Annotated in this window: 43 protein-coding genes and 8 pseudogenes; 30 read left to right on the top strand and 21 right to left on the bottom strand. The window is 54.5% G+C overall.

Annotated features, from left to right (window positions below; all coding sequences use genetic code 11):
* Nucleotides 1-546: 546 nt before the first annotated feature.
* A complete protein-coding gene (locus J2X66_RS28940) occupies nt 547-699 on the top strand; it encodes a hypothetical protein (protein WP_158283938.1) in 153 nt (50 codons plus the stop codon).
* Between the two features lie 314 nt (nt 700-1,013).
* On the opposite strand, the gene J2X66_RS28935 is transcribed toward J2X66_RS28940, so the two are convergent.
* The 3 genes from J2X66_RS28935 to J2X66_RS28925 all read right to left on the bottom strand — a co-directional run bounded on the left by J2X66_RS28935 (nt 1,014) and on the right by J2X66_RS28925 (nt 2,455).
* Complete coding sequence (locus J2X66_RS28935) at nt 1,014-1,490, bottom strand: antitoxin Xre/MbcA/ParS toxin-binding domain-containing protein (protein ID WP_310271751.1); 477 nt, start codon at nt 1,488-1,490, stop codon at nt 1,014-1,016.
* Nucleotides 1,491-1,678: 188 nt separating this feature from the next.
* A complete protein-coding gene (locus J2X66_RS28930) occupies nt 1,679-1,897 on the bottom strand; it encodes a BPSL0761 family protein (RefSeq protein ID WP_310271748.1) in 219 nt (72 codons plus the stop codon).
* Between the two features lie 369 nt (nt 1,898-2,266).
* The gene (locus tag J2X66_RS28925) at nt 2,267-2,455 is read right to left on the bottom strand and encodes an AbrB/MazE/SpoVT family DNA-binding domain-containing protein (RefSeq protein ID WP_310271745.1); all 189 of its coding nucleotides are present in this window, start codon (nt 2,453-2,455) and stop codon (nt 2,267-2,269) included.
* Between the two features lie 287 nt (nt 2,456-2,742).
* On the opposite strand from J2X66_RS28925, the gene J2X66_RS28920 reads away from it, so the two are divergent.
* Nucleotides 2,743-2,961: a hypothetical protein gene (locus tag J2X66_RS28920; RefSeq protein ID WP_109787213.1), complete on the top strand. Its 219-nt coding sequence runs from the start codon at nt 2,743-2,745 to the stop codon at nt 2,959-2,961.
* A gap of 274 nt (nt 2,962-3,235) precedes the next feature.
* On the opposite strand, the gene J2X66_RS28915 is transcribed toward J2X66_RS28920, so the two are convergent.
* From J2X66_RS28915 to J2X66_RS28875, 9 genes and pseudogenes are all read right to left on the bottom strand, one after another.
* Nucleotides 3,236-3,805, bottom strand: coding sequence for a lipid-binding SYLF domain-containing protein (locus tag J2X66_RS28915; protein WP_310271742.1), 570 nt, complete (start codon nt 3,803-3,805; stop codon nt 3,236-3,238).
* Nucleotides 3,806-4,057: 252 nt separating this feature from the next.
* Nucleotides 4,058-4,677: pseudogene (locus J2X66_RS28910) on the bottom strand (tyrosine-type recombinase/integrase).
* 77 nt (nt 4,678-4,754) lie between these two features.
* Nucleotides 4,755-4,916 (bottom strand): hypothetical protein, encoded by a 162-nt coding sequence (locus J2X66_RS28905; protein WP_405046818.1) that lies wholly within the window; start codon nt 4,914-4,916, stop codon nt 4,755-4,757.
* A 23-nt stretch (nt 4,917-4,939) separates the two neighbouring features.
* Entirely contained in the window at nt 4,940-5,143 is a 204-nt protein-coding gene (locus J2X66_RS28900; protein ID WP_310271739.1) for a hypothetical protein, read from the bottom strand.
* 42 nt (nt 5,144-5,185) lie between these two features.
* The gene (locus J2X66_RS28895) at nt 5,186-5,464 is read right to left on the bottom strand and encodes a hypothetical protein (RefSeq protein WP_310271735.1); all 279 of its coding nucleotides are present in this window, start codon (nt 5,462-5,464) and stop codon (nt 5,186-5,188) included.
* A gap of 411 nt (nt 5,465-5,875) precedes the next feature.
* Nucleotides 5,876-7,222 (bottom strand): SMI1/KNR4 family protein, encoded by a 1,347-nt coding sequence (locus J2X66_RS28890; protein WP_310271732.1) that lies wholly within the window; start codon nt 7,220-7,222, stop codon nt 5,876-5,878.
* 370 nt (nt 7,223-7,592) lie between these two features.
* Nucleotides 7,593-7,835, bottom strand: coding sequence for a hypothetical protein (locus J2X66_RS28885; RefSeq protein ID WP_310271730.1), 243 nt, complete (start codon nt 7,833-7,835; stop codon nt 7,593-7,595).
* Nucleotides 7,819-8,415 (bottom strand): hypothetical protein, encoded by a 597-nt coding sequence (locus tag J2X66_RS28880; protein WP_405046817.1) that lies wholly within the window; start codon nt 8,413-8,415, stop codon nt 7,819-7,821. The genes J2X66_RS28885 and J2X66_RS28880 overlap by 17 nt, the downstream gene beginning before the upstream one ends.
* A gap of 344 nt (nt 8,416-8,759) precedes the next feature.
* Nucleotides 8,760-9,665, bottom strand: a complete 906-nt coding sequence (locus J2X66_RS28875) for an S-type pyocin domain-containing protein (protein WP_310271727.1) — start codon at nt 9,663-9,665, stop codon at nt 8,760-8,762.
* Nucleotides 9,666-10,657: 992 nt separating this feature from the next.
* Here J2X66_RS28875 and J2X66_RS28870 point away from each other — a divergent pair.
* A complete protein-coding gene (locus J2X66_RS28870) occupies nt 10,658-10,981 on the top strand; it encodes a DUF4810 domain-containing protein (protein WP_310271722.1) in 324 nt (107 codons plus the stop codon).
* 396 nt (nt 10,982-11,377) lie between these two features.
* Here the strand turns inward: J2X66_RS28870 and J2X66_RS28865 are convergent.
* The 4 genes and pseudogenes from J2X66_RS28865 to J2X66_RS28850 form a co-directional block, all read right to left on the bottom strand.
* A pseudogene (locus J2X66_RS28865) lies at nt 11,378-11,566 on the bottom strand (hypothetical protein); the annotation flags it as partial.
* Nucleotides 11,567-11,641: 75 nt separating this feature from the next.
* Nucleotides 11,642-12,079 (bottom strand): annotated as a pseudogene (locus tag J2X66_RS28860) (transposase); the annotation flags it as partial.
* Nucleotides 12,080-12,270: 191 nt separating this feature from the next.
* Nucleotides 12,271-12,477, bottom strand: coding sequence for a membrane protein insertion efficiency factor YidD (gene yidD, locus J2X66_RS28855; protein WP_310271719.1), 207 nt, complete (start codon nt 12,475-12,477; stop codon nt 12,271-12,273).
* The gene (locus J2X66_RS28850) at nt 12,474-12,716 is read right to left on the bottom strand and encodes a DUF4177 domain-containing protein (RefSeq protein ID WP_310271716.1); all 243 of its coding nucleotides are present in this window, start codon (nt 12,714-12,716) and stop codon (nt 12,474-12,476) included. Before J2X66_RS28850 ends, yidD begins: the two co-directional genes overlap by 4 nt.
* 140 nt (nt 12,717-12,856) lie before the next feature.
* On the opposite strand from J2X66_RS28850, the gene J2X66_RS28845 reads away from it, so the two are divergent.
* The 15 genes and pseudogenes from J2X66_RS28845 (at nt 12,857) to katG (ending at nt 24,827) form a co-directional block, all read left to right on the top strand.
* Complete coding sequence (locus tag J2X66_RS28845) at nt 12,857-13,150, top strand: hypothetical protein (protein WP_310271713.1); 294 nt, start codon at nt 12,857-12,859, stop codon at nt 13,148-13,150.
* The gene (locus J2X66_RS28840) at nt 13,147-13,719 is read left to right on the top strand and encodes an ABC-three component system protein (protein ID WP_310271710.1); all 573 of its coding nucleotides are present in this window, start codon (nt 13,147-13,149) and stop codon (nt 13,717-13,719) included. Before J2X66_RS28845 ends, J2X66_RS28840 begins: the two co-directional genes overlap by 4 nt.
* Nucleotides 13,713-14,219 carry an ABC-three component system middle component 5 gene (locus J2X66_RS28835; RefSeq protein ID WP_310271707.1) on the top strand — a complete coding sequence of 169 codons (507 nt, stop codon included), beginning with the start codon at nt 13,713-13,715 and terminating at the stop codon, nt 14,217-14,219. The genes J2X66_RS28840 and J2X66_RS28835 overlap by 7 nt, the downstream gene beginning before the upstream one ends.
* Complete coding sequence (locus tag J2X66_RS28830) at nt 14,209-16,125, top strand: AAA family ATPase (RefSeq protein ID WP_310271704.1); 1,917 nt, start codon at nt 14,209-14,211, stop codon at nt 16,123-16,125. The genes J2X66_RS28835 and J2X66_RS28830 overlap by 11 nt, the downstream gene beginning before the upstream one ends.
* Nucleotides 16,126-16,218: 93 nt before the next feature.
* Nucleotides 16,219-16,377, top strand: coding sequence for a type II toxin-antitoxin system PemK/MazF family toxin (locus J2X66_RS28825; RefSeq protein WP_310271701.1), 159 nt, complete (start codon nt 16,219-16,221; stop codon nt 16,375-16,377).
* Between the two features lie 121 nt (nt 16,378-16,498).
* Nucleotides 16,499-16,748, top strand: a pseudogene (locus J2X66_RS28820) (antirestriction protein ArdR).
* Between the two features lie 350 nt (nt 16,749-17,098).
* Complete coding sequence (tnpA, locus tag J2X66_RS28815; RefSeq protein ID WP_310271698.1) at nt 17,099-17,416, top strand: IS66-like element accessory protein TnpA; 318 nt, start codon at nt 17,099-17,101, stop codon at nt 17,414-17,416.
* Between the two features lie 201 nt (nt 17,417-17,617).
* Nucleotides 17,618-17,935, top strand: coding sequence for an IS66-like element accessory protein TnpA (tnpA, locus tag J2X66_RS28810; protein ID WP_310271698.1), 318 nt, complete (start codon nt 17,618-17,620; stop codon nt 17,933-17,935).
* Nucleotides 17,932-18,267 carry an IS66 family insertion sequence element accessory protein TnpB gene (tnpB, locus tag J2X66_RS28805; RefSeq protein WP_040266828.1) on the top strand — a complete coding sequence of 112 codons (336 nt, stop codon included), beginning with the start codon at nt 17,932-17,934 and terminating at the stop codon, nt 18,265-18,267. Before tnpA (J2X66_RS28810) ends, tnpB begins: the two co-directional genes overlap by 4 nt.
* Before the next feature lie 51 nt (nt 18,268-18,318).
* Nucleotides 18,319-19,845, top strand: a complete 1,527-nt coding sequence (gene tnpC / locus J2X66_RS28800; protein ID WP_310271694.1) for an IS66 family transposase — start codon at nt 18,319-18,321, stop codon at nt 19,843-19,845.
* Nucleotides 19,846-19,865: 20 nt separating this feature from the next.
* Nucleotides 19,866-20,456: a nucleotidyltransferase family protein gene (locus tag J2X66_RS28795; RefSeq protein ID WP_310271691.1), complete on the top strand. Its 591-nt coding sequence runs from the start codon at nt 19,866-19,868 to the stop codon at nt 20,454-20,456.
* A 145-nt stretch (nt 20,457-20,601) separates the two neighbouring features.
* On the top strand, nt 20,602-20,838 hold the full coding sequence (locus J2X66_RS28790) for a hypothetical protein (RefSeq protein ID WP_310271688.1): 237 nt from the start codon (nt 20,602-20,604) through the stop codon (nt 20,836-20,838).
* A gap of 124 nt (nt 20,839-20,962) precedes the next feature.
* Nucleotides 20,963-21,151, top strand: a complete 189-nt coding sequence (locus J2X66_RS28785) for a hypothetical protein (protein ID WP_310271686.1) — start codon at nt 20,963-20,965, stop codon at nt 21,149-21,151.
* 241 nt (nt 21,152-21,392) lie between these two features.
* A complete protein-coding gene (locus J2X66_RS28780) occupies nt 21,393-22,379 on the top strand; it encodes a LysR substrate-binding domain-containing protein (protein WP_310271683.1) in 987 nt (328 codons plus the stop codon).
* 213 nt (nt 22,380-22,592) lie between these two features.
* Nucleotides 22,593-24,827, top strand: a complete 2,235-nt coding sequence (gene katG / locus J2X66_RS28775; protein WP_310271680.1) for a catalase/peroxidase HPI — start codon at nt 22,593-22,595, stop codon at nt 24,825-24,827.
* A 385-nt stretch (nt 24,828-25,212) separates the two neighbouring features.
* Here katG and J2X66_RS28770 read toward each other — a convergent pair whose 3' ends face one another.
* The 4 genes and pseudogenes from J2X66_RS28770 to J2X66_RS28755 all read right to left on the bottom strand — a co-directional run.
* Nucleotides 25,213-25,536, bottom strand: a complete 324-nt coding sequence (locus J2X66_RS28770) for a hypothetical protein (RefSeq protein ID WP_310271678.1) — start codon at nt 25,534-25,536, stop codon at nt 25,213-25,215.
* A 70-nt stretch (nt 25,537-25,606) separates the two neighbouring features.
* On the bottom strand, nt 25,607-25,897 hold the full coding sequence (locus J2X66_RS28765; RefSeq protein ID WP_310271675.1) for a hypothetical protein: 291 nt from the start codon (nt 25,895-25,897) through the stop codon (nt 25,607-25,609).
* Between the two features lie 59 nt (nt 25,898-25,956).
* Nucleotides 25,957-26,145 carry a hypothetical protein gene (locus J2X66_RS28760; RefSeq protein ID WP_310271672.1) on the bottom strand — a complete coding sequence of 63 codons (189 nt, stop codon included), beginning with the start codon at nt 26,143-26,145 and terminating at the stop codon, nt 25,957-25,959.
* Between the two features lie 73 nt (nt 26,146-26,218).
* Nucleotides 26,219-26,446: pseudogene (locus J2X66_RS28755) on the bottom strand (DUF932 domain-containing protein); the annotation flags it as partial.
* On the opposite strand from J2X66_RS28755, the pseudogene J2X66_RS28750 reads away from it, so the two are divergent.
* Nucleotides 26,445-27,248 (top strand): annotated as a pseudogene (locus tag J2X66_RS28750) (IS110 family transposase); the annotation flags it as partial. The pseudogenes J2X66_RS28755 and J2X66_RS28750 overlap by 2 nt on opposite strands.
* Nucleotides 27,249-27,974: 726 nt before the next feature.
* Here the strand turns inward: J2X66_RS28750 and J2X66_RS30400 are convergent.
* Complete coding sequence (locus J2X66_RS30400; protein ID WP_405046816.1) at nt 27,975-28,295, bottom strand: addiction module antidote protein; 321 nt, start codon at nt 28,293-28,295, stop codon at nt 27,975-27,977.
* 212 nt (nt 28,296-28,507) lie between these two features.
* Between J2X66_RS30400 and J2X66_RS28745 the strand changes: the two are divergent.
* The 11 genes and pseudogenes from J2X66_RS28745 to J2X66_RS28695 all read left to right on the top strand — a co-directional run.
* Nucleotides 28,508-28,723 (top strand): annotated as a pseudogene (locus J2X66_RS28745) (glycoside hydrolase family 19 protein); the annotation flags it as partial.
* Between the two features lie 113 nt (nt 28,724-28,836).
* Nucleotides 28,837-31,143 (top strand): autotransporter domain-containing protein, encoded by a 2,307-nt coding sequence (locus tag J2X66_RS28740; protein ID WP_310271669.1) that lies wholly within the window; start codon nt 28,837-28,839, stop codon nt 31,141-31,143.
* A 557-nt stretch (nt 31,144-31,700) separates the two neighbouring features.
* On the top strand, nt 31,701-32,726 hold the full coding sequence (locus J2X66_RS28735) for an AraC family transcriptional regulator ligand-binding domain-containing protein (RefSeq protein ID WP_310271666.1): 1,026 nt from the start codon (nt 31,701-31,703) through the stop codon (nt 32,724-32,726).
* A gap of 524 nt (nt 32,727-33,250) precedes the next feature.
* Complete coding sequence (locus J2X66_RS28730) at nt 33,251-37,012, top strand: ATP-binding protein (protein WP_310271663.1); 3,762 nt, start codon at nt 33,251-33,253, stop codon at nt 37,010-37,012.
* Nucleotides 37,013-37,238: 226 nt separating this feature from the next.
* The gene (locus J2X66_RS28725; RefSeq protein WP_310271660.1) at nt 37,239-38,369 is read left to right on the top strand and encodes an HD domain-containing phosphohydrolase; all 1,131 of its coding nucleotides are present in this window, start codon (nt 37,239-37,241) and stop codon (nt 38,367-38,369) included.
* A 169-nt stretch (nt 38,370-38,538) separates the two neighbouring features.
* On the top strand, nt 38,539-39,534 hold the full coding sequence (locus J2X66_RS28720; protein WP_310271657.1) for an AraC family transcriptional regulator: 996 nt from the start codon (nt 38,539-38,541) through the stop codon (nt 39,532-39,534).
* A gap of 736 nt (nt 39,535-40,270) precedes the next feature.
* Nucleotides 40,271-41,089 (top strand): SapC family protein, encoded by an 819-nt coding sequence (locus tag J2X66_RS28715; protein WP_310271654.1) that lies wholly within the window; start codon nt 40,271-40,273, stop codon nt 41,087-41,089.
* A gap of 124 nt (nt 41,090-41,213) precedes the next feature.
* Nucleotides 41,214-41,768, top strand: a complete 555-nt coding sequence (locus J2X66_RS28710; protein WP_310271652.1) for an invasion associated locus B family protein — start codon at nt 41,214-41,216, stop codon at nt 41,766-41,768.
* 321 nt (nt 41,769-42,089) lie between these two features.
* Complete coding sequence (locus tag J2X66_RS28705; RefSeq protein ID WP_310271649.1) at nt 42,090-56,000, top strand: autotransporter-associated beta strand repeat-containing protein; 13,911 nt, start codon at nt 42,090-42,092, stop codon at nt 55,998-56,000.
* 383 nt (nt 56,001-56,383) lie between these two features.
* Nucleotides 56,384-56,556, top strand: a pseudogene (locus J2X66_RS28700) (IS5/IS1182 family transposase); the annotation flags it as partial.
* Between the two features lie 186 nt (nt 56,557-56,742).
* A complete protein-coding gene (locus tag J2X66_RS28695; protein ID WP_310271646.1) occupies nt 56,743-57,348 on the top strand; it encodes a YdcF family protein in 606 nt (201 codons plus the stop codon).
* Nucleotides 57,349-57,671: the final 323 nt, after the last annotated feature.

The following is a 57,671-nucleotide window of genomic DNA, read 5'->3' as shown; positions in this document are numbered from 1 at the left end:
ATCCCGTGGTGGATTGTCCAGTGACCGCTTCTGGCCGTACTTTGCCGGTCTTCACTGTGGGAATACTGGTAGATTTCGATGCATTCGGGTGGTTCGGCGCTGCATTTCGTAGCTAGGCGCGCAGCTTACGCTGCGCGTAAAGCTTTAGGATTAAGTAAAGAAATTTTGTCATTGCGGTTGATTTATGCATTCAGAGAAAAGATTTCTTTCCCTTAGAGCTGATATTTAAGTGCAAAGTGGAGAAACAAAACGACGCATCAACCCGCGCGCGATGAGTTTCGTCGTCATTGGGTTTCTCGGTATCACGAGTAGTCGAAATCGACCCAAAGAGAGGGTGGCGACAGGCAGAAATCGGCTTCAATCTCACCAGCTTTGAGCGAATACGATAAACAGCGCTAGGTTGGCTAGGTTGGCTAGGGAAGGTTGGGCTGACTGCGCATGTAGGTACTCACCTTAAATTGTGCAAGGTGAACTGGACGGACGCTTACCTCCAAGTTGCGTAGACACGTCCAGTAGGCATCACAGTGAGGCTTTGCAGGAGGCGCCATGATCAAGCTGAATCGCTTCGGTGCCCTCCAACCGGCAAAATGCTCGCCCGTTCTTGGTTATGACGAAACTGTGCCCCTGGGCGACCAGCGCAATAAGGCGTCGGAGTCGCCGGCGAGCTTGGCTACAGCTGACGGTTGTCAACATAACTGAGGCACCTCTTGTATGGGGTTCTAGGGCGTAGCGTCATGCAGCCCTCACGTGCAGTGCAGTTCGTCGCACCTATAATCGTAACCGTTAGGCAAACACGCTCCAGCGTCCCCCTAAACGAAAAGCCGAAAATCAGTACCTGCCCAGTCATTTAGCTGACGCCGCGTCAGCGGGTCTCGATGAAACATTCGGTTTTTTCTCAACACTCGGCTGGCAGTGGTTGGTCGACCATGGCAATACCGACCCGTCGGATTCCCCAGGATGAATCGCGAAGACCGGTCGCACATTTCGCCCTAGATTATTGCCAACGCCTTCCATCAGGTTGCACCACCCCACTCAAGGGCCTGAAGAATACGACGAACTTGTTTAGCGCCGATCTCGGTTTCGCAGAGCATGATCGGTGCCGTCCCACCGAGCGCTTTATTCGGTGCCGACATCCACTGTGTGGCTGTCATTTGTGTCTCAAATATCGCCTCAGCCAAGCGACTGAGCGTAGCAATTCTGTCCACACGCTCGGAGGCGACAGAATCCAGTTTCTTGTGCTCTCGCCGGCGTCTTTCCAGGGTCGACATTGCGGCATTGAGCAGCGTTTCCAGGTGGCGCTCTTGAAGGTCGAAGGCCAAACGAACAACCTGGATGAGGTCAGCGGGCAACCCTTCTTTAATTTGGTGCAGCCTCCGCGCATCCGTCAGCGACTCTTGATCGGAACTGAATCGCCAAAAGGCCGTGATCGCCACCTCTCGAGACACCTCTTTCTTTTTTACCGGACGTCGAGTCGCAGTTGAAGTGCTCATTAACACTTCCCCCCAATGATTGCCCATCCAAAGGAATATGAGCTAACACCGGTCTAACCGGAAGCGCCATTGAACGCCAGTGGAATTCCATAACACCCTAGGTCGATGAGGCGAGGGAGCCCTTTCCCCTCTACCTACCCATGGCTCAGGATCAGCGGCTTTGGGCTGATGATGAGTGGCCACGGCGGTCAATCGATGCTGGAGCTCAGGAAGGGTTCGGTCAGTCGGTCGACTCTGCGCTCTTCGAGCTGCCCAGCCAGTAGGATCTCGTTGGCAAGGGGATAATGGTGTAACAGCTGACGGGCCTGACGGCGAATGGACTCTGACTGCGCAGGATCTTGCGCCAGCTCGACCAGAAGGTCTCGCGTCTGGATGAGTGCGCGCGTGCGCTCGTTAGGCATTGTCATGGTGTCCTCCTCGCACACACCGTGCACGGTCCAGCCGCTCTGCGCTCGCTGGCGTCCGACGCAGTTTTCTGCCTGGTAAATCGCCTACAGCCTACACCTAGCAAGGCTGCACATGGAGTCTATCACCGGGATCGGCCCGGGCTTTTCGAGAATCAGACCCCAGCCCTTCTCGGCGTACCGTTCATCAAGGCCCGCGGGGGAAAAACCGTGCTGAGGTTTGAGAATCTTGGTTTCTCACACCTGTTGAATTGCTCACTTCAAGGGTGAGTTGGCCATGTCACCGCCGGCAACTTGTGTTCAATCGCCGCCGCTGAGATGTGCCGTTCGCTTATGCCCGTTTGAAGATTAGGTGAAGCGCGCGGGCTCGACTCAGGGTGTAGCCGAGTCGCTCGACTTCGGCGTCAGAACTATCGCATCTTCGATCACTTCAATCGTCAACACGTCACCGATGCTCAGTCCAAAACTGGCGAGAAGATCCGTCGGCAAGTCAATGATGATGTCGCCACTTCCATCCAAAGGATCTTGGCATTTCACTGTCCAACGTTTGGCTTCGGTCATGATGTTACTCACACTTTTTGTCGTGGCGGGGACGATTCATTAAGCTCGCAATGTCTTCGCAAGTTAAATCATGATGCTGACTGCTGAGGACTTCTTCTGGTCGTTCACTTCTGGTCATGTTTGCTAAGGGAATGGGTCCAATCCGGGGAAAGTGGCTGGTTAGGTCGAATGCAAATGGGTGGTCAAGTCAGTTCAAACACCCAGGTGTCAGCGGATCTGGAGAAGTGGCTCCAGCCAGCGGTGAGTTCAGCTAGTCTTCCCGCACCGGTTACTCAACGACGACCCCCATGCCAGATAACTCTGAAACGAATATAGCCACAGCAGACGCTCTGACACTGCTCCTGCACAACCAGCACGCCATATGTGCGGCCATTGAAGAGGTGACCAAGTGGCTCTCTGAGAATGGAGTGGGGAGTGTTGCCGCTAACGCAATTGCTGCCATGGAAACGCTGGACAAGAATGCTCAAGGCATCACAGACGCTATCATGAGACTACGGCAATTATAGGCATCATCTAACGCCCTGTTACCCATCTTTCACTAGCGAGTCCCGATGTAATGCGGGAAAAAATGGGATTCTTTGTGGGAGATTACATTCCACTCGCCCCCCATTTGTATGTCCACCGACCAGCCGTTTGAATTCAACTTGACCAACAGGCGCCGCAGTGACGACCGGCAGAGAACGACTCATTGCTGCCCTCCGCTAAGGGCAGCCAGGGATTGTGAATTCAGCAGGTCGATGCAACACAACCCAACTCAGTGTTAGCGATATGCAGACGGCCTCAACGATTGAGCCTGGTAATTTTTGAACCCTGCAATCCCAGCCCGGCCATTAAGCCCTTTTGATCAAAGATGAACGCATAGACATCGGACTGAGCCGTCGAGGTAGTCAACGATTTGGCCATGCCCGAATCTACGACCACGATGCTTGGGCCCACGCCGACCTCAAATCCATTAACATTTTTCAGGTCGTTCATCGCTGAATAGGTCATGAAGAACATCACGTATCCAAACCGCTGCACGCCCGCCTGAAGGCCGTATGAGGCCGCTGTGGTCGCGAAGTATCCCGTGACTTTTCCGTTCTCAATGAGTTCGCCTTCGCCATGCTGTGCGCCGGCGATGAGGCCCGCTTTCAGCACATCAGGGAAAACGAGGATACCCTTGGCTCGCTGCGCCAGGGCGCGCGCTTGCGGCGTTTTGGTATACAAACTCTGTAACGCCGCGTTCGCGTCCCGGTTCATTTCTGCGTTAGCAGCCTTCACATCTGAGGCGGAAGTAGATTGATTCGTTTGGCAGCCCGCCGTGATCGCGAGTATTGAAATCATTGCCATCATTCGAAGATATTTGATCATGAGCAATACTCCGTTTCTGAACCTGCCATTGGGGAACCTGCGTGGCGATAGCCGTTGCGGATCAAAGACTGACGGGGTCGATCTTTCCCTTAGACTTTAATCCTAATAAGCAGTTGGTCAAATGCCATGCACATGCACATGCATGTGCCTCAGACGAAATCGACAGTCAGCTGTTGGCCGATCTCTGCCCTTTACGAAGGGCGGCTTTGGGTCGAATAGCGACGGTCTAGCATCGACCGTCACTAAGGATGCTCAGACTTCAGTCTGTTCCGCCATTTCCAGGGCATCATCGACCTCGATTCCCAGGTATCTGACGGTGCTTTCAAGCTTCGTATGTCCCAGCAAGAGTTGAACTGCTCTCAGGTTCTTTGTTCTGCGATAGATCAACGATGCCTTGGTTCGTCGTAGCGTGTGAGTACCGTACATGGTTGGGTCAAGGCCAATGGCGGTCAACCACGCTTTGACTATTCGAGCGTACTGTCTGGTGGAGAGATGGTTAGAGTCATGCAACCGGGTCGGAAACAAGAAATTCTCACTGCGCAGGTGGCCTGATGCATCCAAACCTCCAAAACCGTTCGGGTTTGCTCAGTGATTTCAAATTGTACTGGGTGATGAGTTTTCTGCTGCATCACGATGACCCGTGACGACACATGTCCCCCGTGGGCTATGTCTCGGACTCGCAGCTTGGTTAAGTCACAGGCACGCAGTTTGCTGTCGATGGCCAAGTTGAAGAGCGCCAGATCCCGTGTCTTCTCCGCGAGCTGGAGTCTGACCCGAATGGCCCAGATATCTCTGACTCGAAGTGGTGCTTTCTGCCCGACAATCTTTCCCTTGTTCCAAGGCTGATGGCTGTGTGCGGCATTAGTGTTCATGGCTGATCCTCCACGTTGAGGGAGGATGAGGGTGGATCAGTCACAGTGAGTGAGGGGCGCAATCCGACCCACAGCGGTCAGGCTGGCCAGGTGCGCACCTTCTCGCGGCGTGAACGCGCCGGCACCCAGCGGGCGCCGCTGCCGCCGAGGCGGATCGACAGCCCCCACTCCGGCCCGCCATCGACCTTGGCCACCAGGCATTCGCGCACGGCGTGCTGCTCGACTAGGGCGCGGAGCACCTCTTCCTGAATGCCTTCACCAATCACTGCTCATGCTCCAGGCGCCGCGCCGTGGCCGCGTTGTCGAAGGCCACATACAACCCTTCAAGGCTCGCCGCGTTCAGCGCCTTGACGGTTTCCAGCCCCAGGACAAAACCTTCAGCGCGATCAGCGGCGCTGATCAGCTCGTCCGCCGTGCGCGCCTGCTGAATGCGCTCCAACAGTTTCAGCGCCTGGGTGCGCACCACCGCCGGCAGGTTCAGCGTGCCAGCGGGTCGGGTCGTGACCAGTCATTGCTCGGCCTCTAGCAGGCGCTGCGTGACGCGCGCATGCAGGTCTTCGCGCACGCGCACCAGGGCGTGGAAGGTGTCGAGGTCGATCACTTGCGCCTGACTCAATGCCGCGCTCCAGCCTTGTGCGTGCGCGGTGCGACGCTCCAGGGCGCTCCAATCGCCGGCCTGCTCCAGACGGTTAGCGATGTCCTGCCAGGTTTCTTGCAGGGAGCCTGGCAGGGGCGGCGTCGGTGGCGGCAGCTGATCGGCCGGGATCGGTGCGGGTGAATGGGGCATGGTGGGATCTCCGTTTTCGAGTCAGTGGCGGTCTGCGCGTAAACCAGACTACGGGGGGATGGTAGACCAGTCATCAAGGGGCTGGTGTCCGTGGCCCATCAAGAAGGCCCCCGCACCGGGCTGAGGTGGGGGGCTGTTGAACATAAGCGGTGATATGAGACAGACAGATGTCAAGGCTAGGTAGAAATGTCTCTCCTCGGGCTAAATAGAAATGTCGCAGCCGGCGTGATCAAGGTTTAAATCATCAATTAAATAGGATCGACCATCATGGGGAGCCCACAGAATTCGGAAATAATCGCCCGGTAAGCATTCGTGACAGTGGACGACCCCTTATGTGGTCTGCTTTGTATCCGTTTGAAGCACACCTCCGGTTGTCGTAAGAACGGCCCTTGGTGCCGCGTCAGAATAGGGTCATTTTTCGTATTTCCTGACGGCTCGCCGGAAAATCTTGCCCGCCAAGACTTCGGCCGCGCTGGGGCTTACCAATTTTACGAGCCCGAGATCTTGAACTCGCGTATCCCGTAGACGCTGTGCGTGCGCTTCGAGCCCGTCAACGCCGAGGTAGTGGCTGAGCTTGCCCTTGCGGACCTTTTTGGCGTCGGCTTCACGGTCCTGCAGCAGTGCTGCTGCGGCTTGGGTATAGGCCGCAGCCACGTCCACACCTTGCCGGGACAGGGCCGCTCCGATGTGGCGCGCGCTCTCTTGTACGCCGTAGGCGACGCATTGGGCCATTACGGCGGCGCTGGGCAACACGCCAGCGTCGAGAAGCTGGTTGACTAGCTCGGGAGAAACCGGGCCGGACACCGAAGCAAAGGCATCTGTCCTCACCGGTGCCCCAGCTTTAATCAGAGCCGTGGTGGCGGCATAAGCGCCTAGTGCCAACGCATACTCGGTAGGGATGGCGCTGCCGGCCAACACCTCACTGAAACTCACACCGGCTGCCGAGAGCTGCGCCACAAGTGCTGCATCGTCGCGGTCAATCGCGTGACGCAGTGCACTGCGCGCCAGCGCTGACTGCTGTGCCAGCGTCCCGTTAGCCAGTGGCGTTTGCCAGTCGACCATGGCATGGCGGTAGAAGGCAATCAACTTCTTAGCCAGCGTATCCGACATGCCTTTGTCCTTTCGGTGCTCGTCGAGATAGTCGAGCAACTCCTCGCTTACACAATACTGGCTGGCTGGGTTCAGCGGGTCAGTGTCTAGCTGCAGCGACTGGAATGCAGCATGTAAGTCAGGCGCGACGGTGGCGAGACCATCCTCATGCATGGCGCCACGCCAGGCTGATGGCAACCCCTGCTTCCAGGCCAGCACATAGCCGTAGTCGTCGGCTTTCGGGTCGGTAACCACATAGATACGATTACAGTACTCGAAGCCGCCGAAGGGAAGTACGCCGAGTTCGCCGCTCCAAACCTGGCCGCGTTCGGTGGCTGCGTCATCAGCCAGCTCTCGCTCATGTTCGATCCAGCCAGTCAGGTCGCGATAGCCATCGCTGCCGTTGTAGAACAATTCGATCCAGTTGATGGCTTCCTCGTTGCCATTCATGGGTAGGGTTAGGTCGTAGGCGAGTCGACCGCCTGCCGTCAGTTGCCACAGTGCAACAAGAGCGGGAGGGATTTTGCCGCCACATAGTGCCTGTACTGCGGCGATCTGATCGGAGGCCATCGGTGGTTGCGCGTCGAAGATCACCCGGCCTGCGAATAGGACGATACCGTGTGTTCGCAATTGCGAAGTTTCTTCAAGAGAAAACGAGTGTGCTTGCATTACCCCACATCCCTCAACGAAAGTATTGTCAAATGTAAGGGACTGACGAACACTCCTTTCGAGCCCGGCCGATGAGGTGTGTTCGCTGGCTCTTACAGAAAACGGAATTTAAAGCACGTTAAACGGGTGCCAGCGCTCGTAATGGCATGAGCGTCAACTTGACCTAACGTACGTTCCCGTTCCGTTGCTCAACCCCCGGCTAGTCAGGATAAAAGATCACGCCTCTGCGAAGCGCGACCGATTGCGCCAGCGGATCGCTGCTGGTGCCAACCAGAGTGTCCTTCGAGCGGTAAGTGTCGTAGCCCGCTCAGGTATTGGAGTACCGCTGTGATGCGATATCGAAGTGCGGCGCAGCACTCGACTTTATGTGCTAAAGCTCAACGCTGTACTTGGGGATACCCAACTTTCCCACGTAGCGATTCAGTGAGTCGAGCGAACGAAAGACCCGTACCAGCTCACGGCGCGAGCGCAACGGGTAGTGCTTGCCGCCGCCACTGTAGCGCACCTGTATCTGCCAGCCGATGCCGTCTGGCCCCGGCAGTACCAACACCTCCCTGGCAGCCCCTGCGGCTACCAGAGCGTGCAACGCCTCGGCGCTAATCGATTGGCGCATGCTCAGTTCCTCTCGCTCGCTTGCCGTTGCAGCGCCTGGGAGGGGGACGACGCATCCCCAGAGCCTCGGCGATGTCTTCGGGAGACAGATCTCGCTGGCTTTTTTGACATGGAACACTGGTCAGGCGTTTCGTATCACCTGGCCGCCCCGGGGGCGATGGTGGACGCCGGCTGTCGCGTTGGGCCTGGACCGTCTGGGCGACCTGCAGCACATGCCCCAGTCGTTTGTTATCGACGATGGCCCCCTGATCGATTTCACTCAGTCGGTCGTAGGGCACACACGGCAACACGGTGTCACCATCGCGCGGTTCGATGCGCCCATCCGGGTAATGAACGATCTGGATATAGCGGCCGGCCAGGCGCCGGCTGTGCGGGGTATCGGTGAGCAGATACAGGACCTTGTCGTACTGCACGGTCAGGCTTTTCGACAGGCGCCGCGGCTCCTGCCAGGCGAAGATTAACTCCATATTTTCGTCGTCGCGCACCGGTCGATGGGCATCGTGATCGGAACGTGGGGCCTTGGCGAAGCGTGCGTTGTAATCGGCGATGAAGTGCGGCAGAAACGCATTGGCGTCGGCCATGGTGCTGACTTCCCCGCAGCCGCAGCTCCTTGACCAGGCGATCCTGCAGGGTGAGGTTTGCCCGTTCCACGCGGCCCTTGGCCTGGCTGCTGTTGGCACAGAGGCTGTCGATGTTCAGCTCATACAGGGCGCGGCCAAACTGGGTGTGACCGGCACCGCCCTGGGGCTCCTTGTGGTTGCTGCGAAACACGCTGGCCTTGTCGCTGTAGAAGGCCCGGGACCCAAATGCCCGCCGGAACGAGTCGAAACTCTAAAACTCCCACTTTTGAAGCGGGTCGGTGTGCCAAGCCCAGATCGAGCATGGTTGAGCCATTCTCGCGAGACATTTTCACCGCCCCCAATAGTCACATAGCCACACCAAGTTCACTCAGGCGCACACTCAGCGACAGGTAGATCGGCGCAATCGTTGGTTGGCTTGGAAACCAGATAATCGCGTCCAGGTAATCGGGTGGGTGCACCGGATTGACCAGGATACGGTCAGCCTGCTCAGTCGGTGGATATACCCACGCCGCAGGCTGCAACGAGGCTCCCTCCAGCGCTGGAATCCGTAATACGACATTAAGATCGACGGAGGGGGTCCAGATGACCTCGATGCCATTCCCCATGGCCGCAACCAGTTGCTCACCACTTACCTGCGCCGCGATTACGGGTACACTCTGCCACTCTCGTTTTGTCCCGGTATAAAATCCGTACAGACTCAGGGTGCCATCAGGCTGGTGTTTAACGCTTACTCGCACCCGTGTAACGCCTTCGGTCAGCAGTGCGTATTGTTCAGGTCGGTAAAGCGCGCTGTCGGGTGAAGTCGTGTTCGGCAGCACAAGGCCAACGATGATCTTCACATTGGGCGGGGCCAGCGTCGATAAGGTGCCCCCTAAGCGCTTAGTTAATTCCATGACGCTAACTGAACCGCCGATCCACTTCAGCACGGTCCCCGCCGCAGTGACTGCCTTTCCCGTGCCCAAAACAGCATACGCGCCGTACTGACTGAGCAACTCAGTTGGAACAAACCCGTTCGGGTTGCTGAAGTTCATAATCCCGTCTGGTAACGCACACGACTTGGTGAAGACGCAGCCTCTTAGTAACGTTGAGGGCATCTTTTTCGTTGGAGGTGGAGGCTCTGGTCGTGGTGGTGGCTCGACCAATTGCCGATCACGCTTTTCTCTCAATAACGCATCTAGCCGCGTCTTTTCATTCAACGCCCGCTCATAACTCACCTTGCGGTGGTGGCCTGTCCAGTTCCCTTCAGCCATACCGTGCTCTTCCTGACTATTCAGTCAACGAGTGTGACGGCGTAAATCGAAAATAATCTGGACCGTTTGCGCCAAATGCTCTACTGGATGCGTCACCCAACCCCGTGCCTTTTCTTTCTAGGGCTACTCAAAACCGTACTGGAATAGTTGCGACTGCGACTGCGACTGCGACTGCGCTTGCTAGTGCCGTGGATGGTGTGTGAATGGCGCATCCCTCAGCTACCTGGCCGTATCTGATTCAATACGTGCGTCCACCACCTGCTTGGCTGCGCCTTTGTATAGGGTGTGACTGCCATCCCCAAGCTTGTCGTAGGAGGGGGGGCAAACGCGCGGTTTCCTCTAAGGCAACACCCACCCTGCGACTGCTGGATGATTTCAACCGTGTCGGAACTGAAGGTCATAGCAATCTCCCCAAATTTATCGGTGCGACGCTTGCATTTTTATGTCATTTCGGGACGTGCAGTTGACCTATTCGGTCAAACGATTGGCACAAACGGGCGATCCTCTCAGCGTCGCAACCTTTACCCTGATCAGAAGTAATCGAATCAAGGGCAATCGAGAGAGGCCGTTTTTTGGTGCTCTCGATAGCAATAGGCCGCTTTTGGGTGCTTCGGCTCGGTCAACCCTCATCGGTCCAGCAAGGTAACCGGATCACCGATGCCTTGTTGCGCCAATCTGCAAACTAGAACTTCAGGGGTGAACCAGTATGTGAACGGTTCACTTCGGGAGAAGGGCGAGTGGAGAGTAGGGCGAGGTGTCGAGTAATTTTTCTGAACGGTTTTTTTTGGGGGGGGCGCCAGGCCACTACCTAGGAAACCCCGACGCGGTGAACGAACTTGAAACGCCGATCTATTTCAGCTTGGGCGTTTTGCTTTAGTCCCAATAGACGCTGCCGAACGTGTTTTAGGGGGCGCAGAAGAACTAAAACCTATTTATAAAGGGTTGTACGTGTGACTAGGCAAACTTCAAGAATCTGGTGTCTCGCTTGGGTTTTGCTGCTGATCGTTTTGACGATGACAGGATGTAAACAACAAGTGGAGTTACCCCAATGGGACGGCTACACCCCGCCGGTTTTTCCTGATTACCGGGGAGACGTCGTACAAGCGCAGATTGCTACTTTGGAAGCGGACATCGAGGATTATGAGACGCATGATCTTGACGTTCCTCCGGGTTATTACGCCCAGTTGGGCCTGCTGTATTTTAGTTTGGGCAGAACTGAGCAACTGCGTCAGCGGATCAAGGCCGAAGACGATCCTTTTTCCGCGTCGACCGACTACATGGATGCCTTGATGAAGAACGCCCCGACAGTCGAGTGACTCGCAGGCACCGCCCGAGAGATTGATCGGAAGCGTGTACGGGCTTGGTTTTCTTTTGTGTGTGGCGATTTGCCGCGCCATCATTTTTGAGAGTTGTCAAATGGATGTTCGTCCGTTGGTCTTGCAGGTCTCCCCGTCATCTGACGTCGAGCTGTCGGGTGAGCGCCTTTGTCGCCAGCCCCAGCGCGGCATGGGAGGCTGTTGACCAGCGTCATGTGCCGGCAACCTCTGTGGGGTCAGGTCGACTACGTCGGGGTCAGTGCGTTGGATGCCAGCCTAAACCACTTGGGAAATGGCGCATTGATCGTTATCGCTTCGTCCTATACCAGCGGCTTGCAACTGGACAGCAGTGACGGTTGCAAGTTGTTGGCTGAAACCGATTTTGGCCTGGCAGTCGGCAAGCGTCAGCTCGATGAATTCCTCGTTGCGGTCGATTGTGTCTAGGGCGCTGCGGACGTTATCGGCGACGTCTGCCGAGCCGCGAGCTTCCACCAAATTTGATAGCTCCATGATGGACGCCTCGAGGACGAGCTGATTCTTATTGGTCTTGAACAGCAGTGAAGGGGGCAGGTCAGAATTTTGCATCGCGAACCCTCCGTGGGGTTTTCAGCGTAGCAGGAGGATTGGGAGTGGTGTTCGTTCGGCGTAAACGAACGGGGGTCACAGGATGCGTAAAGGCATCCAGTTATGCGGCAACAACTCGGCGATCTCGCTTGCACGCTGCGTTGGTAGTCGCGCCAGAACGTCTTTCAAATAAGCATATGGGTCATGCCCATTGAGCTTGGCCGACTGGATCAGGCTCATCAGCGCCGCTGCGCGTTTGCCGCTACGTAACGATCCTGCGAAGAGCCAATTCTTGCGTCCAAGAGCCCATGGCCGGATCTGCCGCTCGATGTGGTTGTTATCAATTGGCACCGCGCCGTCATCCAGATACCGTGACAACGCCGCCCAGCGTTTCAGGTTGTAATCCAGAGCTTTGGCGATGGCCACGCCATCGTGCACAAGTTCGCGCTTGGCGATCATCCAGGCGTGCAGCATTTCCATCACGGGAACGGCTTTTTCTTGCCGTATTCGTCGCCGAAAATCCGGCTCCAGGTCGCGGATCGCAATGCTTGCATTGCAAAGGTTCGGCACCCAGGCCTTTTGGTATGTGTCGGCTTCCCATTCTCGCTTGTTCTGATCACAGGCGGAGCTCATCTTGATGCCCATGTTCCTTGTTCGTTTGGATTGGTGACTAGGCGAGATTGGGGTGGCCTAAGGTGGCCTTGGTCATCCAATCCCGCACTCGCTTAAGGTAGGTCCACTCCGCCGTTTGGGTGCCGACACCTGCAAATGCGTCCAATCGCCTTGCGGCAGCCTTTCAGAACGCCATGGATCTCGATAGCTTGAATCGCGTAGTTCGAACAGGTGGGCTCAAACCGGCATGCCTCTCGCAATCGGGTTGGCGCCACTCGCTGATACCAGCGAATGGCTGACACGGCGAGCCCTCTAATCATTGAGGCTTGCGCAAAGAGATGACGTAATAATTGTCCAGTTCATTTTTCTTCCCCAGTAACGCCGCGAAGCACCCTGGTTTAACGGACACGCCAATAGTGTCGATACGATAAAACTCCCATCCATCTTGGGCGTGAGTGTTAACTACATTCTGTAGATAAGCTGCGGCTTCATTTCCCCGATGTTCCTTTGCTCTAACCTCAATGTTCGGCGGTACTTGAACCATTTTGTAGATAAACATTCGTGACTCCCCAACAAGTGCTTGTATTGCCTCGAGCACATGCAGTAGATGGGGAGTCTGTTCGGTGCTCGCTGCGAAGCTTTACGATTTGGGCCCGATGCGCGAAGATAGCTTTTTGATAGCCGCTCACTGGATGCATTATGGAAGGATTCTGGACCGGTGCCGTGAAGTATTGCGGCATCACCGCCGTAGCTGGATTTGTTGGCTACACGGTTTACCCGCAGATCATTGCCTCTCCCTACCTGAAAAACCTCACGCACACTGAGTTGTTCGCCCTTCTGGGCCTGATCGTTATCGTGGTTTTCGGCCTTTGCCTTGCCCTAATCAATGCCGGTGGCAAACGCAATCCCGGGAACAACACGGTCAACATCAAAGGCTCCACCGTGCATGGAAACGTCCAGGCCGGCAATAATACAACCCGCGAAAACAAATGAATAAAGCGAATGTGTGGGGCTCCCAGATTCACGGGGGGCTCAGGGTGGGTGACGATACCAATTACATCATCAATCTTGCCCCGCCGGACCCCACGGCCATCACGCGTGCCTTGGCCAAACTCCAAGAGCTGAGCGAGAACGATGAAGATTTTCAGTGGTTCGTTGAGCGTCTGGACTTTTTCACCAATCAAAAAACTCAGACGCCTGTAATCGGTCTTGAGCAGAAGCTCATGAACGGCGGTAGAGATGACCTCCTTGAGATTGCGATTGAGCGCAAGGATTTCTTTGCGAAGCGCCTCATGAAGTCGCAGCTTAACCGAAGACGCCAAGGCATCTTCCTCTACATCCTTCAGAAGATCAGCTTCGCGTTCGAAGAGTTGGTTCGCCCGCTCATCAAAAAGGGGGCGCCGAACGAGGTAATTGACGGCGTGATCCTGAGTGGAATTATCGACACAATCTACCGCGAGGTCATGGCCGAAGACCCGACCATCGATCAATACATGATCTCCGGCATGCTGTACTTCTTGACCGGGAAATGCCATTTGATCTGGGAAAGGCCAAAATGCTGATGTATCACCCGGCGTTGGACGCCAACCATTGCCTCTACAGAATCGTATCGATCCTGCATGCCACCGGCGATGCACCAATCAGCTGGCCGCTCCTTCGCATGTTGGATTTCTACTACCTGTTCCCCAGCCAGCTCAAAAAAATCAAACCGTGGCCTAGCGAAATTCGAAAACTTAAAGCTCAAGTAATGAAAATCCCTGATCAATTCGAAGACCTGAGCAACCCCACGCGTACGTTTTTTGAGCTGGAAACCTTTCAGAAAACCGCAACGCTCGAATTGATCGCCAAAGGCGTCCTCTCCAAATCCTCTTTCGACAAAGGCATTATGGAACTAGAGCCTGACTCCTTGCCCTCGGCATACACCGCCCTTCTGGATATTGATGACTTCCTCAAGAGCGATGCGTTTGAGGTGATCACCAAAGGCTTGCCGTCCACAAAATTCAGTGGGGCGAACGGTCTTAAATCCCGAACCGGGCTGATGGAGCATGTTTATGACCTCTAAGCCATCAACGTTTTTTGTCAATCGCTTCATCATCGTCAAAGGCAGCAAAGCGGTATACGACGAGGTCTTCCACAGAGGCGTCAATATCATTCGAGGTGCCAATAGCGTGGGCAAGTCCACGATCATGGACTTCTTATTCAATTGCCTCGGTGGGGACATTGCAGAAGACCGATGGAACGAGGAAGCTCAGACATGCGACGCAGTCTTTGCAGAGATCGAATTAAACGGTCACGCTTTGACAATCTATCGGCCAGTACAACCCGGCAAGAAGCCCCCCATGGGCTTCTTCGACGGCAGTTACGAACAGCTCCAAGCCGCCAATACGGCGGCAGTCTGGCAGAGCTATGGTATCAATCGTACCGATGAAAAACTCAGCTTCTCCCAACAGCTCTTTGAACTCTTGGACTGGCCTCACAGCCAGACTGATGACTTTGCGAACCTCACCATCCACCAGATCCTGCGCCTGATTTATGTTGATCAAGGCACTGCAGTTAACAAAATCCTGCGAGCTGAATACTCAACGTTCGACAAGCCCAGCATGCGCCAAGCAATCGGAGACTTCCTGCTTGGTCTGGATGACCTTGGCATCTATTCGCTTAAGCAGCAGCTGTCAAAAGCAGAGTCTGAGTTCGCGAAAATCGATGGTCAGCTGGACTCCATTTACAGATACATTTCCCCTTCCGAAGGTGTGCTGCGTGTAGCCTCTCTCAACAGCGCCATCGGGGACGCTAATAAGGAACTCCTGGAGCTGCTCGCTCACAGAGACACATTGCTGACCCAGTCTGACGAATCAATCTCGGACGCTGTCCTCAAAGCCAAAGCTGAACAGGCTAGCCAACAGATCGCCGAGCTCACGAAAGAAATCGACATCCGGACTGCTAAGCAGGCCGAAATGCTCAATGAGATCGTCGAGTCCGAGCTGTTCATCACAGCTATCGAGTCGAGGATCAAGGCGCTCAAGGAGTCCCGTACCGCCTATGAATTCTTTGGTGAAGTCAGGTTCAAATTCTGTCCAAGCTGCTTATCCGCTTTGTCAGATTCGGGCAAAGAGCAGTGCCACCTGTGCAAAACCGAGTTGGACAAGAACTCCAGAGAGGCTTCATATCTCGCAGCTCTGAATGAGCTGGCGTTTCAGAAGAAAGAGAGTACGAAGGTGCTGGTTGAGCTGCGAACCAAGCTGAGTGAGCATGCTCACTATCTGAATTCAAAGCAGTTCGCACTCCAAACGGTTAAATCTAACCACATCATGGCGCTTCGAATGAGTTCCGATCGTGTGCTCAAGCTCAACGAGCTGTCGGCAAAAATCGGCACCATCGAGGAGCGCATTAAAAACTATGATACGAAGGCCAAGCTGGTAGGGGCTGTAGAGGGGCTTATTGAGAAAAAGCAGAACCTCAATGCTATTATGCTGGAGCTGGATGAGCAGATTAAAGCAAGCAAATCGCAAACCAGCTCGCGCCGTGAATCCATCGAAAGCAATCTTTCTGAAAAGACAGTCGAGCTTCTCAAGAAGGACGGGGGCTTTGAGCCCGCCTTCAACGTCGCACAAACCGTCATGTTCGATTTCGGCAAAGACTTCATGCTGGTCGACGGACGTTCGAAATTCTCTGCCAGCTCCGAAACCATTTTGAAGAACAGTTTCCATCTAGCGATTCTGCTGGAATCGCTGGAGGATGACAGCATGCGTTATCCAAGACTGCTCTTACTCGATAACACCGAGGACAAGGGAATGGGCCCCGATCGCAGCCAGAATTTCCAGAGAGTACTTGTAGAGGCGCTTACGGAGCATGATGAGAAATCTTACCAGGTCATTATGACCACTTCGATGGTCGACCCGGCGCTTGATACGTCCGACCTCTGTGTAGGACCACATTACGCGAAAGGTATGCACACATTAAGTCTTTAGAGCGCGTTCATAGTTGACTCCGCCGAGGAGGGCCTCACGGTCATAGCGCCTATCACTCAGAGCGGCGATTTTGCCCGGTAAGCCGGTTTCGCGGTGCCGTTAAGTGCTTCAGACGTCGAGACACAGGGTGTTGTCCTGTGTAACCAGATTCGCACCGTCGATCTTGAGGCCCGTGGCGCCAAGCGTATTGAATCGGCTCCTGATGTGGTGATTGACGATGTGCTGGCCCGAGTCCAGGCGCTTTTTCAATAACCTGGATAAGCCCAGCAGCCTGACGAGGCTGCATTGGAAAGCGTTCATTGCCCATTAAGTTGGTAGGGGACAGTCATTGAGCGCTTTACCAATGCAGCTGCGACACGAAGGAAAATCCGACATGAGCCAAGTTATCGAAGCGCTCTGCGCAACTGCCACTCGGTGGCGTGAAGGCAACCAGGAGCACCGTGGCGTCGTCGTGCTGGTGTGGCAAGGCTCGGTATGGGTGGAGGAACTCGTTGCGTGATGCGGGCCACGAACGCCCTAGCGTGTACGCCGTGGATGAGGCCGGTCACGTCTTTATTGCCGAAGGTGGCGACGACGAAAACGGCGCTAAATGCTGGGTCGCGGCTGATTTGGCCAGTACGTAGGAAAATCCCGTCCAGGTACGTCCAGGCCCGGCAGTCAAACGTTGGGCTAAAGTCCGTAGAAGGACGCCCGTGTTTGCGTCCGCGAACCCGCTTAAGTAGACAGGAGCTCTGTGCATGAGCCCTTCTCCGGAAAAGACGCAGATCCGCGTCAATGCGACCCTGGACATGATCAATCAGGCCGCCGATCCGCTCAGGGGGGGCTTTTGCTGTGGCCTACGCCATTGGCTACATTGATGCCCTGACCGATGAATGTAAGCGGATGGCGAATACACCTACCGAACTCCAGCATTAAGGGCGATGGTGTCCGCGTATTTTAAGCGGACGCGATCACCCTTATCGCCAGGATATCCATGCGCCAACGAAGCTCTTACCCCAAACCATTCAAAGCCCAAGTCGTCCAGGAATGCCTGCAACCGGGAGCGACGATTTCCAGCGTAGCCATCCATCACGGCATCAACGCCAACGTGATCCGCAAGTGGCTACCGACTTATCGGGATCAATCGCCTGCAACCTTGCCGGCTTTCGTTCCGGTAAAAACGGTACCAAGGCGAGCATCAGAAGAAATGGTGATCATCTCGCTGCCTCTGGGTGATAAATCCATCACCGTAAAATGGCCAGCCTCGGATCCGGACGGCTGCGCCTGTTTCATTCGTAGCCTGACCCAATGATTCGCGTCGATGCAATCTGGCTCGCCACCGAGCCTATGGACATGCGCGCCGGCACTGAGACTGCGTTGGCCCGAGTGGTCGCGGTGTTCGGTGCGGCGAAGCGTAAGCGGATGGCGAATACACCTACCGAACTCCAGCATTAAGGGCGATGGTGTCCGCGTATTTTAAGCGGACGCGATCACCCTTATCGCCAGGATATCCATGCGCCAACGAAGCTCTTACCCCAAACCATTCAAAGCCCAAGTCGTCCAGGAATGCCTGCAACCGGGAGCGACGATTTCCAGCGTAGCCATCCATCACGGCATCAACGCCAACGTGATCCGCAAGTGGCTACCGACTTATCGGGATCAATCGCCTGCAACCTTGCCGGCTTTCGTTCCGGTAAAAACGGTACCAAGGCGAGCATCAGAAGAAATGGTGATCATCTCGCTGCCTCTGGGTGATAAATCCATCACCGTAAAATGGCCAGCCTCGGATCCGGACGGCTGCGCCTGTTTCATTCGTAGCCTGACCCAATGATTCGCGTCGATGCAATCTGGCTCGCCACCGAGCCTATGGACATGCGCGCCGGCACTGAGACTGCGTTGGCCCGAGTGGTCGCGGTGTTCGGTGCGGCGAAGCCGCACTGCGCCTACCTCTTTGCCAACCGTCGGGCCAATCGGATGAAAGTCCTGGTGCACGACGGCGTCGGTATCTGGCTGGCGGCACGGCGCTTGAACCAAGGTAAGTTTCATTGGCCAGGCCTCCATCGTGGAACGGAGGTCGAACTCGACCCCGAACAACTCCAGGCGCTGGTACTTGGATTACCCTGGCAACGAGTCGGTGCGGGCGGCGCAATCACATTGCTTTAAATGCTGCCTTTTAGCTGAAGCAGTCGGGCTGCCTTGGTAAAATCCACCCCCATGACTTCCTTGCCCGATCTCGACCAAATGACCCCCGAACAACTGCGCACACTAGCTGCGCAGTTGATGTCCAAGGTCGACACCCAGAGCCGAAAGATCCATCGTGATGAAACGATTATCGAGCAGCTCACTCACGAGATCGCCATCCTTAAACGGCACAAGTTCGCCAAGCGCAGCGAGCAGATCAGCCCGGCGCAGGGCAGCCTGCTCGATGACCTACTCAATACCGACCTCGAAGCCATCGAGGCGGAGTTAAAAGCCCTTCATCCCGCTCCTGCACAGGCAGAACCACGCCAGCAACCCAAGCGTGTGCCGTTGCCACCGCAGTTCCCACGTACTGTGATCCATCACGAGCCGGACAATACCCAGTGCGCGTGCGGCTGTCAGCTTCAGCGCATCGGTGAAGATGTCAGCGAAAAGCTGGACTACACGCCGGGTGTGTTCACCGTCGAACAGCATGTGCGTGGGAAATGGGCATGTCGGCAGTGCGAAACACTGATCCAGGCCCCGGTGCCGGCGCAGGTAATCGACAAGGGTATCCCCACTGCCGGCCTGCTGGCCCACGTGATGGTGGCCAAGTTCGCCGACCACCTGCCGCTGTACCGGCAAGAAAAGATCTTCGGCCGTGCCGGCTTGGCCATCCCGCGCTCGACACTGGCGCAGTGGGTGGGTCAAACCGGCGTGCAGCTTCAGCCCCTGGTCGATGCGTTGCGCGAAGTAGTGCTGGCCCAGCGCGTGGTTCACGCCGATGAAACGCCGGTACAAATGCTGGCTCCAGGAGAGAAGAAAACCCATCGTGCTTACGTCTGGGCCTACAGCAGCACGCCATTTTCGGCACTCAAGGCTGTTGTCTACGACTTCAGCCCCAGCCGTGCCGGCGAACATGCGCGCAACTTCCTGGGCACCTGGAACGGGAAGCTGGTCTGTGATGACTTTGCCGGCTACAAGGCCAGCTTTGAGCTGGGCATCACCGAGATCGGCTGCATGGCCCATGCACGCCGTAAGTTCTTTGACTTGCATGTAGCCAATAAAAGCCAATTGGCGGAGCAGGCGCTTCACTCGATTGGCGGGCTTTACGAAGTCGAGAGACACGCCAAGGAAATGAGCGACGAAGACCGTTGGCGATTACGCCAGGAAACAGCAGTGCCCATCGCTGAAAAGCTGCATGAGTGGATGCTGGCCCAACGCGAATTGGTGCCCGAGGGTTCGGCCACGGCCAAGGCTTTTGATTACAGCCTTAAACGCTGGGTAGCGCTGACGCGGTACCTGGCAGATGGTGCTGTGCCCATCGACAACAACCAGATCGAGAACTTGATCCGGCCGTGGGCGCTTGGACGGTCGAATTGGTTGTTTGCCGGGTCGCTGCGCAGCGGCAAGCGGGCGGCGGTGATCATGAGCCTGATCCAATCGGCGCGTATCAATGGGCATGATCCGTATGCTTACCTCAAGGATGTGCTGATGCGGTTGCCGACGCAGCGAGCTAGCGAAATCGCCCAGCTGCTGCCGCATCAATGGATATCTGCATAGCTTGAAAAGGGGAGTTTTTCGTGGACGATATATCGATAATCCAAGCGCTTATTTCAGAAGATCCCATCCGCTGGCGACTACTGAAAATGGTGCGTTCCCTCAATTTGCCAGACTGCTGGATAGGAGCAGGTTTCGTCCGAAACGCGGTTTGGGACTATTTACACGGGCGCAGTCCTTCTCCTGTATCAACAGACGTCGACGTCATTTGGTTTGATCATAAACGTTGCTCTCCAGAGGAAGATAAAGCCTTGGAGACTCTCCTCGGAGGGCTAGACCCTACCGCAATGTGGTCTGTAAAAAACCAAGCCAGAATGCATGTTCAGAATGGGGATGAACCATACCTTTCAACGACCGACGCAATGCGCTACTGGCCGGAAACCGCAACGGCGGTAGCCGTCAGACTAGGAGAGTCAGGTTCATGCGAGATCGCAGCGCCATTGGGCCTCGATGATCTGTTTGGGTTGGTTATCAGGCCAGCAGGGAGGTTTGCCACGGAGAAAACAAAGATCTATCAAGAACGCTTCAAGTCCAAAAGCTGGATAGAGATCTGGCCACTTCTCACGCTTGCTTCAGCGCCTTTACCTTCAATCCCTTGCGTCAAGGCGACTTAACCGGACGCTTACCGATGAATGCCTGATCAGCGTCGACGGCGCCGAGCTGTACCGGCAGGACACATATGGGCGGCGGGTGCGGCTGGCCACGTTTGGCGTGACTCTGGACCGCGACGCCCCCTGACAACACAAAGGAACTTCTGCCATGAGCGTGATCGATCTGCCAATGCTGAAGCAGCAAACGCTGGATGAGCTGCGCCATGATCTGGCGAATCTGGAGGATGAAACTGCCTATCAGGATCTGTCGCAGACCCAGGGCTTTCACCAAGGCCGCTTGCGCTTGATGCTCGCTCTGGGCGGAATCAATGAAGCGGAGCATGATCAGTTAGAGCTTGAGCTGTTGCAAGCGATCATCCGCGAGCGAGAGCGGCGCGATTCCTGATCCGCAATGCCGACGACGTGGACGGACCGCGCGTTACTCATAACGAACCGAAAGGAAAAGAACCCCGACCGTCTGCGGCATTGATAGACTGCCGCCGCCAATCACTGACAAGGAGCAACACCGCATGGCATTCGAAGGCGTTAAAGAGATAAAGCACACCCACGACAGCAAGATGGTCAATGCGCTGATCGCAGCCGGTTGGGAGTTGCTGGGCATGACCCCAGGCACCACCGAGGAAGGTCACCCTTGGCCGCTTTACACCATGGGCTGGAAACATGAGCGCGTAGCGGTGCAGGTGCGCCAGGATTGGTAAGCCCGCTGTCAAGGCCAAGTACAGTCGTCCTGGTCTTAGCCGAAAACCGCTTAGGGGTGTCATTTCGCCCCCTGCCGGAACCGACTCCTATTTAGCAATAGGTACACAAATAGGGCGAACACTGAACAAAACCTTGTACTCTGTGTGGCTAAGCTTTCTTCTGTGTCAGGCATGACAGCGTTACATGTAATTGCTATGACTGCGTTACCACCCAGGTGGGTACCTTTCGAACGAGAATCCCATGACCTTACGCGAACTCCGTTATCTAGTGGCTCTGGCGGATCACCGTCACTTCGGCCGTGCAGCTGATGCTTGTCACGTCACTCAATCTACGTTGTCCACGCAATTGCGCAAGCTGGAGAACTATCTGGGGCAGGTACTGGTGGACCGTCAGAGCAAGCAGCTCATGCTCACGCCAACAGGAGAGCAAATCGTCGAGCGCGCACGCCATATGCTGGTTGAGGCCGACACCATTCTTGCCCTGACACGGGCACGCCGGCAACCGTTGGAGGGTATGCTTACGCTGGGCATCATTCCTACTCTGGCCCCTTATTACTTACCGCATCTATTACACGCCGTGGAAGCCGCTCATCCCAAATTGCAGTTGATGATACAGGAAGGCTTAACTGGCGATTTATGTGAACGACTCAACGATCAGTCCATCGACACCGCGTTGCTGGCGCTGCCGAACGTGCTCGCACAGACGATGTCGCGCTCTGCTGAGTGCCTGCGCTGCGAGGCTGTCGTGCAGGGGGTGCCGCATCAGCTCGATCGTGAATCCCATGATCAGCGGGTGCTGTTTGATGAGCCATTCTGGGTAGCGATGCCACTGGGTCACGCGGCGACTGACCAGGACAGTGTAAAGGTTGACACGTTGGACGACCTAAAGTTACTGCTGCTCACCGACGGTCATTGCCTACGTGGGCAGGCGCTGGAAGCCTGTGGTCGCAGTGACGAGCAGGCTGGTGGCTCGGCAGATTGCCGAGCCACCAGCCTGGAAACACTCCAGCATCTGGTTGCTGCGGGTCGCGGTTGTACGTTGTTGCCCGCCCTGGCAGCCAGCAAGGCTGACACCACACGGCTCAGCATAAAGCCCTTGCACGGCAATGAGTACCGTCGCATTGGGCTGGTGTGGCGCCGCTCCCATCCACGGACACAAGAATTTGATCTGCTTGCCAACACACTACGAAGCACTGCCCCCGCAGGTACCCTACCTTGGCGCTCTTGAGCGTCAGCAATGATGGGGGGTGAACGAACACATTCAACATGACAGGCATGAGAGCACAATGGATTTCAGGCAATCAGGTTCTCAATCAGCCCCATTGGGATCATGAATTGTCTGAACTAAAGGGCGGACTTAGAGTTTGAATCTGATTTGAGACCTGTTTTAGGCCCGGTGATCGCTTGGCTCGGTCCATCTCACTTAAAAGGATAAGTCTCCATGCACATAAAAAAAATACCCTTGACGATCGCGCTGATCGTTGGGTTTTCTCCTCTCGTACATGCCGACAACACTGGTGCGGCCTCTATGGCAGGCAAGCACGAGCAGATGACCAACAAAGACTGGTGGCCCAACCGTCTAGACCTTTCCTTGTTGCGTCAACATAACCCGTCTTCCAGTCCCGCTGATGCAGATTTCAACTATGCCAAGGCATTCAACAGCCTTGATCTGGAAGCAGTGAAAAAGGACATCAAAGCGACGCTGACCAAGTCGCAAGACTGGTGGCCCGCTGACTACGGCAATTACGGTCCCTTCTTTATTCGTATGGCTTGGCACAGCGCAGGCACCTACCGCACGATGGACGGCCGCGGTGGTTCAGACGGCGCTCAGCAGCGTTTCGATCCACTCAACAACTGGCCTGACAACGTCAGCCTCGACAAGGCCCGACGTTTGCTGTGGCCTGTCAAAGAGAAGTACGGTGCCAAGATTTCCTGGGGTGATCTGATGGTGCTGACGGGCACCGTGGCGATGGAATCGATGGGCATGAAAACCTTCGGTTTCGGTGGCGGTCGCGCCGATGACTGGGAGCCTGATCTCGTCTATTGGGGACCTGAAAGCAACTGGCTGGGTGATGAGCGTTACCACGGCGATCGTGAGCTGAAAAAGCCCCTTGCCGCTGTGCAGATGGGGTTGATCTACGTGAATCCGGAAGGTCCGAACGGCAAACCTGATCCGATCGCCGCTGCGCACGACATTCGCGACACGTTTGCGCGCATGGGCATGAACGACGAAGAAACCGTTGCTCTGATTGCTGGCGGCCACACGTTTGGTAAAGCACATGGTGCACATAAACCTGAAGGTTGCCTGGGGGCTGATCCTGCCAGCGCACCGACTGAGCAACAAGGGCTGGGCTGGAAAAATACTTGCGGTAAAGGCAACGCAGAAGACACCATTACCAGCGGCCTGGAAGGCGCTTGGACGTCAAGCCCAACAACATTCACCAACCAATACCTATCTAATTTGTTCGCTTGGACATGGGTTCAGACCAAGAGTCCGGCGGGCGCCACCCAGTGGATTCCGTCCGACCCATCCGCGGCGGCGATGGTGCCTGATGCTCACATTAAAGATAAGCGCCACGCGCCTATCATGTTCACCACGGACCTTGCACTGCGTTTCGATCCTGCATACGAGAAAGTCGCACGTAAATTCTTGGAAAACCCAAAATCATTTGAACTGGCCTACGCCAAAGCTTGGTTCAAGCTGACACACCGTGACCTTGGCCCGCGCACCCACTACTTGGGGGCCGACGTACCGAAGGAAGACCTGATCTGGCAAGACCCAATCCCTGCTGTTGACCATAAACTGGTCGACAGCAAGGACATCGCCACGCTGAAGGCCAAGGTACTCTCTTCTGGTCTGAGCACCGGCGAACTCGTTCGCACCGCCTGGGCTTCGGCTTCTTCATTCCGTGGTTCGGACATGCGTGGTGGCGCCAACGGTGCCCGCGTACGCCTTGAGCCGCAGAAACACTGGAGCGCCAACAACCCAGCTGAACTGACGAAAGTGCTCGCCAAGCTGGAAACTATCCAAAATGACTTCAACAGCAGTCAGAAAGGTGGCAAGAAAGTTTCACTGGCTGATCTGATTGTGATCGCAGGTTCTGCGGCTGTTGAGTCCGCTGCGAAAAAAGGCGGTTACAACGTTGCAATCCCTTTCACGCCAGGTCGCATGGACACTACGCAGGACAAGACTGACGTCAACTCCTTTGCCGTGCTGGAACCAAAGGCAGACGGTTTTCGCAACTACTACAGTACAGAGGCTCGTCTTTCTCCAGCGGAGATGCTTGTCGACAAGGCAAACCTTTTGACGCTGACCACACCTGAAATGACGGTACTTCTTGGGGGTATGCGAGCGCTTGGGGCGAATACGGATGGCGGCAAAAATGGCGTCCTCACCACGCGTCCGGGCACCTTATCCAACGACTTTTTCGTCAATCTGATCGACATGTCAACGGTGTGGTCGAAGTCCTCGACTGAAGGCGTGTATGAAGGTCGCGACCGCAAGACAGGCGAAATCAAGTGGGCAGCGACCCCGGTCGACCTAGTGTTTGGTTCCAACTCGGAACTGCGTGCTGTCTCCGAGTTCTACGCAGCAAGTGATGCCAAGGAGAAGTTCGTCAACGATTTCGTCAAAGCCTGGACAAAGGTCATGAACCTCGATCGCTTCGATATCTAATCGAGCGAACTTGATCTGTGTCCCTAAAAACGCCTCGGTCTATGTCTGACGGGGCGTTTTTTTCATCTCAATTCCTCTGCCCCCGTCTATTCCTGATTTTCAATACCTCATTAGTACCGTGTTTCGCGCAGCTATAGGCGTCAGTTAATGAAGCAGCGACGGGTGGGTGGTGCGCACAAAGTTCAGGTTCAGACACGCTGAAATCGAAAGTCGATTGCCTGATAGAGTTTTCTAATGAACAGTGCTGAGGCGGCGTTCATCGGAGTGTGGCGACATCTGGGGCCACTATCGCGAGACTAATGACAAAAGAAAAACTGGAGCTATCTATCGGGCCCTCATCAGGCCCGACCGTCAGCGTGGTTATTCAGGGACGCGGAGGTTGACCCTAAAGCGTTTTCCCCGCTTTGCACCAGTCCGCCCATTCATCGAGTTGCTCGCTGTTGACCTCGGCTTGTGCTCCGGCTTCCTCGCGATATGCGCCTATCCATGCCTGTATACAGTTTTGCTGATTGGACGCTGATGCCGCTGGGGCTTTCACGCTGTTGTTTGACGTGGGAGCGCGCGCCGTGCCATAGGCAACGTACTCGACTTGGGAGACCTCCTTGTAAGTGTCGTGCGCCGTGGTGTTTTCCAGTACTTGAAAGCCTGGCTCGCCGTAGTTGTAAGAGAACTTTACTTTCACACCATTAGCTGACCGCGACTTGGTCATGGATCTGGTGGAACGTCTGGTTGCCCGGCTTGATCGCGGCTGATGGGCACCGCACTGGCGTCCCGCTCTTCTAGGGCTCCGGGTCATCGAACCGCGCCCCGCAGCGCAGGCACAAGCAGTTGAACTCCCCAAAATGATATTTGGCGATGTCCTCGGCGACCCGCAAGGCCGAGGGTAAGGCGGGAGTGATCGCCGCCAGTCCATTGATCAATAGGTGGCTGTCTGAGGCCTGGGCATCTTCATGGCCTTTCTGCGCTTGTTGTAACGCGCTATTAATCAGGCTGAGCAACAGAGTGATGCCCTGGGCGGTTGCTTTGGTCAGGATGGCCTTGGAATCGCAGATCAAACAGAGTCGAAGCATGAGGGTGTTCTCAGGAAGCGCGGCCCTATATACAGCCGCTGAAGATGAGTTTGAGTCGTTCAGCTGGGCTTGCGCTGGTCGGGGAACAGTCGTCTGAGCACACGACTGAGGATCCAGCACGCCAGCCCCACGACCAGTAATAGCGGCGGGAAACGCAGCATGAGCAATAGGCAGAGCATCAGCGCGCCGGTGGCGGCGAGTGCGCCGACGAAAATTAACAAGCAGAGCAGGAATCGCAGTAGAAACATGGCAAATCTCCAGGAGCTTCTGACTGGCCGAGACTTCTTTGTAGAGGCTGCAGGCTCAGTGGACCTGCGTGGCGAGGGCATCCAGCTTGGGCAGTTGTTCCGGGATTTGATTGCTCGGATTGACCTCACGCAGCACGTTCATGAAGAAGCCCAAAGCCTCATGCCACTGGACTTTGCGTTCGGCCAAGTGACGCATGCGGTACATAAACTCATCCCCGCCAGACACCGCGATGCCGAGTTGTTTCTTCACGGCCTTCGGGTCGAAGCGGGTGTTGTGCGGCACCTTGATTGCACGGGAGGTATCCCCGCAGTTTGTTCGGCCTTTTGTTAAAAGTAACAAAAATGATTTCGTTGACGCCGAGGCGATCTGCGAAGCCGCCTCACGCCCTTCGATGCGATTTGTCTCGCCTAAAACCGAGGCCCAGCAAACGCTCTCAGTACTGCATCGCATGCGTGAGTCGCTGGTGCGTGACCGCACCAAAACAATCAATCAACTCCATGGCTTCCTGCTGGAGTTTGGCATCAGCCTGCCTCTGGGGCGAACGGTCATAAAATGTCTGCCTAGCGTTCTGGCCGAGCATGAGTTGCCGATACGGCTCAGCACATTGTTGCAGCAGTTGCACGCACACTTCGGCTATCTGGATGAGCAAATCACACAGCTGGATAAAGAGATGGCTGGCCAACTGGCCGACGATGATCTGGGCAGTCGTTTGCTGAGTATGCCCGGCGTCGGCCCGATCACCGCCAGCCTGCTGGCTGTCGAAATGGGAGACGGCAAGCAATTCGGATGCAGTCGTGACTTCGCCGCATCCATAGGGCTGGTTCCAAGACAGTACAGCACGGGTGGCAGGTCTAACTTGAAGGGGATCAGCAAGCGAGGAGACAAGAGCCTCAGATGCCTTTTGGTACAGTGCGCCAGGGCCTATATGCAAAGGCTCGATTGTCAAAAAGGGGCACTGGCTGATTGGGTGCGCTCGTTGCTTCAGCGACGACACTCCAATGTCGTGGCGTGCGCTCTGGCCAATAAACTGGCGCGAATTGCCTGGGCAATATCTGCTCACCATACAGTGTTTGAAGCAGGGTCAGACGCCATGGCGGCCTGACCCTACTGTTGTTGCAGTACCACGAGGCACCTTCAGGTTTTGCGATAGCTGAAAAATGGATGACGTGAACGGCACACCGGCCTGGCGAAGAACCTGACTTATGAAACGGCTTTAAGAAGCCGCTCCGGTTTTCAGGATTGCCAGGCGCGACTCTCATCTTGGCGCGGGGCATGCCTCATACAGACGCCGGATAGATTTAAGCAAGCCAACCACTTCACCCGTTAATCAGCATTGCAAGAATGGGGGTGACCATAGATTCATTAGACCACTACACCACAATTAAGCAATCGTTTCCGGCTGAACCGGAAACCGCTTAGCATGTCTTTTCGGCCCCAGCCGGAACCGCCCCCTCATAGCGGGTCTCGGTTGACGGAATTTTCGCCGGTTCCGGCTTAGATCCTCTATAAGTCGCTTTACCCGGATAAAGTTCACGTCAGAGCCCCCTCGGATTTGCACTTACGGATTTCAATGTTTGTGGATGAACGGCCAGGCCGCTGCTCCCCTTGGGTGCGGGTAGCATTCAAGTGATCCAGTTCTTATTTACGCTCCAACGGTTTCGCTGCCGGCTTCGTGCGTGACTTACGCGTCATTGAGTTAAGTAGGTCCAAGGCACTCCCGACATCGAGCCACGCTACTTCCGACCGCGCGTCATTTTCTGCGGAGTGATTCGGTGTGTCTGGAGCTAACGCACTCCGTTTTTTCGGCTGTTCGCCCTGTGGAGGGACGTCACTGGCTCTCATTGTTTTGGGCCTCTAATGCGGATAGTGCTTCAACGCGTAGCTTAAAGCCCAGCGCACGGGTGACTTTGAGAATATCCGAAAAGCTCGGGGCCGCGTCACGGGAGAGCAGCCGATAGAGCGTTGTACGTCTAATACCCGTATCACGTGAAAGTTCGGTAAACCCTTTAAACTGAGCAATGTGCCGTAGTGCTCCAGGCAATAGGCCCGGATCACTTTCCCGAAAGCAACTTTCCAGATGACGCGCGAGTTCCTTATCCGCAATAGGGTCAACGACTTGACCTTGCCCAGAAATTATAGATTGCCGCATAACGACCTCCGTGGGGATGCGCGTCCGCATATCTGCTCGGCAAAATGGCTGTCTTTGGCCTAAGTCAGGGAGAAAGCGCATAAATAAAATCTAGCCAGCTGGTCGGATAATTTCAAATTAAACGGAACTGTTTCGACCGGTGGCGGCATCGCCGTGTCATTTAATTTGAAGCATCCCTCAGTTTGTTGTTTTTATTTTCCTCTGGAGTCTGTATGGCTATTAGTGAGCAACAGTTGCAACGCATCACGCCCTACGCCCGCCGCCAAGCGGGCGTTTTTGTATCTGTCCTCAATGCCGCCATGGCGCACCGGTAAATCTGTACGCCAAAACGCCAAGCGGCGCTTCTCGCCCAAGTGGGGCACGAGTCAGGGCAATTGCAGTACGTCCGCGAACTGGGCGGCGAGCTGTACCTGAGCAAGTACGACACCGACAAACCTTGTCTAATCTCTTCACTGCGTTCTTCGAAAGAAAGCGAATCGACTAACTGGGCGACTGACTGCACTGCGTATGACTCAGCCGCTCTGTTCCAGAGGAGAGCAGCGTGGAACGTAACCTACATATTCTGGTGTTCACGATCGGATTGGTGCAGGTGTCTCCGGTACTTGCCGAGACCTTCACTTGGACGGGATCTGGTTGTTATACGTGCCCGGGGTCCTGGACGCCACAAGGGGTCCCCGACAGACCGGGAGAGGACGCATTATTCACCAACACCGGGGCTAACCAAGTCGAAATGGCATTTCCGCCCGGTATCAACCCATCCTCCTGGGTGTTCGCAGACAGCGGCAACAACGGCCAAGATTACGTGGTGGTCGGTTTTCCTGTGACCTTCGAAGGAGTCGGCCTGATCAGCAACTCTCCCGAACTGATCGCAATCGGTAATAACCTGACGGGAAACGGTGGTGTCATCCAGAACGGTGCCGGCGGGACATTGGTGTTGAATGGAGACAATTCATACACTGGCGGCACCACCATCAACGCCGGCACTCTGTCAGTCAACACGGACAGCAACCTCGGCATCTCCAGCGGGTCGTTGACCATCGGCGATGGCAGACTAAACACCAAGCAGACTTTTACGACAAGCCGCCCGGTAACGCTGACCGGCAACGCCTCACTTACGCAAAATGTCGGCACCGGTTTCACCCTGAACGGTGTGATCAGTGGCCCGGGCTCTCTGGCCATGGACGGTGACGGCGGCCCTGGCGGGCTGGTGACCCTCAATGGCGACAACACCTACACAGGTACGACCAACCTGAACAGCGGGTCGCTGTTCGTCAATGGCTCAATCGCAAGCTCCAGCCAGCTGACAACCCATCCGGGAACATTCCTCGGTGGCGCCGGCACACTACCGAGCAGCACCATCGGCGGTGTCGTTTCACCAGGTCCCGCCCGCGATAGAACCGGCACCCTCAGCATCGCAGGAAACCTGACCACTGCCCCCTCGGCCAATTACATCGTTGACTTCAATCCAAGCGGCGCGCAGGACCTGATTCATGCCAGCGGGACCGCCACGTTGAACAATGCCAATGCCACCACCCTGCTTAATGGCTTTATACCGGTAGTGAATCAGCGGTACGCGATCCTCAGCGCCGACGGCGGCGTCAACGGCACCTTCACTTATCCGACCCGAGAACTGCCTCTGTCGACCGTCAGCCTCGTTTACGACCAGAACAACGCTTACTTCGTTGTCGCCCGCAATCAGGTACCTATTGGCGGGGCACCAGAACACCCAATAGTCGTGGTCCCGCCCGGTGGCGGTACACCTCAACCACCTATCGCGATCACCCCACCACAAATTTCGACCGGGGGAGGTGTGGATGAGTTGCCGCCGACCAACCCGATCTTCGGCGGAATCGTCCTGTTGCCCACCGTGGGTGAAATCCGGGCTGCTCTCGATCAATTGTCCGGACAGATCAATCCATCACTCATGACTGTTATGTTGGAGGACAGCCACTTCGTGCGGGATGCAGTCTTTGACCGTCTCGACAGGCCATTGGGTGCGCCGATCACTCCCCACCAAGAGTCGGACAACACGGTGCAACTGGCTCCGAACCTGACCGCATGGTTGCAAGGTGTCGGTGCCCACCGCGAACAAGATGACCTATCGGTGGACACCGGCGGGACGTTCCTGGGGGTTGACTCGCGCATCACCGACACCACCACATTGGGCGTTTTGTTTGGTTACACGCGGTCCAATGTAGACACTCGCTACGGCTCGGCCGATGGCGACAATTACACCGTTGGCGCGTACGTCGGTACCCTGCTCGGACCGTGGTCGCTCAAGGCAGGCACCAGCTACACATTCAACGAGATTGATACTCGGAGGACGGTGAGTTTCAACAGCTTTAGTGACTCCCCTCACGCGGATTACTCAGCCAATACCACTCAGGTTTTCAGCGATGTCGGGTACAGATTAAACGCAGGACCCTTGGTGCTGGAACCGTATGCCGACATCGCATGGGTGAAGGTGAATGCCGATGGGTTTACCGAACAAGGTGGGCCTTCCTCTCTCACAGTACACAGCAGCGACAACGACGTGACATACAGCACCTTGGGGGTGCGGCCCAGTTATACATTTCTCGCCTACGAGATGCCCATGAGGGTGAAGGGCGGGTTGGGTTGGCGTCATACGTTCGGCGACCTAGAACCCTCCGACAAAAACGCATTCGCCCGTACCACACATACCTTCGCGATCTCCGGTGTACCGCTGGCCGAGGACGTGACGGTCGTCAATTTGGGCGTAGAAGCTGCCCTGACACCGAGTACCAACCTGAGCCTGATCTACAACGGCCAGTTAGCCAGCGATGCTCATGAGAACGGTCTCGTGGGGTTGTTGCGGGTAACGTTCTAATAGCGTCCCAAGTGTGCAAGTTGGTCGGCATCTGGAGCGAGTGATCGGCAGCGACTGATGAGGGGTCAACGTCTGGCCTCCTCACGTAGCGTTCATTGCGAGCCTCAATTAACACCACATGAAAGACTTCGACGGACCGCTATTGATCTTGAGCGCGAAAACAAAGCACACGCATATGGCCGTACCATTTTATCTACACCTTAAACGTTACGGGCGCGCTCATCCCGCGACAAAAACAGGTCCGAGGTTTCCGCTCAGGTTAGGACGACGGTATTTGCTCTCGCGGGTATTTCCATTCCGTTGGACTAAAACCAGGAGAAAGCACAATCGGCCCATTGGGGAAAAGCGGACTAGCGAAGTCTGTCCGTTTTTTCCCAACGGGAACGGGTGACAGGGCGTAGCCCTGGTGTTGAAAGTCGGGATAAACCTACAGGCTCTGGTTTAACGCCAGACTACTACTCGGAAAGGTTCTCCTTCGTCCGCGCTAAAGCTCCGGGTGTTTTCAAAGCGACTTGTTACAGTTAGTTGTTATCAGTACGGACCGTGCAGGTGATCCAATGGCTACCAATACATTTCTTGTCAGTTTTGGAATGATCGGATTACGTATCATCGAGACGTATGGCCTCAATACCCGTAGCTTCACTTTGCGCTTAGACGTCCCCACCAGCACGGTCCAAAATAACAGGGCGCGTTTGTCGGCAGACTTTGCTGACGCTGGTTTTATGAGCGCCATGACACTGATTTCCGATCCCGCGTTTGCCCTTCGCGCTGCCGAGTGCTGGCATCCCTCCGATCTCCAGGCACTTGGTTACGCTTGGCTTTCCAGCGGCTCGCTGCACACGGCGCTCCGTCGCCTCGAACGGTACATTTGTATCCTTGCAGGTCGTGCCGCGTTGAGTTGCACCGACAAGGAAGCGGGGATCTGTCTGATCTATGACACCGGCCGTGGAAATACCCCGCTGGGGCATACCATGGCCGATTTTGGTCTTTCGCTCATCATCGCCATGTGCCGGACGAATCTCCGCGGTCCATTGCGACTGCACTCCGTTCACCTGAAGCGGCCGCGCCCTGTCGACCCAGCACCCTACGAGCGTTTTTTCGCGAGTGAAGTCACCTTTGGCGCGGATCACGATAGCTTTGTTCTTCCTTGGAGCGTAGTGAATCGCCCGCTCCCGACAGGTAACGCAGAAATGGCTCAGGTCTGCGATGACATCCTGGTTGGCGAATTGGCAAAGATCTCGGGAAGCGACCTGGTGCATCGTTGCCGACGATTCTTAATTGAAAACGTGGCTTCAGGAGAGCCGAGTGAGGAGCGTTTGGCCGAGGCGATGGCCATGAGTCGTCGAAGCCTGCAGCGTAAACTCGCCGAACGTGGGCAGAGCTATCGAAGTATCTTAGACAGAATCCGTCATGATCTGGCACGGAAGTATCTAGCCATTCCAGATAAATCGCTGACTGAAATCGCGTTTCTCCTAGGCTTTTCAGAGCAAACGTCATTTGCCCGAGCCTTCAAGCGATGGCAAGGGCTCGCTCCCTCGGACTACCGTAATTTGCCACACGGCCAATTGGATCAGGAATGTTGAGCGGTGCTGTTTTTCCTACGTTACACACTGCCAGTGCCAAAGGCGTACCGGGCCACGACTCCTGCGATTTCGATGATACGTTTGAGTTGGCACCCTAGGCGCGCAGCTTCATCGTGCAGAGAGGCGAGCCAGACCATCACATGCTCGTATGTGTTTCATTGGGCTTTTCCTAGGTGTAACGGCTTGCAATCGCAAACAGCCATGCTCGCAATCAATGCTCTTTTCTGCTCAGATTAATTGCGACTGACGGAGTACTCCCGCTCACTTTAGCTGCGACGGTGCTTGCATTCAGTAGCGCATGCTTGCACTCCATTTTCACCTGCTCACATTAACTGCAACCAGCCGCTTAGAAACTGACGGTGGTCCGTCGCATCCGTAAATATGTGCATATCATAAGTTTTCAGCGTATTTCATCGTTTTGACCTGACCATAAAACAGTTTTTCACAGCGTCGCCAGGCGCGCCGCGGTTTACTGACTTTCACATGCTCCAACATCGATTGGGGTCTTTTTAGCTGGAGGTGGCATGAGTCTGACGCGAGTAAGCAAACTAATTTCTGCAGGCTTTGGATTAGCATTGGCCGTCTGCCTGACTACCTCCGCCCTGGATAGTTATTATAGTGCTCAAGTTACGCAAGCCACCGAACAGCGGCACCAGACTATCGTCGGCATTGCGCAACTAGGCGCGTTAAACCGTGAGTTAACTCAGTTAGCCCGCCTCTATGCCAATACAGACGATGAGCAGTTCCGCCGCCTTTACTATCAAAAAACGCGTAATGGCCACGCCTTCCACGACATTGCCATGGCTATTCGTGCCTTGGGACTCAATGAGGCGGAAGAGCGAATGTTGCTGGCCGTTGAGGCCATTGATCTCAAACAATCGAGCATGGAGCTCGACAGCCTAACTCAACGTAGCCCCGTGGGGACCAGTTCACTTCTGGCGACTACCACTTACATTAATACTGAATGGAATTTTGCTGACGCCCTCAATCAACTGAATGTTTCCATTACTAAACGTATGGACGATAAGTTTTCGGCAGCATTGCGGGACGCTCAACTGGCGAGAACCCTTAGCGTTTTGACCCAATTGATTACCATTGGGGCGAGTTTTTGGGTTTTTTTTGTCATTCTGCGCCGACGATTGATCATTCCCTTGCAACTGCTTTCCGAGCGGATGCGCAAATTACACGCGGGAGAACCTCTGCAGCATTCCGAGCGTCTCACAGGATTGGCAGAAGTTGTATCGCTGGCGGAGGCATTCGATTCATATGCGAAGGTCCACGCCGAATTATTGCACCAGCATTGGGCCAGAGTCCGCCTCGGCGAACTGATGCAGACGTTACAGTTGTCTAGCAGTCCAGAAGTGTTTTCTGCGACGTTAAAGCAGCGCTTGAGCGAGAGCTTGGGTTGCAAAGTTGACCTGCTGCTGGATTCCGCTCCATTTGTACCAGGTGTAGGCCAAGTGCACTTCAGCTTGCCGCTACAGCAGGAGGGGCAACAATTGGCGACCTTGGAGCTCGCTTTTGCTAATCGACCGAACCCTGCCCAATTAAAACTCATTGATAGCCTGCCCGACCGATTGGCCACGATGCTCAACTCGGTGCTGCAGCGCCTGCACAATCAACAGCTATTACAAAAAGCATGCATCCAAGCACAGCAATTGGAAGCTCAGGCGTTGATTCTCCAGCAAAGACAGGAGGCACTGGAAGTCACAGAAAGCTGGTACCGCGGCATTGTTGAGTTCGCGCCTAAGGCGCTTCTGGTCTTTGACGACCAAAATATCATCTTGGCCAATCAGGAGAGTGAGTCTGCGTTCGGTTATGCGCCGGGTGCTCTGTTGGGTAAACACTATCGAGACCTGGTGCCAGACAGTCAGCGCGAACTGATTGAGGTTGCGTTGGAAAGAATGTGGCTGCGTAACGTCCTCGACACGGTCGAGACTGTCGCCCGACGTGCTGATGGCAGTGAGTTTCCCGCTGAAATAAGGATGTGTCTGTTGCCGGCGCGACAAGGGCAAGGCCGTCTGTGTGTTGCTATACGCGATCTAACGCAAAGTCAGGCGGATGAGTCCCGGTTAAGGGAAATCCACGAGCAGCAGGAGGCTATTGTGACTGCCGCACCCTATGGCATTGCCATGGTGCGAGGCATGTTGATTGTGCAGGCCAACTCGCGGATGGACGAGCTGTTTGGTTATCAATCAGGAGAACAGCTGCAGCGCTCCCCACTGATCTGGATGGGACATGTGATGTCGGCAGATATGCTGTCGGTATTTCAAACTGGAGCTCGCGAGACGCTCGACCGCGGTGAGATTTTTCAGCAGCAAATGCAGCTTTGTCGCAAGGACGGCAGTATTTTCTGGGCCAGTGTCAGTGCGCGTGCAGTCGCGCCAGGTTATCTGTCTGCGCGTGGATCGATCTGGATCATCGAAGATGTCACCGCCCAATACGTGGCAGCTGACGAGATGCGCAAGGCCAGGCAGCTAGCTGAAGACAGTGCCCGAATCAAAACCGAATTTCTGGCCAACATGAGCCACGAAATTCGCACTCCGATGAACGCCATTATCGGCATGACTTTTCTGACGTTGAGAACGGAGTTGAACGCACGACAGCGGGACTATTTGAACAAGGTGCAAAGCTCCAGTCGGCATCTGCTCGGCGTACTTGACGATATTCTCGACTTTTCCAAAATTGATGCAGGCAAGCTTGAGCTGGAAGTTCGTGACTTCAGTTTAACGCAAATGTTGGAGGACGTACTCGATCAGGTACGCCCCGTAGTCGCTACGAAACGATTGGATTTACAACTCAGCGTTGATGCGGATGTGCCAGAACGGCTAAGTGGCGATTCACTTCGTTTGCGACAAATTCTGCTCAATTTTCTGACCAACGCGGTGAAATTTACTGGGCAAGGACAGGTTCGAGTCGAAGTTGGCGTGCGCCAGTCAGGTGCTCATGACGCGTTGATGCATTTCAGTGTGACCGATACTGGCATCGGTCTCGCCCCCGAGCAGATAAAGCGGCTGTTTCACAGTTTTCAGCAAGCAGACACCTCGACGACGCGACGCTTTGGTGGAACCGGTTTGGGCTTGGCAATTGCCAAGCAACTGGCTGAGATGATGGGAGGCCGAGTGGGTGTCCAAAGTGTGATGGGGGAGGGAAGTCACTTCTGGTTCGAAGTGCGCTTAGCTCTGGCCAAAAGCGCGGATATCATTTTTCTTTCTTCCATGCCGGCACGCAATGAATGGCAGGTGGCAGATGGAACACGCATTTTGCTGGTGGAAGACAACGATCTGAATCAGCAAGTGGCTGTCGAGTTGCTGCAGGTCGTAAATTGTCACGTGGACGTCGCGGCTAACGGTCGCGAGGCACTGAGTTTACTGGCAAAAGGGCAATATGACGTGGTTTTCATGGACATGCAGATGCCGGTTCTTGATGGATTGGCCGCCACGCGACTGCTTCGTCAGCAACCCGGCATGAGCAGGTTGCCCGTGATCGCGATGACCGCCAATGCTAGGCAGTGTGATCGTGATGCGTGTATCGCCGCCGGTATGAACGATTTTATAAGCAAACCATTCGAGCCACAGACACTATATGCCGTATTGCAGCGTTGGCTGGCGGACACATCGCTCCAGTCAATTCCTGGAGCATCACCACAGCCCGCTTTGACGAACTCGTCCTATGAAGAGAAGGGCTTGCTGAGCCTGGACGGCGTCGACGTGGCCGCTGGATTACGGCGTGTGCTCGGTAAGAAGGATTTGTATGTAGAAATGCTAAATCGCTACATGAGAGATCAAAGTTCCACGCTCGAAGAGATAAACATTGCTTTGACCAAGGGAGAGTTCGATAGGGCAGAACAATTGGCTCATAGCTGCAAGGGCGTATCGGCCACCATTGGTGCTGACCGAGTTGCTCAAGCCGCTGATGCGTTAGAGGAAGCATTACGATCTCAACTCCCTCGAGAGGAATTGCAAAGCTATTGGCAGCGGCTTAGCGAACCCTTGAATAGTTTGTTGGAGCAGTTACGTAAACAGTTGAGCCCCGAAATCGAAGTGGACCCGATAGCTGGGGACCTCGATGAGATTCGAGTAATTTGCCGCCACCTCGACTCCCTGTTGGAAGGTTTTGACGTGCAAGCAGTCTTTTATTTTTCCCAACACGCAGGCCTGCTCAAAGGGGCATTAGGCAGTCACTTTCAGCAACTGAATACAGCTGTTCAATGCTTCGAGTTTGAGCAGGCGCGTTCTTGCTTGAACGCGGCATTGTTGGTCAGTGAAACGCAGGCTAGGGGGTAAAGGAGAGGGGGGGGGCAAGTCACTTATGAGGCGCAGCTGCAGGATTTCATAAGTTTTCATAGCTTTTCAGGAATTTCCGGGGCAGGGCACACGCCAATTCAGAGCAGTTTTTTCGCGCGAGTGCGTTACTGGGTTTCAACAGATGGCCTAAGCCGTGCGCTATCAACCTTCGACGCAAACGCTCTGTATGCAGTTGAACGCGCGAAAATTCTGTGAGGAGATCTAGGTGAACTGCTTAATCCCCAAACCCACCGTGCTGGTGGTCGATGATGAGCCCTTCAATCTGAAACTGGTGAGTTGGTTGCTCCGTGATCATTGTCATGTGCAAGTCGCGTCCAGTGGTGCACAAGCCTTACAAGCTATCGAGCGCTCAGTCCCGGATCTGATCCTGCTGGATGTGCTGATGCCGGGAATGGATGGCCATGAGGTGTGCCGCCGCGTCAAACAGGATCCCAAAAGTCGCGAGGTACCGATTCTGTTTCTGAGCTCGAGAAGTCTTGATCACGATGCGTGCTTGGGGTTGGAGCTGGGAGCGTCGGACTTCCTCAGTAAGCCAGTTAATCCGCCGGTACTTTTGGCGAGAGTAAAGGCTCAGTTGCGTTTGAAGGCGGCCGCTGACGGATTGCGGTTGCAGAACACATCGCTTGATCAGGAAGTGGTGGCGAGCAGGCGCGAACTCCAAACCATTCATGATGTGACGATCCTGTCGCTAATGTCATTGGCAATGACCCGGGACAATGAGACCGGTAATCATCTGCGCCGAACTCAGCATTATGTGCGGGTGTTGGCAGAGCAATTACGTGATCACCCCCGTTTCAGCAGTGAGCTAAGTGAAAAGAACATTGAGTTGATGTTCAAGTCAGCGCCCTTGCACGACATAGGCAAGGTCGGCATTGCCGATCACATATTACTTAAACCGGGGCGTTTCGAGCCTGCTGAATTCGAAATCATGAAAACTCATACATTGCTGGGCTATCAAAGTTTGGTGCAGGCTGAAGAAATTTTGGGCACTCAAATACCCTTTTTACGCTTCGCCAAGGAGATCGCTTTATCCCATCACGAAAAGTGGGATGGCAGTGGTTACCCCCATGGGTTGGTTGGTGAGGAGATCCCCGTCAGTGCTCGATTGATGGCCGTTGCGGACGTCTACGATGCGGTTATTAATCGAAGAATCTACAAGGCATCAATGCCCCATGAGACTGCTGCGCAGATCATCTGTGAGGGGGCCGGCAAACATTTTGATCCTGATGTGGTAAGCGCCTTCAAGGTTTTAGAAACGACGTTTGTTCAAATCGCTGCGCGCTATGCCGATTCCGCGTCCACGTTTATAGACGATACGAGTGATCCTTCGGTTTAGGCGAATTACGCCGCTCTCCCCAAACTCATTCGTTAGATCACTAGGTTTATTCGCCAGACACAGCGGTTGTTTCACGTGTTTGCCGTGCGGATAACGCAAAGCAACTTTTGAAGATACTCCCATGCCCACAGATACGTTTCTTGCTAGTTTCGGAGTGATTGGATTACGCATGATCGAAGCCTATGGTGTCAGCGGACCCCGGTTCGCAAGACGCTTAGGTGTCCCCGTAAGAGCGCTCGAAAATCTCAATGTACGCTTGCCTGGCAGCGTCATTGATACGGGCTTCAGGAACGCCATGGCATTGATTGCGGATCCGGCGTTTGCTCTTCGCGCTGCGGAGTGTTGGCACCCATCTCATTTGAAAACCCTGGGTTATGCGTGGCTTGTCAGTGGTTCTCTTTATACGGCGTTGAGCCGCCTGGAGCGTTTTATATGCATCCCGGCGGGGCGCGCTTTATTAAAGTGCACTGAGACCGAAGCAGGGCTTTATGTTACCTACGACACCGGTCGTGGCGACACGGCGCTTGGGCATGCCATGGCCGATTTTGGCCTTTCGCTGATCATCTCCATGTGCCGAACAAACGTTGGTGGATCTGTGCATTTGCAATCGGTAAGTCTGAGGCGTCCGGCTCCCGCAAACCCAGATCCCTACCAGCGTTTTTTTAAGTGTGAGGTCACCTTTGGCGCGGAGCGCGACGGGTTTGTCTTGCCTTGGAAAATAGTCAATCGTCCCCTGCCAACCGCGAATGCAGAATTTGCGCAGATTTTCGATGACATTCTCGTCAGCGAATTGGCCCAACTGACGGGGGCTGACCTGGTGCACCGATGCAGACGCTTTCTGATGGATAGTCTTTCTTCTGGTGAGCCGGCTGAAGAGCGATTAGCCGAAGCCCTGTCCATGAGTCGTCGGACATTACAGCGCAAGCTTGCGGAGAACGGACTCAGCTACCGCGTTATTTTGGACAAAATTCGCCATGACCTCGCGCGTCGGCACTTGGGTTCCGATGAAAAATCATTAACCGATATTGCATTTATGCTGGGGTTTTCCGAGCAGAGCGCTTTTGCGCGTGCCTTTAAGCGGTGGCAGGGGGTTTCGCCTTCGGAATATCGAAGTCAGGGTGGGGCATTCTATTACGGGAAACCTGAGAATCTGAGCGCGCTGTGATAGTCACGTTGACAGTTAATTTAGATGACTTCTTGCGCGTTTAATTAGTATCAAGAAAGTTATGTTGCTAGCTGCGACCGTCAAAAACTAATGCCCAATCGAAGGGCAGTGTCAGTAGGGCCTATTTCAGTAAGTTTCATCTCGATATAGGCATTGTGAGTGCGTGCGGCAGTGCGATAACAATGACTGGCCTATAGGTGTTGCCGTATTTCAGCTGCTGGGATGCGAACAAATGTCGGCGGAGTCCTCTAGGATCGTGGGTTGCCCTGTATTCTAAGGAAGGCTTGAGTGAACTGAAGCCAGTGAGTTGATTTTTTACGTTGGCTGGTGAAGGTTCGTGATGAGGCATAAGGACAACCTCGCGTCGATCTGGCGCATTCGGTCTTGCGATTGGCGCAAACGATCCTGAAAACTGCTCTTAAAACTGAGAGTGTTGTAAGAAATATCTTGTGTGTATCTGCCGATGCTGAGACGTCTATTGGTGCAACAAGCTAGAAAAAAGGCCTTGGGAGTGGTTTTAGTTAAATTTTTCAATCGGCGGTGACCCGCGGATCGCAACATTAGCGTGAGTGGCGCGGCCTGATTGAGAAGTGATTGTATTGGTTGCAACTGGCTGGTATCTGGAGAGGTTTGCTCTTGTTGGCTTGAATGGAATGTGTGGCTTGTTATGAGTTTGTGAGCCTGTTTAATGTTGCCATTATTTTATATTTATTGATTTATTGTCTATGGTGTTTTTATGTCTAATTTGATGCTGCTGTATAAAAATGTTCAAGTGCTGTCCCGTGAGACCCATAAAGGCCTGCGTCTAAAGGAGGTTAATGATTGCTCCTTTGCCGCTAATACGCATTGGATGCCTGTGGCTGGGGCTGAGTTTTATGCGGCGGCTCGCAATTACCCAGTCGTGTTTGTGAGCGAGCTCGTGGGCGATGCTGAACAGATCACGCCGATCATTCTTGTTGGTCTGGAAGCTGGTCGTAACGATTTTGTGGATAGTGCAAAGCAGTGGGCGCCAGGGGTGTATGTGCCTGCCTTTGTTCGCCGTTATCCATTTGTGCTGGGCAGCAATCCTGGAGTGGAAGGTGGGTTCACCGTCTTGTTTGATGAGGCGTTTTCTGGTCTTAACAATCTTGACGGCCGTCCGCTGTTCAACGAGGACGGCACTAATGCTGTCTTGCTGGATGAAGTCCTAGGCTTCATGAACGGTTTTAATGAAGAGATGGAACGCACCCGGATGTTGGTGGTGCAGTTGCAGGCGCTGAACCTTTTGGAAAAGCGCTCTGCCCAAATTCGAGCGGCTGATGGTGCCGCCTTCGAAGTGCAGGACTTTTTGGTGATCAATGAAGAGAAACTCTCCGCGCTGACGGGCGAACAATTGGCCGATATGAATCAGCGTGGCTTCTTGGGGCTCATTTTTGCCCATCTGATGTCGCTGGCTAACCTCCCGCAACTGCTGGATCGGCATCGTGCCAACAAGGCCACCGAAGAAGTCGAGGCGGTCAAGTCGGTTGACGGAAAATCCGTTAAATCAAAAGCCAGCGCTGATAAGTCGGCCTGAGTGATCCATTAGTTCCCGGTCGCAAGACCATGACTTGCTTGAAAGCTTGTTGTCTGGGTTTGCGGGCAGTCACGCCGCTTTCCGGGAATAAATTTTAATTCCATTGTTATTTGTCGAGATTATTATGTTGAAGCACCTTTTTACTTTTGGTTTTATTGCTAGCCTGGGTTTTACAGTTGTTCCCGCTTTCGCTAGTTCAGTCGCTTCCGCTCCTCAAGAAACGGTTAGCACTACGACATTTGATAACTGGGTCTTGAGTTGCACTACTCGCGTCGATAAAGACAAGACCGTTAAAGGATGCGAAGCCCGCAGTAGTGTGATTCTTAAAGATAATAAAACTGAACAGCAGGGTGTCGCAGCTGTAGTAGCTATTGGTCGGGTCGAAGCTGGCAAGGCGCTCCAGGTCATGGTTCAAGTGCCTCTGGCTGCAGTGCTGAATGTGCCACTTCAACTAACCACCAACAAAGATAAAAACGTTGTTGATCTGGCCTATATCGCCTGTCAGGCACAAGCTTGTGCGGCGCGCGCTGATCTGTCGGCTGAACAACTGGCGGCATTGCGCGGCAGTGTTGAAAAATTCAATGTCATCTACGCCAGTCAAATTGGGCAAGCACTACAGGTAGAGGTTCCAACCAAGGGCTTGGCTGCCGCTTTGGATGCATTGAGCAAAAGTCTGTAACCGTCGCTAGTTAAAACCCTGAGCACCGCACGCGCGGTGCCAAGGTAGTTGGGTCCGGCGGTTTGCCTATTCCGTGGTTTGTAGTTGTCATCGTCAGCATTGTCTCGAGCATTTTCGTAATGCTTTCGAGGTTGATCAACAACTACATATCTCACTTTCGCGCTCTCCTTTGAACGGCGTTGTCTGCAATTCATCGCGCTTAATCAATGTTTAAGGGGGAGGGCTGTTCATTCAATAAACAATTCGGAATTTAACAACATGACAAGTCATGCGTCGCGCGCCATATCCTCGCCTCGTGGTGCCACAAAGGCCTTCCGTAAAATGCACCGTACGCCTTTGGCTGTGGCGCTATCCGTGGCAATAGGCTCGATGGCGGCCATGACTTTGATTGGTACTTCTGATGCGTTCGCTGTTACCACCACCTGGAATGGCGTCACAGATAATCAATGGTCCAACGCCAGCAACTGGTCCCCGGCAGGGGTGCCTAGTGCTGCGGGCATTCAAGTCCAGTTCATCGATGATGATGTAAACCTGAATGGTAAGGTCATTAGTCTAAGTGGCAGTAGTACCATGGGTACATTGCTAATTGGTGCGTTGGACAACAGTAGTACGCGTGCGTTTACCCTTAGCGGGGGTACCCTTAATTTTGACAACGCTGGTGCAGCGAGTCTTATTTCTCTATCCGGCAACCGTACGGTCACCATCAATTCGGCCATGACCAGCGTCGGTGATCTCAACTTCAATAATGCCAGTGCTTACGGCACCAGTATGATCCTTGGCGGCACCATTAATGGTGGAGGAAATAAGCTCAAGTTTGAAGTGGCAAACAACGCCAGCATCATCGCTGGTGGCATTATCAGCAACACAGCCGCCATCAGTAAGTCTGGTGAAGGTAAGCTTGTTTTAAATGGCGCTAACACTTTTGGCGGAACTTTTGATTTTCTCGCTGGCACCATCGCGATTGGTAATAACGCTGCATTTGGTACATCTACGCTGGCACTGGCTCTTGGTGGGAACCAGACGCTGGATGTCAGCTCCGGCAGCCGTACGGTGGCCAACAAGGTCACCTTGGGCGATACACTGAGCGTCAATGGCGCCGGTAACACGCTCACGCTCACTGCTAACCAAGCCAGCGTGTTGGCTGGCGCGATGACGTTCAATACCGCCAATGTCGCCACCCTAGACCTTGGTGCGAACTTCAGTTTGCAAGGCGTTGGACCCATTCTTAAGCAAGGCTATGGCAGCCTGGTGCTAGAAAGCAAAAACAATACATTCAGCGGCGGCCTCACAGTCTTGCAAGGCGTGGTCAAAACCGCCAGCTTCACCGATACCCTGGTCTTGGGCGCCAGTACGGGTATCAATCATATGGTGGGCACCGGCGATATCACGCTGAGTGATGCCTCTTCGCAATTGCTCCTCAATGGTACGGCTGCCTCCACCGTCCGGTTCGCGGGTGGCACTGTTCGTGTCACAGATGGTGCCACTCTTCAAGTTCTCAATGGTGCTACTACCGACTTTGCGGGCGGCACAATTGACTTAGGTAGTGGTAGCACCAAGGGCGCTCTAGGCTTCAGTGGCGCGGTGATTCTGGGCAACAGCACGTTTGCCAATGCTTCAGGTTCCACGATGACCATTGGCGGCAACCTAACGTTTTCTCCCGGCTCTACGATCGGGCAGTCGGGTGTAAACCTGGCCCTCAATGGTAGTGGGGCTCAAAGTATCATCGCCACCGGCGCGGTGACCGGTCTTCAAGGTTTCACCAAGCAGGGAGCTGGCACTGCCACTTTGGGCGCTGGTATTACGAGTTTTGAGGCGGCAAGCCTTTCGGTGTCGGGTGGCGTTCTCGACTTGAATACTGCCAATATCGTTACTCCGTTGCTCAACATGGGCAACGGTACGCTCAACCTGCATCGAATTAATCAGTTCAGCAATACGGTGCTAAACCTGACCGGCACCAATGCCAACCTCAACTTCAATGGTTATGATCAAGTCTTCAGTGGCGTTACCGGTACTGGCTCGGTCAACCTGAGCCTGGGTGGACTTTCTGCTGCCAGTAACACAATTAGTCTGGGCAACTTCACTGGAACTCCTACTGCCTTGCGCATAAGCGGTTGGGATGGCGACGTCAGCACCGCCTTTGATCATGTCACTGTCAATGGCTCACTCAGTGCCGACCAGCTGAAAAACGTCTGGTTCCAGGGGTATGGAAAAGGGGCTGCTCAGGTTGGTGCTGATCTTATGCCTAACGTTAACCTATCATCAGAATGGAACGGGGTCGGTGCAGACAGGGTGTGGGGAAATGGCTCTAATTGGGTCACCAGTGACGGGGTGACAGGTGACGTATTTACAGTGCCTGACCATGCAGGCTCGACTGCTACTTTCGCAAACTTGGCTGGCAGTCTAGCAGGGATCACTATACAACTAGGCGGAGTTAACCGAACGATCGGTAATCTGGTTGTTAGTTCGTCAGCGACGCCTAGTGGTAACGCTATGACTTTCTCTGGGGGGTCAGTAATTTTTGATAGTGGTGCCATCGGGAAACCTGCCACTTTGGTAAGCGGTAACGCATGGCAAACATTCACCTCACCAGTAATATTGAACAGCGATCTGAGTGTTGCTAATTCGAGTTATCTTTATTTTTCAGGAGGGGTTGGCGGTTCCCATGATCTAATAGTTAATGGTATTGGTACTTTCACTATTGGGTCAAATAATCCGTCATATTCGGGTGGTGTCTATTTAAACAGTGGGTCTTTGAATTTTTCCGCCGGTGACCGTAGCGCGCCAGTAGGCACTGGGGTGGTACACATAGCGGGTGGTCGAATCGACTCGCGCGGGATGATTTCTTTGCCCAATGTGCTCGATATTTCCGGGGGGTTCACGACACAAGGTATTCGTTTTACCAATCCTGGTGACACCAATTTATCGGCTGTGTATAACATTACCGGTGCGGGCCTCTACGCCGGAGTTACTTCTCCTTACAATGCCATTTTTGATTCCGGCTTTGTCGGTATAGGCGGGCTGGCGGTTAGCGGGAATTCCGTTGCCTTGCAAAGTGCGAACAGCACCTTTGGTGGCGGCCTGACAGCTACGGGGGCTTTGTATTCGGACCTTGCTAGCAGTTTGACGATAGGTGTGCTTGATCGCGGCCATAACTACTTTGGTTCGTCCGACATTAAGGTTTTTTCCAACGGCGCTTTTATTAGCGTTAATAGTGCTGGCAATAGCGGTCGCTTGGACGGCTCTACTCTTTCGTTAGTCAGTGGTGGTCAATTTAATTTTCTGGGAGGCGGCACGTTTACTCTGGCAGGTGGAACAGTAGACGGTGGTACTGGTCAACGAGGCAATCTTCTTGTTTCTGGTGATTTGATATTTGGTAATACTGTGTTTGTGAATAGCCCAGGTATCGTTGTTAACACGGATACTAACCCCCGCGGAGCGCTAACAATATTCGCCACTAATGGCGGGAGAATTACTGGGGTTGGACCTTTTTACAAGAAGGGTGCTGGTATAGCTACGCTTGATAATAGCGTGATCAGTTTAGGTTCAAGCAATTTTTATTTTAATTCGGGCATCTTGCGTTTAGGTGCTGACAATCAGTTGATCACAAATGCGCCCTTTATACTCAATGGTGGCGGGGTGGATGCGAATAATCATTCTCAAGTCTCCTCAAAGCTGTTTTTGCGCGGGTCTTCGTCTCTGTTGCTCGGTGATATCGGAGGGTTTACCTTTAATAGTGTTGGCCTGTCTGCAGCCGACTGGACGCCTACAGCCATATTGTCTATCCAAAATAATGGCCAAATATTTTTAGCAAATAATTCAGATGGGTATGTGCGCTTTTCAGTCAATCCCAACTTAACCGATGCCCAGTTGGCCAATGTCGCTTTTACCGGCTATGAGGCGGGATCCCTGCTAAGTTACGCGGGTGGATTTTGGTACTTGCTGCCTTCTGCTGTAAGGACCAATGAGTGGTCAGGTGGCGGCAGCGCCAGCGCTAATTGGGGAAATACAAAAAACTGGTTGGGGGGCCTCGTCCCTGATGCGGTAGGAGATAGTGCCACTATCCGCGATGCGGACTCCAACCTGACTGGTAAAACAATTAATGTAGATTCGACCTACACCATTGGACGTCTTAGCATTCAAAGCAGTTCGAATCAGTCCTTCACAGTAGGAGGGGCTGGGACCTTGGTTTTGAATGGTGGTGGTAGCGTGGCAATGCTTCAGCATGCTGGGGTCAACACCGCCAATCTGTCGACGAATTTATCTTTGGCGGGCGCGACAACCTTAAACTCGTCGGTCGCTTCAAATTTGGGTTATCTCGACGTGACGAGTGTGGTCAGTGGCGCGGGAGGCTTTACTAAAACAGGTTCCGGAGTAGTGAGAATCTCCGGCGGTTCGTCCAACTCATACGCTGGGGGGTTTCTATGGCAAGACCCTTCGCTGATACAGATCAATGCGAATGGGTCGCTGTTCGGCACTGGGGGCCTCACCATAGGCGACGGCAGCGGTAGGACCTACTTCCTCGAAACTACCGGTGGAAGTCATACGGTCGACGGTGCACTTACCTTGGCCGGCAATTTGACACTCCGGAAGGACACTGCGTTAGGCGTCACTGTCGGTGCCGACATCGGTAACACTCACCGGTTGACGTTTGGCGGTCCTATTACGCTCGGGAGTGGAATTCATGGCCTCGACATTTATAATTTTACTAGCCTAGTCGATACGGTTAGTTCAAACGAGGTGAGTTTATCGCTAGCCGGTAACATTGGCGGGGCAGGTGGTATCAAAAAAACCGGATCGGGAACATTATTTATCGACGGTTCCAATAACTTCTCTGGTGGCTTTGACCTTAGTCAGGGTAAGGTGTTTTTTTCGCAGGATAAAGCGTTTGGGGTTGGGCTGCTAACTATAAGCAATACCAATGTCGCTTACTACGCCATGCTCGCAGCTACTGGTGGTACTGTTAACGCTCCCTTGATGGTAAATAATCAGCTGGCTCTTTCGGGGTCTGCTTATTTCACGGGTGTCATGAGCTTTAATTTTAATGGAACCTCTAACCTGAATGGGAGCGTTGGGCTCGCCCAAACTCAGTCATCGAGTTTGATTGTTTTCGGCAAAGATCACATATTGGCTGGGGCTGGTCGCTTGCTTCGCGGTCTAATCGGGCAATGGACTTCATACGGTACCCTGCGTATGCAGGGGAACAATACCTATACTGGCGGCACTAGTCTGTTACTTGGAGGCGTAAACCAAGTCGGCGTCGATTCAATTACGGATGTTGCTGGCAATTTAGTAAGTGGTGCATTTGGGACGGGAATTGTCGATTTGGGTGGCACTATTGCTGCTTATAGCGATATAGGCAGCGGTATCACCAGTCGTCGTCTCTCCAACGCAATAACACTTGCGGCGAATAGTTTTCACTTTGGTTCAGCGGGAGATGCCACCAAACTTATATTTGATACCTCGACGATCGCCACGCGCGTCGGTAAAAGCGATTTGACGATTGACGGCCTTGGCAATTCGACTCTACAGATTGCTTCACAATTAGTGGATGTGAACGCTTCGACTGCTGGCGGCATAACTCTGACTGGCAGCGGCGTGCTGTCACTCACAAATGGTAATAACCAACTGACTGACGGCATTCGTGTGGTGTCCGGAACTTTGCTGGCTGACGCCTCAGGCGACGTCACCACGGGGCGCTTGGATATCGGTCACAACTACCTGGGTAGTGGAGCTCTGGTACTCGACGGCGGCAACACCAACATTTCAACTGTCGATGGCGCGAACGTGAGACTTTCGGGTTCCGGCATGGCTATGAGCAATGCAGCCAGTCTAAATGTGCTGGGCGGCGCCAATATCAAAACGATATTTGATGGCAATTCCGCATTCACCGGCACGGCTACGACTGGTGCGATCAGCACCTCCGGCGCCTTGATTAAAATGGGCGATGGGACAACCACCAGTGTCGGCGCAAGGCTGGTCACGCCTTCCCTGAACTTAAACAGCGGCACCTTGGCGTTGACCAATGCCAACTTAGTCGCGGGTGTGGGCACACTCAACTTGAATGGAGGCACACTGGCTACGGGAGGGCTGAACCAAACGTTCGGAGCCGCCACCCAACTGGTGCTGACAGCGGAAAGCCACCTCGATTTTGGCCTTGGCGCAAGCAAAGTTGTGATCGGGAGCCTTAAGCTCTCGAGCGACGGTATGTACGTGGGCAGCAGTTCCCAACTGTTGAACTTGGATAACTGGAGCGGGAATGCCGCGTCCGGGGCAGGGGCGGATCAGATGGTCGTGCTCAATGGCCTGACGGCTGGACAGCGGCTTTACAACATTTGGTTCACCGGTGGTTACACACAAGGGGCCAAGACCATCCTGAACAGCAACAACCAGCTGGAGTTGGTGCCGATGGGCACTGCGTTCACTTGGGACAATCGAAATCAGAACTCGTTGTGGGCGTCCTCCAACTGGGCAATGCCGGACGGCTCCGCGGCGCCAGGCGCCCCGAGTGCGGCGGGGGATGGTGCGGTGTTTGGCAACCAGGATACAGGTCTAAATGGTCGCACCATTTCAACCGGTTCGGGCATGACGTTTGGTTCGGTATCCTTCGAAACCTCGGGTAGCCCGGCGGCCTTTACCTTGGCAGGCGGCGCTATGACGTTGAGCACAGGTGATGTGAATCAGGCGGCAAACATGCGCCTGATCAACAGCTCGTCGCCTACGATCAACAGTTCAATTAACCTTGGCAGCAACTTGGTGATTTCCACTGGCGGCAGCGGAGTGCTGGCACTTAACGGTGCGATCTCCGGCCCGAATAAGACCGTGATTGTGAATAATAGCGCTAGCGGCGCGTTAGCGTTGAACTCTGCGGGTTCTAATTTTACCGGTGGGCTGACGCTCAACAGTGGCAACTTACAGATTGGCGCGTCCAGCACGCTGGACGGTTTGGGCGGCGTGCAATCCGGCCCGGTCGGCATTGGCACGTTGGCGCTTAATGGCGGCACGGTCACTGCAATGGACCGGGCTCAAACAATGAACAATGCCGTTGCCCTGCAGGGAAATATTACGATTGGCGGAAGCAACGCTCTGATATTGGGCGGCTCCACCGGCGCGACCGGCAATATCGTCAATGACACCCACCTCAATATTGCCGACGTGAACGGCAACCTGACCTTTGGCGCCAACCTACCACTCACCGGTAGCGGTGCGCTGACCAAAGACGGTGCCGGTACACTCAACTTCAACAGTACGTCGAACGGGTTTAGCGGCGCGATCGCGGTGAACAGCGGCACGCTTGGCTTGGGCGCCAACGATGGCTTTGGCTCGGGCGCTATCTCGTTGGCCAATGGGACGGTGCTGGTCGCGAATGCTTCGAACATCGCTGCCGGCAATGCGATCCAGTTGGCGGATACGGCGACCATCGACACCGGTATCAATAACTTGGGCCTTAACGGCGTGATTTCGGGCGCTGGAGTGTTGACCAAGGTTGGCACCGGCACTCTGACACTGGGTGGTAGTTCTACCTATAGCGGTGGTACCACCGTGTCCAGCGGCAACGTGATTGTCGCTAACGCCGGGGCACTAGGTACCGCTGGCGCGACATTGGCGGGTGGCACCAACCTTGACCTGGCGTTCAGCAGTGGTTCTCTTCTGAATGCTTTGAGCGGTACCGGTGGCTTAAGTGTCAGTGGCAGCAATGTGCTAATCACGGGCAATAACAGCACGTTATCCGGGGCGGTCAATGTTGTAAGCGGCGCCTCGGCGCGGATCCAACAGGCCGCCAACATTGGTTCCGGTTCTCTCAATATAGCCACTAGCGGTCGCCTGGATATTGCTCCTGCCAGCGGTGCTTTTACACTGAATAACCAGCTGAGCGGTGTTGGTAGCCTCCACGTCGGCATGGCGACCAGCGTTGACGCCTTCCATTTCGGCAACAATGCTGCAAACGGTTTTGCTGGCACGATGGATATGACCCGCGGCCTGCTGACGGTGGACAGCAACGCAAGCTCCGCCCTGGCGGCGGCTACTTTGCAGTTAGGTAGCGACAGTACAGCCATGATTGATGGCAGCCAGCACGTGGGTAACGTCATTCTGAACGGCGGTACGCTCAATGCGAGTCAAAACGCCTTGGCAGGTACCGGCCAAGTGTTGACTACCAACACCTTCACTGCGACGTCAGGGAGCGTCACACTGGATACTGCGGCTTTGGGGGTGAGCGGCATCCTCAAGGCTGATGACGGAGTGATTACCCAGTTGGTATCGGCGACCTCGGTACTGGGAAGTGTTGCCAACCTTACGTTGGTTGATGCTAGTGGCAATGCGCTGGGGACTTCCAGTCAGCAGGTCATCACTCAAGGGGGGAGCGCCGTTGCACACGCCACATACCTGCAGGGCTTGAGCACTACGGGCGTCGGGGGGGCAGGCTTGTACGCTGATTATAAGCTGATGGAGCTGGACCTGCAGTCCGGTCAGACTTTGGCACTGGACGCCAGTACGGCCACCGGTACCGATGCCGAACTTAAGGCCTTGGTGATCGGCACAGGCTCACTGTCGTTGTCTTCAGGCGTGGGCCCGGGCCAATCGCTCACCATCAGTAATGCGAATAACAAGTACAGCGGTAGTACCACTGTTGCAGGTGGCGTTGTCAAGGCAGGTGTGGCTGACGTGTTTGCCTATACAGGCAACATGATTGTTAGCAGTGGCGCCACGCTAGATCTCAATAGTTTGGCCAACCAGTTGAACAACCTGCAAGGTAGCGGCACCGTGCTCGCATCCGCTGCGTTGACCGTCAACAACACGGAAGCCAGCACTTTTGGTGGCATCATCACCGGTAGCAGTACGCTGACCAAGACCGGTAATGCAGTACTTACCTTGAGTAACGCCAACAGCTACACGGGTAACACAGTTGTCACCACTGGTGGATTGACGCTGTTGAACGCACAAGCCCTTTCCACTGGTAGCGTGAGTGTTTCAAGTGGCAGCATCACGACACTGGCGTTTGACAATGCCACCTTCGCCAACAGCTCCAGTGGTGCCGGTACCGTAGCCATCACGGGTGAGCATGTTCGACTGGGCGCCCTCAATACCCTGAGTGGCCTGTGGGACATCACCGGATCGGCTGAAGTCACCTCCGCTGGCAACTTGGGATCTGCCCAAGTGAGCCTCAATGGCAGCAGCAGTTCGCTGAATCTGGCGCCGGTCACGGGTGGATTTGTCTTTGATAACGTGCTGACCGGCAACGGCACCTTGATTGCCGCGATGGCCACTAACAACGATGCATATAGCTTCGGTAGTCACGTTGGCAATGCGTTCACCGGCATGCTCGACCTGGCTCGAGGCTCCCTCGATTTGTCCGGTGCGACGACTGCTGGACTAACTCACGCAACCCTGCGTATGGATGCAGGCAGCACTACGGTCGTGGGATCGGGTGCGCAAGCCATTGGCAGTCTGATCTTCAATGGCGGTACCGCCGTATTTGACGCCACCGTCCCGGCACAGGTGACCGCCAACGGCGTTGTCATTGCCCAGACGTTGGACCTTTTGGGTACCGGTCTTGTACAAATTACCCTGCCATCGAGCAGTGGCACACCAAGCTTGCCGAGCGTTGGCAATAACAATCTGTTGACCCAAGATGATGGCGGCGGGCTCACTAAGTTAGCGAACGGTAACACCCTGCTAGGCACCGCCGGTGGCCTAGTATTGATCGACAAGGATGGCAATGCCATCAGCGACAATCAGCTTGTTGCGATCGGCGAGGGGGGAGTTCAAAAAGCAACTGGCACCTACGACTACCGCCTGAACACCGGCATTGCCAACGACGGCCTGTATGTCGCGTATGCATTGAAGAACATCGACCTGTTGTCCGGTCAAACGCTGTCCTTGGCCCCGGACGCTGGCGCCGTTGGTTTGGCGCAGGACCTTTCCGCTTCGGTCTCCGGCAGTGGCAACCTTGCCATCGACGCCGGAGTTGGATCCACCTTGAGCCTGTCCAACGGCATCAACAGCTATACCGGCTCGACCACGGTCGAAAATGGCACGCTGAAACTGGGCAATCACAACGTCCTGGGCAAAACCAGTGAGTTGCATGTGTCCAATGGTGCCACCGTGGACATGAACGGTAAGAGCCAGCAGGTCGGCCAGCTCATCACCGATGCAGGTGCGCATGTTACCGTTTCTGGCACGCTTACCATTAATGACGCACAGCGTCTGGCGGGTGTGCAGGGTGGGGGTGGCCTCAATGCCAATACTTTGTTTGGCAATGGCAGTTTCGTGATTGACCCCTCGATTGTGTACGTGGATGGCCAGCAGGCGGGCTATACCGGTGCCGTCAGCGTCACGGGCGGTTCGCAATTGATCATGAACAATGCAGGCGCATTCGATAATGCCAGCGGCATCAATTTGGTCTCGAGTGGCGATGTGGCCACCTTTGGCAGCGCTGCAGCGTACAACTCGGCGTGGACAGCCCTACCAGTTGGTGTGGCGAACGTAGGGTTCTCCGGTCTGGGGCTGATTGAGCTTCGTGACCGTTCCGACATTACCTTGGCGGGCAACAGCAATGGCTTTGCCGGTAGCTTCGACATCGGCAGCGGTTCTGCGTTGCGTGCCGGTGCTGCCGCTAACCTGGGTACTGCCAGCATTACCAATGCCGGTGCGTTGGAGATCAATACTGCCACCGACTGGGCGCTGATTAATAGCATGTCCGGTGCTGGATCCTTTACCAAGTCTGGTAGCGGTACCGTGAGCATTGACATTGCCAACACCGGCATGACTGGCGCTACCAGTATCAATGGCGGCACGCTTAAATTGACCGATGTTCATGGTGTGGGCAGCGGTGATGTAACGGTCGCGACCATTGCGGGCGACAGCACTCAAGGACTCGACCTCGCGTTTGATAGTGCAGCCAGCTTCGGTAATGTGCTGTCGGGCAGCGGCACTACGCAAATTAGCGGTACCGGCGTGACCACTATCAGTGGCGTAAATAGTGGTTATGTTGGTCAGTGGGAAATTTCCGGCCAAGGGGCGCTAACGACTTCATCGACCGTCAGCGATCAAAATTTGGGCGGCGGGCTGGTGAACATTACTAGCGGTGGCGTATTAACTGCCGCCACCAGCGGTGACTTCGTCTTCAATAATGCCCTGACCGGCGCTGGCACTCTGAGTGCCAGTAATAATCATGGCGCGTTCAGTTTCGGTTCGGGCGTAGGTTCTGCTTTTGCAGGAACGGTTAACCTGGTGGATAACACCTTTGACTTGGTGGGCAGCAATAGCATGGCCCTAACCAATGCTTCGTTGATCCTGGGTAACGGTAGTGTCACCACGGTAGGGGCAGGCACCCAATCTATTGGCGGTTTGAGCTTTAATGGTGGCACCGCAATTTTTGATGCCAGCGTACCCGCACAAACGGTCGCCGAAGGCGTTATCGTTGCGCAGCACCTCGATTTGTCGGGTACCGGCACTGTTCAGGTTAAGGTGCCAGCCAATGGCATGGACAATCCGGTGCCGGATGGTTCCGCTAATCTGCTCGATCAGGACGACATGGGTGTACTCACTCAACTCGCCCAGTTATCGATTGGTGGCAACATCTTGGGTAGCGGTGCCAATCTGATCTTGCAAGACCAAAATGGCCAGCGCTTGTCGGCGGCCAAAACCATTGGCATCGTCCAGAATGGATCGCAGATTGCGACGGGGACGTACGACTACCGTGTGAATACCGGTACTGCCAACGATGGCTTATATGTGGCCTATGCGCTGCAGTCCTTGGATGTAGTCGCTGGCGAGAGCCTGATTCTGAGCCCCAATGCCGGAGCCAACAGTGCGGGAAGCGATTTGTCGGCTCAAGTTACTGGTGATGGCGGTCTGACCATCGCGGCTGGAAATGGTGCCTACGTTAGCCTGTCCAATGGTGGAAATAACTATAAGGGGGCAACGCAGGTTCAAAGTGGCCTGTTGCGACTGGATGCTTCGGATGCGCTGGGTAACACCGGTCGATTGGACCTGATAAAGGGTTCCAGTGTCGATTTGAACGGTTATGCACAAACCATCGGGGAGTTGACGAGTGCAGACGGTACTACGTTGAACCTGAACAATGGCGGCTTAACGATTACCAATGGCGGTACTAGTCAGGGTCGAATGTTCGGTGCCGGCCAATTGAACTTGATTGGCGGTGTGCTGGACATCACGGGCAGTAACGCCAGCCTCAGTGCCGCCGTTGCGATCGATGCTAGTGCAACGGTCAACCTTAATGACGTCGGTGGACTAGGCACTGGCACGCTCGCCAACGCTGGCAACTTGAATTTAATTGGCGCTATCGGCGATTTTTCTAACGCTGTTTCTGGCACTGGGTCGGTAAATCTGACTCAGAATGCAAATGTCTCTCTCAGTGGCGATAACCGCGATTATGCAGGCCGATTCAGTATTGACAGCGGCAGCACATTGACCGCCACGCAGGCGCAAGAGCTGGGTTCTGCCGAGTTAGTCAACGCCGGTACCGTCGAGATCAACACCTCCACAGACTGGACATTGATCAATGCTGTAAGCGGCTCAGGTGATCTAAGCAAACTTGGGGCGGGCACGCTAAGCGCTGGTGACGCGCTGACCTACACCGGCGCGACCTTCATCAATGAAGGCACCCTTGTGGTCGGTGACTCGCAGAACCCTGATCGAGTTTTGGGTGGTGCTGGTGCTGGCGAAGTGACTGTCTCGAGTTACGCGAATCTCGCAGGTTTTGGTAGTGTTACGGGGCACGTCACCAACAATGGTGTAATCAGTGCTCTGAACGCATTGCCAGGCTTTAGCGATGCCCCCGCGGGCAACTTCACCTTGGCCAACGGTGTCACCAACAACGGTGTGATCAACTTGGCCGGTGGCTCCATCGGTAATACCTTGACGGTAAAAGGTGATTACTTCGGTATCAAGGGGGCCGTAATCCTGAGGACCGACATGGGGGGTGACAACGCTGCAACAGATAAACTTATCCTGGATGGCGGCCATGCCTCCGGCACCACTGGCCTGGTCATTCGACATGGCGCTGGCGAAGGTGCGCGTACTAATCAAGGGATTCAACTCGTCGAAAGCAGGAATGGAGCGACAACCGAGAGTGACGCCTTCACCTTGGATAGTCGTTCCGACGGCTTCCGTCAGGGAGCAGGGACAATTTCATCGGGCGCCTTTGATTACAGACTCAAACGCGGAGGCGATAACGGTGCAACTGAGAGCTGGTACCTGGTCAGTTCTACAAGCCAGGAAACGACTTCGGAGCAACCTTCGGAGCAGTCCAGCGAACCAGAATCAGCGCCTAGCGTTGTCGCTTCAAACACCTACAGGCCGGAAGTTGGAGCGTATCTGAACAACAAGCTGTTTGTGGACACCATGCAAATACATACTTTGCATGACCGCATCGGTCAGTTGGGCAAGGACAGTCAGAATGGCGGTGAATCTAGCAGTTGGGCGCGTATTGAACGCTCAAACTCCAGTCGCGATGGTGCCGGTAACCTGAAGGACAATGACAACCGTTACCTCCTGCATGTAGGTACGGATTTATTGGGCGGTAGTGATGGCAAAGATGGCTCCTACCAAGTGGGCGTGATGGGCGCTTCGGGTACTAGCAGTAACAGTTCGCACAACGACAGTGTGAGCGCCAAAGGTAAGGTCACAGGCTATAGCGCCGGTGTTTATGGCACTTGGTATGGTCATCAGGACAGTCATACCGGGCCGTACGTGGATACCTGGATGATGTTTGGTCGATTCGAGAACGAAGTCAAAGGCCAGGGGCTGAAAGAGGAGCACTACCAGTCACATAACCTTTCGACCTCGGTGGAAGCGGGATATGCCGTGCCGCTGGGCGATGGTAAGAACATTGTGGTGCCTCAGGCTCAGGTCATCTACTCCGGCAGCCGTGCCCATACACATGTTGAGGAGAACGGAACCCAGGTCTCAGGACTGGGCTCGTCCGATTTTACTACGCGCTTGGGGGCTCGCTGGACTCAGGACGTTGACGGTCGCGGCCTTCAACCGATTGCCGAGCTGAACTGGTGGCACGGGCCGAGTACCCAAACCATGACATTTGATCATGACAGCGTGCGGGAAAAATTGCCGCGTGATCGCGCTGAAATGAAATTCGGCGTTAGCGGCAACTTATCGCGAGACACTAGTCTATCGGCGACCATGGGCGCACAGGTAGGCGGTCAAGGTTACATGGTTCGCACTGCGGAGGTGACGTTGAAGTACGATTGGTAACACCAGTCTGAAGTAAGCTGTATAGGTGCCACCCCTTGGGAGGGCGTTAATTAGATGGTTACCTCCACACCCTGCGAAGTTCGCTTTCGCGGGGTGTTTTTATTTTTGGCAGTTATCATTATGGTAAGGGGCCAGCGAACACACCTTATCGGCCGGGAGCTAAAGGAGTGTTCGCCGGCCCTTTGCCGCTGATCGCCCAAGTTGATGGCGCAAAGTGTCCAGTTTTCTGAAAAATCATTATTTAGACTTGGTAGGCCAGAAAGTCATCGATGATGCGATTGCTGGATGAAATGATCAATTAAACGACGACGAGGGAAACTCTGAAAAAGACTTCCATCTCTGGTGAAATACTCGCCTCACACGATTCGAACGGTTCAGCCCCGGTGAAACAGATGCCCTTCGCCGATGCCGAGTATTCGGCAAACGTAAGCAGACCCGCCGCGAGCGCTTCCTGATCGAGATGGATCAGGTGGTGCCCTTGAAGGGTTTGATTACCTTGATCGAGCCGCATTATCCGCAAGGCGAAGGTCGTCCGGCGTATCCATTGATGGTTATGCGGGCCGATCGCCCTAAACAGCACGATAAGAGGAAAGAACAGTGAATTAATGACAGGAAATGGCTGCTTTTCGGCCGCCTTGGAGTTTTTTGAACCTCAAGCGGCAAGGACACCAAAAAGCGCTGGCTTACTTCAGACCTACCCTAAAGACTATCTCTTACGCGCCGCTGTCAGAACGGAAAACGAATGTCGCTGTCAAAATTATTGCCATCAGTACTTATTGGCTCCTGCGCCCCTCCAAAAATGCAAAAAATCATGGCTTTAGTCGGTATTTTCGCCATGCTTTTTGGGGGGATCAGTATTCTTCTCCTACACTATTCAAAAACTTGGCTTTTTACGGAGGTTCGACTACCGCATGCTGAATGGATCATTGTGCTTGGCGGTGAATCCGGACAGCGAGTGATCGGTGCCGCTGAACTTTTCCATAAAGGGCTTGCCCCGCGCATCCTAGTCTCTGGCGACGGGGACTGTACTCTCATCGCTTCACGACTCGAAATGTCAGGAGTGCCCAGTGAAGCCATTACGCTAGAGTGTGAGTCGCGAAACACTTATGAGAATGCGCAGTACGCGCGACAAACGCTCACCTCTTCACATCCTAATCGAATTATGTTGGTTACTTCGTGGACGCATTCAAACCGTGCGCTGTGCCTCTTTCGGAGGGCTTGGCCGGAGGTAGAGTGGGGAATTCATAGCGTTTATTCTGGGGATAGCTTGAGAAATACTTTGGCTATTTATGAAGCAGGCGCGGTGATAAAAGAGTATCTATCCAACACTTTGTTGAGCTGCTGGTAAGGGAGGAGCATCCAACCCATCTGCTGACAAGATCGCCAAGTTGGCTGACTGTGGTGTTGCGACGGTGTACAGAATCAAGCGGAAAACAATGGCAGCCTGATACGGGTTGCTACAGCGTCACTCCTGGTCAATCTTGGGGCTACGTGCCCCAACTTATTTGTGGTGCCCTTTGGGCGTTTTTGGGCAAGCCCGCTGTTCGATGCTAAGCACCACCCGAAAAGCCACTAGGGAAACTCTGAAAAAGACTCCCAAGTCTGCTGAAATACGCTTGCCCCACGAACTGAACGGTTGAGCCCCGATGAAGCAAATATCCTTCGCCGATG

The organism is Pseudomonas sp. 3296 (genome assembly GCF_031456615.1).
Lineage (GTDB): Bacteria > Pseudomonadota > Gammaproteobacteria > Pseudomonadales > Pseudomonadaceae > Aquipseudomonas > Aquipseudomonas mucoides.
Note: the sequence above shows the minus strand (reverse complement) of the source record. Positions and strands in the feature narration are given on the sequence as shown.

Coding starts and splice junctions, on each gene's coding strand:
- J2X66_RS30400 (WP_405046816.1), bottom strand. CDS start 28,295: ATGCGGCAATCTATAATTTCTGGGCAAGGTCAAGTCGTTGACCCTATT.
- J2X66_RS28840 (WP_310271710.1), top strand. CDS start 13,147: ATGAATAAAGCGAATGTGTGGGGCTCCCAGATTCACGGGGGGCTCAGG.
- J2X66_RS28710 (WP_310271652.1), top strand. CDS start 41,214: ATGTTGAAGCACCTTTTTACTTTTGGTTTTATTGCTAGCCTGGGTTTT.
- J2X66_RS28875 (WP_310271727.1), bottom strand. CDS start 9,665: ATGGCTGAAGGGAACTGGACAGGCCACCACCGCAAGGTGAGTTATGAG.
- J2X66_RS28880 (WP_405046817.1), bottom strand. CDS start 8,415: ATGGCCGACGCCAATGCGTTTCTGCCGCACTTCATCGCCGATTACAAC.
- J2X66_RS28730 (WP_310271663.1), top strand. CDS start 33,251: ATGAGTCTGACGCGAGTAAGCAAACTAATTTCTGCAGGCTTTGGATTA.
- tnpB (WP_040266828.1), top strand. CDS start 17,932: ATGATTCGCGTCGATGCAATCTGGCTCGCCACCGAGCCTATGGACATG.
- J2X66_RS28850 (WP_310271716.1), bottom strand. CDS start 12,716: ATGTTTATCTACAAAATGGTTCAAGTACCGCCGAACATTGAGGTTAGA.
- tnpA (WP_310271698.1), top strand. CDS start 17,099: ATGCGCCAACGAAGCTCTTACCCCAAACCATTCAAAGCCCAAGTCGTC.
- tnpA (WP_310271698.1), top strand. CDS start 17,618: ATGCGCCAACGAAGCTCTTACCCCAAACCATTCAAAGCCCAAGTCGTC.
- J2X66_RS28760 (WP_310271672.1), bottom strand. CDS start 26,145: ATGTTTCTACTGCGATTCCTGCTCTGCTTGTTAATTTTCGTCGGCGCA.
- J2X66_RS28765 (WP_310271675.1), bottom strand. CDS start 25,897: ATGCTTCGACTCTGTTTGATCTGCGATTCCAAGGCCATCCTGACCAAA.
- J2X66_RS28695 (WP_310271646.1), top strand. CDS start 56,743: ATGTCGCTGTCAAAATTATTGCCATCAGTACTTATTGGCTCCTGCGCC.
- J2X66_RS28890 (WP_310271732.1), bottom strand. CDS start 7,222: ATGCAAGCACACTCGTTTTCTCTTGAAGAAACTTCGCAATTGCGAACA.
- J2X66_RS28785 (WP_310271686.1), top strand. CDS start 20,963: ATGGCATTCGAAGGCGTTAAAGAGATAAAGCACACCCACGACAGCAAG.
- J2X66_RS28830 (WP_310271704.1), top strand. CDS start 14,209: ATGACCTCTAAGCCATCAACGTTTTTTGTCAATCGCTTCATCATCGTC.
- J2X66_RS28930 (WP_310271748.1), bottom strand. CDS start 1,897: ATGACAATGCCTAACGAGCGCACGCGCGCACTCATCCAGACGCGAGAC.
- J2X66_RS28935 (WP_310271751.1), bottom strand. CDS start 1,490: ATGAGCACTTCAACTGCGACTCGACGTCCGGTAAAAAAGAAAGAGGTG.
- J2X66_RS28835 (WP_310271707.1), top strand. CDS start 13,713: ATGCTGATGTATCACCCGGCGTTGGACGCCAACCATTGCCTCTACAGA.
- J2X66_RS28940 (WP_158283938.1), top strand. CDS start 547: ATGATCAAGCTGAATCGCTTCGGTGCCCTCCAACCGGCAAAATGCTCG.
- J2X66_RS28925 (WP_310271745.1), bottom strand. CDS start 2,455: ATGACCGAAGCCAAACGTTGGACAGTGAAATGCCAAGATCCTTTGGAT.
- J2X66_RS28920 (WP_109787213.1), top strand. CDS start 2,743: ATGCCAGATAACTCTGAAACGAATATAGCCACAGCAGACGCTCTGACA.
- J2X66_RS28780 (WP_310271683.1), top strand. CDS start 21,393: ATGACCTTACGCGAACTCCGTTATCTAGTGGCTCTGGCGGATCACCGT.
- J2X66_RS28895 (WP_310271735.1), bottom strand. CDS start 5,464: ATGCCCCATTCACCCGCACCGATCCCGGCCGATCAGCTGCCGCCACCG.
- J2X66_RS28715 (WP_310271654.1), top strand. CDS start 40,271: ATGTCTAATTTGATGCTGCTGTATAAAAATGTTCAAGTGCTGTCCCGT.
- J2X66_RS28720 (WP_310271657.1), top strand. CDS start 38,539: ATGATCGAAGCCTATGGTGTCAGCGGACCCCGGTTCGCAAGACGCTTA.
- J2X66_RS28735 (WP_310271666.1), top strand. CDS start 31,701: ATGGCTACCAATACATTTCTTGTCAGTTTTGGAATGATCGGATTACGT.
- katG (WP_310271680.1), top strand. CDS start 22,593: ATGCACATAAAAAAAATACCCTTGACGATCGCGCTGATCGTTGGGTTT.
- yidD (WP_310271719.1), bottom strand. CDS start 12,477: ATGATTAGAGGGCTCGCCGTGTCAGCCATTCGCTGGTATCAGCGAGTG.
- tnpC (WP_310271694.1), top strand. CDS start 18,319: ATGACTTCCTTGCCCGATCTCGACCAAATGACCCCCGAACAACTGCGC.
- J2X66_RS28770 (WP_310271678.1), bottom strand. CDS start 25,536: ATGACCAAGTCGCGGTCAGCTAATGGTGTGAAAGTAAAGTTCTCTTAC.
- J2X66_RS28885 (WP_310271730.1), bottom strand. CDS start 7,835: ATGCGCCAATCGATTAGCGCCGAGGCGTTGCACGCTCTGGTAGCCGCA.
- J2X66_RS28915 (WP_310271742.1), bottom strand. CDS start 3,805: ATGATCAAATATCTTCGAATGATGGCAATGATTTCAATACTCGCGATC.
- J2X66_RS28705 (WP_310271649.1), top strand. CDS start 42,090: ATGCACCGTACGCCTTTGGCTGTGGCGCTATCCGTGGCAATAGGCTCG.
- J2X66_RS28790 (WP_310271688.1), top strand. CDS start 20,602: ATGAGCGTGATCGATCTGCCAATGCTGAAGCAGCAAACGCTGGATGAG.
- J2X66_RS28845 (WP_310271713.1), top strand. CDS start 12,857: ATGGAAGGATTCTGGACCGGTGCCGTGAAGTATTGCGGCATCACCGCC.